This window comes from Amycolatopsis sp., from assembly GCF_036008905.1.
In the GTDB taxonomy this organism is placed as follows: domain Bacteria; phylum Actinomycetota; class Actinomycetes; order Mycobacteriales; family Pseudonocardiaceae; genus Amycolatopsis.
On the sequence record NZ_DASYMU010000047.1, the window covers coordinates 1 to 57481 of the forward strand.

53 protein-coding genes and 1 pseudogene (1 of these 54 cut by a window edge) are annotated in these 57481 nt (G+C 67.2%); 36 read left to right on the top strand and 18 right to left on the bottom strand.

What is annotated here, in order from left to right; genetic code table 11:
- The first annotated feature begins 187 nt into the window (after positions 1–187).
- Entirely contained in the window at positions 188–1417 is a 1230-nt protein-coding gene (locus tag VGP60_RS09485) for an IS110 family transposase (RefSeq protein WP_327547538.1), read from the top strand.
- Between the two features lie 140 nt (positions 1418–1557).
- The gene (locus VGP60_RS09490) at positions 1558–1836 is read left to right on the top strand and encodes an Lrp/AsnC ligand binding domain-containing protein (protein WP_327547539.1); all 279 of its coding nucleotides are present in this window, start codon (positions 1558–1560) and stop codon (positions 1834–1836) included.
- 49 nt (positions 1837–1885) lie between these two features.
- Here the strand turns inward: VGP60_RS09490 and VGP60_RS09495 are convergent, their stop codons facing one another.
- From VGP60_RS09495 to VGP60_RS09510, 4 genes are all read right to left on the bottom strand, one after another.
- Positions 1886–3574, bottom strand: a complete 1689-nt coding sequence (locus tag VGP60_RS09495) for a cytochrome bc complex cytochrome b subunit (protein WP_327547540.1) — start codon at positions 3572–3574, stop codon at positions 1886–1888.
- Complete coding sequence (locus VGP60_RS09500; protein ID WP_327547541.1) at positions 3571–4725, bottom strand: ubiquinol-cytochrome c reductase iron-sulfur subunit; 1155 nt, start codon at positions 4723–4725, stop codon at positions 3571–3573. The genes VGP60_RS09495 and VGP60_RS09500 overlap by 4 nt, the downstream gene beginning before the upstream one ends.
- Positions 4722–5540, bottom strand: coding sequence for a c-type cytochrome (locus tag VGP60_RS09505; RefSeq protein WP_327547542.1), 819 nt, complete (start codon positions 5538–5540; stop codon positions 4722–4724). Before VGP60_RS09505 ends, VGP60_RS09500 begins: the two co-directional genes overlap by 4 nt.
- 76 nt (positions 5541–5616) lie before the next feature.
- On the bottom strand, positions 5617–6246 hold the full coding sequence (locus VGP60_RS09510; RefSeq protein ID WP_327547543.1) for a heme-copper oxidase subunit III: 630 nt from the start codon (positions 6244–6246) through the stop codon (positions 5617–5619).
- Between the two features lie 106 nt (positions 6247–6352).
- On the opposite strand from VGP60_RS09510, the gene VGP60_RS09515 reads away from it, so the two are divergent.
- From VGP60_RS09515 to VGP60_RS09530, 4 genes are read left to right on the top strand one after another with little or no spacing between them, the layout of a single operon-like run.
- On the top strand, positions 6353–6781 hold the full coding sequence (locus VGP60_RS09515) for a hypothetical protein (RefSeq protein WP_327547544.1): 429 nt from the start codon (positions 6353–6355) through the stop codon (positions 6779–6781).
- 60 nt (positions 6782–6841) lie between these two features.
- Complete coding sequence (locus VGP60_RS09520; protein WP_327547598.1) at positions 6842–7252, top strand: hypothetical protein; 411 nt, start codon at positions 6842–6844, stop codon at positions 7250–7252.
- 8 nt (positions 7253–7260) lie between these two features.
- Positions 7261–8292: an anthranilate phosphoribosyltransferase gene (gene trpD / locus VGP60_RS09525; protein ID WP_327547545.1), complete on the top strand. Its 1032-nt coding sequence runs from the start codon at positions 7261–7263 to the stop codon at positions 8290–8292.
- Between the two features lie 23 nt (positions 8293–8315).
- Positions 8316–8609 (top strand): putative quinol monooxygenase, encoded by a 294-nt coding sequence (locus tag VGP60_RS09530; protein WP_327547546.1) that lies wholly within the window; start codon positions 8316–8318, stop codon positions 8607–8609.
- 89 nt (positions 8610–8698) lie between these two features.
- On the opposite strand, the gene VGP60_RS09535 is transcribed toward VGP60_RS09530, so the two are convergent.
- Positions 8699–9118: a cytochrome c oxidase subunit 4 gene (locus VGP60_RS09535; protein WP_327547547.1), complete on the bottom strand. Its 420-nt coding sequence runs from the start codon at positions 9116–9118 to the stop codon at positions 8699–8701.
- A 21-nt stretch (positions 9119–9139) separates the two neighbouring features.
- Positions 9140–10027: a cytochrome c oxidase subunit II gene (gene coxB / locus VGP60_RS09540; protein ID WP_327547548.1), complete on the bottom strand. Its 888-nt coding sequence runs from the start codon at positions 10025–10027 to the stop codon at positions 9140–9142.
- A gap of 299 nt (positions 10028–10326) precedes the next feature.
- On the opposite strand from coxB, the gene asnB reads away from it, so the two are divergent.
- Positions 10327–12261: an asparagine synthase (glutamine-hydrolyzing) gene (gene asnB / locus VGP60_RS09545; protein WP_327547549.1), complete on the top strand. Its 1935-nt coding sequence runs from the start codon at positions 10327–10329 to the stop codon at positions 12259–12261.
- A 77-nt stretch (positions 12262–12338) separates the two neighbouring features.
- Here asnB and VGP60_RS09550 read toward each other — a convergent pair whose 3' ends face one another.
- Positions 12339–13328, bottom strand: a complete 990-nt coding sequence (locus VGP60_RS09550) for a carbohydrate kinase family protein (RefSeq protein WP_327547550.1) — start codon at positions 13326–13328, stop codon at positions 12339–12341.
- Between the two features lie 231 nt (positions 13329–13559).
- On the opposite strand from VGP60_RS09550, the gene VGP60_RS09555 reads away from it, so the two are divergent.
- The gene (locus VGP60_RS09555; RefSeq protein WP_327547551.1) at positions 13560–13730 is read left to right on the top strand and encodes a hypothetical protein; all 171 of its coding nucleotides are present in this window, start codon (positions 13560–13562) and stop codon (positions 13728–13730) included.
- A gap of 78 nt (positions 13731–13808) precedes the next feature.
- Here the strand turns inward: VGP60_RS09555 and VGP60_RS09560 are convergent, their stop codons facing one another.
- Positions 13809–14186: an iron-sulfur cluster assembly accessory protein gene (locus VGP60_RS09560; protein WP_327547552.1), complete on the bottom strand. Its 378-nt coding sequence runs from the start codon at positions 14184–14186 to the stop codon at positions 13809–13811.
- Positions 14187–14355: 169 nt separating this feature from the next.
- On the opposite strand from VGP60_RS09560, the gene VGP60_RS09565 reads away from it, so the two are divergent.
- Complete coding sequence (locus VGP60_RS09565) at positions 14356–15000, top strand: DUF3043 domain-containing protein (RefSeq protein WP_327547553.1); 645 nt, start codon at positions 14356–14358, stop codon at positions 14998–15000.
- 46 nt (positions 15001–15046) lie between these two features.
- Entirely contained in the window at positions 15047–16036 is a 990-nt protein-coding gene (locus tag VGP60_RS09570; RefSeq protein WP_327547554.1) for an aldo/keto reductase family protein, read from the top strand.
- On the opposite strand, the gene VGP60_RS09575 is transcribed toward VGP60_RS09570, so the two are convergent.
- Positions 16020–16706, bottom strand: a complete 687-nt coding sequence (locus VGP60_RS09575) for an IspD/TarI family cytidylyltransferase (RefSeq protein WP_327547599.1) — start codon at positions 16704–16706, stop codon at positions 16020–16022. The two genes, VGP60_RS09570 and VGP60_RS09575, sit on opposite strands and share 17 nt — an antisense overlap.
- 120 nt (positions 16707–16826) lie before the next feature.
- On the opposite strand from VGP60_RS09575, the gene cobT reads away from it, so the two are divergent.
- Positions 16827–17918, top strand: coding sequence for a nicotinate-nucleotide--dimethylbenzimidazole phosphoribosyltransferase (gene cobT, locus VGP60_RS09580; protein ID WP_414640314.1), 1092 nt, complete (start codon positions 16827–16829; stop codon positions 17916–17918).
- Between the two features lie 26 nt (positions 17919–17944).
- On the opposite strand, the gene VGP60_RS09585 is transcribed toward cobT, so the two are convergent.
- The 3 genes from VGP60_RS09585 to VGP60_RS09595 all read right to left on the bottom strand — a co-directional run bounded on the left by VGP60_RS09585 (position 17945) and on the right by VGP60_RS09595 (position 21682).
- Positions 17945–19642 carry a hypothetical protein gene (locus VGP60_RS09585; RefSeq protein ID WP_327547555.1) on the bottom strand — a complete coding sequence of 566 codons (1698 nt, stop codon included), beginning with the start codon at positions 19640–19642 and terminating at the stop codon, positions 17945–17947.
- Between the two features lie 311 nt (positions 19643–19953).
- On the bottom strand, positions 19954–21168 hold the full coding sequence (locus VGP60_RS09590) for a trypsin-like serine protease (RefSeq protein WP_327547556.1): 1215 nt from the start codon (positions 21166–21168) through the stop codon (positions 19954–19956).
- Position 21169: 1 nt separating this feature from the next.
- Complete coding sequence (locus VGP60_RS09595; protein ID WP_327547557.1) at positions 21170–21682, bottom strand: hypothetical protein; 513 nt, start codon at positions 21680–21682, stop codon at positions 21170–21172.
- Between the two features lie 351 nt (positions 21683–22033).
- Here VGP60_RS09595 and VGP60_RS09600 point away from each other — a divergent pair, with 351 nt between their 5' ends.
- From VGP60_RS09600 to VGP60_RS09615, 4 genes are all read left to right on the top strand, one after another.
- Complete coding sequence (locus VGP60_RS09600; RefSeq protein WP_327547558.1) at positions 22034–26110, top strand: polymorphic toxin-type HINT domain-containing protein; 4077 nt, start codon at positions 22034–22036, stop codon at positions 26108–26110.
- Positions 26110–27039, top strand: a complete 930-nt coding sequence (locus VGP60_RS09605; protein ID WP_327547559.1) for a hypothetical protein — start codon at positions 26110–26112, stop codon at positions 27037–27039. The genes VGP60_RS09600 and VGP60_RS09605 overlap by 1 nt, the downstream gene beginning before the upstream one ends.
- A gap of 97 nt (positions 27040–27136) precedes the next feature.
- Positions 27137–27553 (top strand): Imm7 family immunity protein, encoded by a 417-nt coding sequence (locus VGP60_RS09610; RefSeq protein WP_327547560.1) that lies wholly within the window; start codon positions 27137–27139, stop codon positions 27551–27553.
- Positions 27546–27965, top strand: coding sequence for an Imm7 family immunity protein (locus tag VGP60_RS09615; RefSeq protein ID WP_327547561.1), 420 nt, complete (start codon positions 27546–27548; stop codon positions 27963–27965). Before VGP60_RS09610 ends, VGP60_RS09615 begins: the two co-directional genes overlap by 8 nt.
- Before the next feature lie 31 nt (positions 27966–27996).
- On the opposite strand, the pseudogene VGP60_RS09620 reads toward VGP60_RS09615, so the two are convergent.
- From VGP60_RS09620 to VGP60_RS09630, 3 genes and pseudogenes are all read right to left on the bottom strand, one after another.
- Positions 27997–28218: pseudogene (locus VGP60_RS09620) on the bottom strand (branched chain amino acid aminotransferase); the annotation flags it as partial.
- A gap of 195 nt (positions 28219–28413) precedes the next feature.
- On the bottom strand, positions 28414–28842 hold the full coding sequence (locus tag VGP60_RS09625; RefSeq protein ID WP_327547562.1) for a hypothetical protein: 429 nt from the start codon (positions 28840–28842) through the stop codon (positions 28414–28416).
- Between the two features lie 116 nt (positions 28843–28958).
- The gene (locus VGP60_RS09630; RefSeq protein ID WP_327547563.1) at positions 28959–30062 is read right to left on the bottom strand and encodes a branched-chain amino acid aminotransferase; all 1104 of its coding nucleotides are present in this window, start codon (positions 30060–30062) and stop codon (positions 28959–28961) included.
- Between the two features lie 107 nt (positions 30063–30169).
- Between VGP60_RS09630 and VGP60_RS09635 the strand changes: the two genes are divergently transcribed.
- On the top strand, positions 30170–30478 hold the full coding sequence (locus VGP60_RS09635) for a hypothetical protein (protein WP_327547564.1): 309 nt from the start codon (positions 30170–30172) through the stop codon (positions 30476–30478).
- Here the strand turns inward: VGP60_RS09635 and VGP60_RS09640 are convergent.
- Together VGP60_RS09640 and VGP60_RS09645 are read right to left on the bottom strand one after the other, a co-directional pair.
- The gene (locus VGP60_RS09640; protein ID WP_327547565.1) at positions 30475–31113 is read right to left on the bottom strand and encodes a DUF402 domain-containing protein; all 639 of its coding nucleotides are present in this window, start codon (positions 31111–31113) and stop codon (positions 30475–30477) included. The genes VGP60_RS09635 and VGP60_RS09640 overlap by 4 nt on opposite strands.
- Entirely contained in the window at positions 31106–31951 is an 846-nt protein-coding gene (locus VGP60_RS09645; protein WP_327547566.1) for a hypothetical protein, read from the bottom strand. The genes VGP60_RS09640 and VGP60_RS09645 overlap by 8 nt, the downstream gene beginning before the upstream one ends.
- Before the next feature lie 95 nt (positions 31952–32046).
- Between VGP60_RS09645 and VGP60_RS09650 the strand changes: the two genes are divergently transcribed.
- Positions 32047–33552 carry a leucyl aminopeptidase gene (locus tag VGP60_RS09650; RefSeq protein WP_327547567.1) on the top strand — a complete coding sequence of 502 codons (1506 nt, stop codon included), beginning with the start codon at positions 32047–32049 and terminating at the stop codon, positions 33550–33552.
- 56 nt (positions 33553–33608) lie between these two features.
- On the top strand, positions 33609–34679 hold the full coding sequence (locus VGP60_RS09655) for an SMI1/KNR4 family protein (RefSeq protein WP_327547568.1): 1071 nt from the start codon (positions 33609–33611) through the stop codon (positions 34677–34679).
- 14 nt (positions 34680–34693) lie between these two features.
- Here VGP60_RS09655 and VGP60_RS09660 read toward each other — a convergent pair whose 3' ends face one another.
- Positions 34694–35038: an oxidoreductase gene (locus VGP60_RS09660; protein WP_327547569.1), complete on the bottom strand. Its 345-nt coding sequence runs from the start codon at positions 35036–35038 to the stop codon at positions 34694–34696.
- A gap of 181 nt (positions 35039–35219) precedes the next feature.
- Here VGP60_RS09660 and lpdA point away from each other — a divergent pair, with 181 nt between their 5' ends.
- The 18 genes from lpdA to VGP60_RS09750 form a co-directional block, all read left to right on the top strand.
- Positions 35220–36593: a dihydrolipoyl dehydrogenase gene (gene lpdA / locus VGP60_RS09665; RefSeq protein ID WP_327547570.1), complete on the top strand. Its 1374-nt coding sequence runs from the start codon at positions 35220–35222 to the stop codon at positions 36591–36593.
- 55 nt (positions 36594–36648) lie between these two features.
- Positions 36649–38430 (top strand): 2-oxoglutarate dehydrogenase, E2 component, dihydrolipoamide succinyltransferase, encoded by a 1782-nt coding sequence (gene sucB, locus VGP60_RS09670; RefSeq protein WP_327547571.1) that lies wholly within the window; start codon positions 36649–36651, stop codon positions 38428–38430.
- Positions 38431–38622: 192 nt separating this feature from the next.
- Entirely contained in the window at positions 38623–39507 is an 885-nt protein-coding gene (locus VGP60_RS09675; RefSeq protein ID WP_327547572.1) for a TIGR01777 family oxidoreductase, read from the top strand.
- Complete coding sequence (locus VGP60_RS09680) at positions 39504–40157, top strand: phosphatase PAP2 family protein (RefSeq protein ID WP_327547573.1); 654 nt, start codon at positions 39504–39506, stop codon at positions 40155–40157. Before VGP60_RS09675 ends, VGP60_RS09680 begins: the two co-directional genes overlap by 4 nt.
- A gap of 10 nt (positions 40158–40167) precedes the next feature.
- Positions 40168–40911: a lipoyl(octanoyl) transferase LipB gene (gene lipB / locus VGP60_RS09685; RefSeq protein ID WP_327547574.1), complete on the top strand. Its 744-nt coding sequence runs from the start codon at positions 40168–40170 to the stop codon at positions 40909–40911.
- A 379-nt stretch (positions 40912–41290) separates the two neighbouring features.
- Entirely contained in the window at positions 41291–43177 is a 1887-nt protein-coding gene (locus VGP60_RS09690) for a phage tail sheath C-terminal domain-containing protein (protein WP_327547575.1), read from the top strand.
- Positions 43178–43180: 3 nt separating this feature from the next.
- Positions 43181–43705 (top strand): phage tail protein, encoded by a 525-nt coding sequence (locus VGP60_RS09695; RefSeq protein ID WP_327547576.1) that lies wholly within the window; start codon positions 43181–43183, stop codon positions 43703–43705.
- Between the two features lie 3 nt (positions 43706–43708).
- Positions 43709–44413, top strand: a complete 705-nt coding sequence (locus tag VGP60_RS09700; protein ID WP_327547577.1) for a hypothetical protein — start codon at positions 43709–43711, stop codon at positions 44411–44413.
- Complete coding sequence (locus VGP60_RS09705; protein WP_327547578.1) at positions 44406–45074, top strand: hypothetical protein; 669 nt, start codon at positions 44406–44408, stop codon at positions 45072–45074. The genes VGP60_RS09700 and VGP60_RS09705 overlap by 8 nt, the downstream gene beginning before the upstream one ends.
- On the top strand, positions 45071–46300 hold the full coding sequence (locus tag VGP60_RS09710; protein ID WP_327547579.1) for a DUF4255 domain-containing protein: 1230 nt from the start codon (positions 45071–45073) through the stop codon (positions 46298–46300). Before VGP60_RS09705 ends, VGP60_RS09710 begins: the two co-directional genes overlap by 4 nt.
- Before the next feature lie 8 nt (positions 46301–46308).
- A complete protein-coding gene (locus VGP60_RS09715) occupies positions 46309–48237 on the top strand; it encodes an ATP-binding protein (protein ID WP_327547580.1) in 1929 nt (642 codons plus the stop codon).
- Positions 48228–48488, top strand: a complete 261-nt coding sequence (locus VGP60_RS09720) for a hypothetical protein (RefSeq protein WP_327547581.1) — start codon at positions 48228–48230, stop codon at positions 48486–48488. The genes VGP60_RS09715 and VGP60_RS09720 overlap by 10 nt, the downstream gene beginning before the upstream one ends.
- Entirely contained in the window at positions 48485–54316 is a 5832-nt protein-coding gene (locus tag VGP60_RS09725; RefSeq protein ID WP_327547582.1) for an eCIS core domain-containing protein, read from the top strand. Before VGP60_RS09720 ends, VGP60_RS09725 begins: the two co-directional genes overlap by 4 nt.
- 52 nt (positions 54317–54368) lie before the next feature.
- Positions 54369–54905, top strand: a complete 537-nt coding sequence (locus VGP60_RS09730; RefSeq protein ID WP_327547583.1) for a HEAT repeat domain-containing protein — start codon at positions 54369–54371, stop codon at positions 54903–54905.
- Entirely contained in the window at positions 54902–55537 is a 636-nt protein-coding gene (locus tag VGP60_RS09735; RefSeq protein WP_327547584.1) for a hypothetical protein, read from the top strand. Before VGP60_RS09730 ends, VGP60_RS09735 begins: the two co-directional genes overlap by 4 nt.
- A 10-nt stretch (positions 55538–55547) precedes the next feature.
- A complete protein-coding gene (locus VGP60_RS09740) occupies positions 55548–55907 on the top strand; it encodes a LysM domain-containing protein (RefSeq protein WP_327547585.1) in 360 nt (119 codons plus the stop codon).
- The gene (locus VGP60_RS09745; protein ID WP_327547586.1) at positions 55900–57030 is read left to right on the top strand and encodes a hypothetical protein; all 1131 of its coding nucleotides are present in this window, start codon (positions 55900–55902) and stop codon (positions 57028–57030) included. The genes VGP60_RS09740 and VGP60_RS09745 overlap by 8 nt, the downstream gene beginning before the upstream one ends.
- Before the next feature lie 10 nt (positions 57031–57040).
- Positions 57041–57481: the 5' portion of a phage baseplate assembly protein V gene (locus tag VGP60_RS09750; protein ID WP_327547587.1), read on the top strand. The gene runs 72 nt beyond the window's last position; 441 of the gene's 513 nt are visible here — the first part of the coding sequence; it begins with the start codon at positions 57041–57043; its stop codon lies off the right edge, out of view.

Consider the following 57481-nt stretch of genomic DNA (forward strand, 5'->3'; position numbering starts at 1 on the left):
GGGGGATGATGGTGGGTGTCGTCTGGTCGACGTCGTGCCATCTTGACGCGGGTGAGCTCGTACGACAGCTGGACGTGGGGACTTCGGGCGTCGTGACCTGCTTCTACGAGGGCGTGCTACAGAATCCATTCGGTGAGGTCCCTCCAGACGGCGTGAACAGATCGTTCGGAGGTGTGTGGTGCAGCGAATGACGGCGTGTCCGGCGGGGCTGGACGTGCACAAGGATGTGGTGGTCGCCTCGGTGCCCGATGGTGCGGGAGGCCATGTAATACACCGGTTCTCCACGACCACGCCGGGTTTGGTGGTGCTGCGGGACTGGCTGGTCGCCCATGAGGTGAGCAGGGTGGGCATGGAAGCCACCGGGGTGTATTGGAAACCGGTGTATTACATGCTTGAGGACGACATGGAGGTCTGGCTCTACAACGCCCGCCATATGCACAACGTGCCGGGCAGGAAAACCGACGTCGCGGACGCGGCGTGGATTTGTGAGCTGACCGAATTCGGGCTGGCGCGGCCGTCGTTCGTGCCGCCGGTGCCGATCCGGGAGCTGCGGAACCTGACCCGCTACCGCAAGGCCCAGATCCAGGAACGCACCCGGGAAGTGCAGCGGCTGGACAAGATCCTGCAAGACGCCGGGGTCAAGCTGTCCAGCGTCGCCACCGATGTGCTGGGCAAGTCGGGGCGGGCGATGCTTCTGGCCCTGATCGAGGGCACGACCGATCCTGAGGTCCTCGCCGAGTTGGCGTTGGGGAAACTGCGGGGGAAGATCCCCGCGTTGCGTGAGGCGCTGGCCGCTCGCTTCACCCGGCGGCATGGCGTGGTGGTCGGTGCGGTGTTGTCCAAGATCGATTTCCTGGACGAGCTGATCTCCGCCCTCGGGGTGGAGATCACCGAGGGCGTCACCCCTTTCGCCCGGCAGATCGACCTGCTGGACACGATGCCCGGGATCGACCGCCGCACCGCTGAGGGTGTTCTCGGGGAGATCGGGGCCGACATGCGCCGTTTCGGCAGTGCCGCGCAGTTGTGTTCCTGGGCTGGGGTCTGTCCGGGTAACCACGAATCAGCGGGTAGGCGCACGTCCGGGCGCACCCGCAAAGGCCCGAAGTGGCTCGCGGACTTCCTGCATGACGCGGCTCAGGCCGCGGTCCGTACCAAGAACACCTATCTCAGCGCGCAGTATCACCGGCTCAAACCCCGTCTCGGGCACCGCCGGGCGTTGGTCGCGGTGGAGCATTCCATGCTCACCGCGATCTACCACATGCTCGACCGTGACCAGTCTTACGACGAACTGGGTGCCGACTATTTCGACCGGCGCAACGATCCCGCACATCACGCCCGCCGCCTCATCCACGACCTCACCAAACTCGGCTACACCGTCGAGGTCACCCCACCACCCGCACACAGCGACGCCGCCTGAACCCACACGTCACCTCATTTTCACTACAGATGGCGATCTCTCGCACGCAAGGCACCGTAGTCCCCGTGCGGCTGGGTGGGTGGTTCGCCGGGCGGGGCTACGATCGTTTGGACTGGCAGAACCGAGCTTGGAGGAGCCCCTTGATCACGGCGATCGTGCTCATCAGCGCCGCAGCGGACAGCATCCCGGAAACCGCGCAAGCGATCGCGGACATCGAGGGGGTCGACGAGGTGTACTCGTGCGCCGGTGAGGTCGACCTCATCGCGTCGGTCCGCGTCGCGGCCCACGAAGACCTGGCCGACTTGATTCCCGCGAAGATCGGGAAGGTGCCGGGGGTGTTGAACACCGACACGCATATCGCGTTCCGGTCCTACTCACGTAAGGACACCGAAGCCGCGTTTTCGATCGGCGACGAATAAACGAAACGGCCCCCGGAGAAAGTCTCCGGGGGCCGTTCTTTGTCTTACGTCACTGCTCGGACCTGCCCGAACCGGTGGTGATCTCGCGCGGAGCGACGTCGTCCTCCGGCGCACCGCCGATGCTGTCCGGCTGGCCGTTGCCGTGCCCGTTTCCACGGCCACGCTCCAGCGCCACCGTCTCCTCGGCCGGGTCCGGAGAAGTCCACGAACCCGGGACCGGGTGACCGGCCGTGCCGAGCTTGTTCATCTTCTTCGGCACCGACGCGCCCTGGTAGGCGAGCGGGATCGCGTGACCGTGGTCGTCGACCTGGCCCAGTGGCTGGTGGATCTCGATGAACTCACCATGCGGCAGCCGCTTGATGATGCCCGTCTCGACCCCGTGCTCCAGCACCTCGTGGTCACCGCGCTGCAAGCCGATGCAGAGACGGTAAGTCACGTAGTACGCGATCGGCGGCACGAGCAGGACGCCGATACGGCCGGCCCACGTCGTCGCGTTCAGGGAGATGTCGAACTGGTCGGCGATGATGTCGTTGAAGCCCGACAGCATGATCACCAGGAAGAAGCCGAGCGCCATCATGCCCAGCGAGGTCCTGACCGGGTTGTCCCGGGGGCGCTGCAGCAGGTTGTGGTGCGCGGTGTCCTTGGACAGCTTCCGCTCGATCCACGGATAAGCCAGCAGCAACCCGATCAGCACCGGCATCCCGACCGCACCGGGGAAGAACACCGCGGGAATCGTGTAGTTCCCGAGATACAGCTCCCAAGCGGGCCAGATTCGCAGCAGGCCGTCGGCCCAGGCCATGTACCAGTCAGGCTGGGAACCCGCGGAAACCTGCGACGGGTTGTACGGGCCGATGTTCCAGATCGGGTTGATCTGGAACAACCCGGACATCAGCGCGATCACGCCGGTGACCAGCGCGAAGAACGCACCGCCCTTGAGCGCGAACACCGGCATGATCCGGACGCCGACGACGTTGGTCTCCTTGCGGCCCACGCCGGGGAACTGCGTGTGCTTCTGGTACCAGACCAGCGCCAGGTGCACGCCGATCAGCGCGAGCATGATGCCGGGTAACAACAGGATGTGGATCGTGTAGAGCCGCGGGATGATGTCCGTCCCCGGGAACTCACCGCCGAACAGCGCCCAGTGGATCCAGGTACCCATGACCGGCACGGAGAGCACGATGCCCGACAGCGTCGCGCGGATACCGGTACCCGAGAGCAGGTCGTCCGGGAGCGAGTAGCCGAAGAAGCCTTCGAACATGCCCAGGATCAGCAGCAGCGAGCCGATGACCCAGTTGGCCTCACGCGGACGGCGGAACGCCCCGGTGAAGAAGATCCGGATCATGTGCACCAGCATCGCGGCCACGAAGATCAGCGCGGCCCAGTGGTGCAGCTGGCGGATGAAGAGCCCGCCGCGGACCTCGAACGAGATGTGCAGTGTGCTCTCGAACGCGCGGGTCATCTCGAGACCCTGCATGTTCACGAAGCTGCCGTTGTAGACGACCTCTTCCATCGACGGATCGAAGAAGAGGGTGAGGTAGACGCCCGAGAGCAGCAGGATGATGAAGCTGTAGAGCGCGATCTCGCCCAGCAGGAACGACCAGTGCGTCGGGAACACCTTGTTGATCTGGTGCCGCATGCCCTTGGCGAGGTGGTAACGGTCGTCGGCCCAGGTGGCACCGGCGCCGGCCGCCTTTTCGGCGGCGTTCGTCCCCTTGGTGGGGGTGGTCAGAGAACTCATGACTTACGCTCCCAGAAGGCCGGGCCAACAGCCTCGTTGAAGTCGCTGCGGGCTATCAGATAGCCGTTGGCGTCCACAGTAATGGGTAGTTGGGCCAATGGCCGGGTCGCGGGACCGAAAATCGGCTTCGCGTAGTGCAGCGCGTCGAACTGCGACTGGTGGCACGGGCACAGGATCCGGTTGGTCCGCTGCTCGAACAGCGAGGTCGGGCAACCGACGTGACTGCAGATCTTCGTGTACGCGTAGTAGTCGCCGAAGTTGTAGTCCTCCTGGCCCTGACGCTTGACCACCTTGGCCGCGTCGGCGGGCCGGAGACGGATGAGCATCACCGGGTTGTCGGAGCGCTTCATCGCGAGCGACAGCGCGTGCTCGTCGCGGCGCTCGGATTCACGGAACGGGAACACCGTCTCCATCGCGCCGGCGTCGAGGTCTTCGGCCTTGACCAGCGAGATGTCGTGCTCCGAGCCGTCACCCTTGGCGGGCGGGCCGAGGTTGCGCCGCATGTACACGACCTCACCCTCGTGCTGCGGCTGCCAGCCGGTGTGCCAGAGCGAGTCCTTGTTGTTCGTGTCCTTCCACGGGTCCTTGATGAACCCCGCCAGCGGCAATGCCACTGTCGCGAGGCCCAACGCGCCCGCGCCCAGACCGGCGGTGCGCTTGATCAGCGAACGCCGCGCGATGGTGCTGCGCGAACCCGAGTCGGCCAGCTGGGCGACGATCGTGGCCTTGTCGACCTCTTTCGAGCCGCCGTCGCCACGCTCCTGCACCGCGGTCTCGGCCGGGATGAACTTCTTCGTGTACAGCAGCACAGCGATGCCGAGCCCGAGGATCGCGAGACCCAGCGTCACCCCGAGGAGCGGCGTGTACAGGCTGTACTTGACGTCACCGGCGGTGCCAGGGGCGCGGTATTCGAACCACTTCGGCCACGCCATCAGGACGACGAAGGCCAGCCCGGCGATCCCGGAAATGGTGAACCACAGCGCGACAGCCCGCTCGGCGCGCTTCTCCGCGCGCGTGCCGGGGACCGGCCACGGCGTCGGGAGGTTGGTCAGCTCGACGCCGTCCAAGTTGGTGCCCAGCTTGACCAGCTGGTCACGGTCCATCTCCGCCAGTTCCGCGTCTGTCGGCGGTTTCGGCTCGTCGCCGCTCATGCCTTCGATCCAATCCACAGCGTGACGCCGATGAGGGCGCCCATACCGACGATAAAGGCGATCAGGCCTTCCGAGGCGGGGCCGAGCCCGCCGAGGCCGTTGCCACCCGGGTTGTTGTTGCCGTCCGAGACGGACTTCACGTACGCGACGATGTCCTTCTTCTCCTCAGGGTTCAGCTGCCTGTCGGAGAACTTCGGCATGTTCTGGGGGCCGGTGAGCATCGCGGTGTAGATCTGCTCTTCGTTGGCGGGGTCCAGGTTCGGCGCGAACTTGCCGCCGGAGAGGGCACCGCCACGACCGGTGAAGTTGTGGCAGGACGCGCAGTTGAGCCGGAACAGCTCACCACCACGGGCCGAGTCACCACCACGAAGTGCCGCACCCTGCTCCGCGGGACGCTCCGGGCCGCCACCGTGTGCCTGCACGAAGGCGCCGACGGCGTCGATCTCTTCCGGCGTCAGCTTCGGCGGCTTCCGGATGGCCTGGGCCTCCTGGCGCACGGCGGGCATGCGGCCCGACGAGGTCTGGAAGTACACGGCCGCGTCACCGATGCCGATCAGGCTCGGGCCGCGGTCTTTCACACCTTCGAGATTCGCGCCGTGGCACTCGATGCAGGTGGTGTTGTAGATCTGCTCACCCTTGCGCAGCAGAGCCGGGTCTTCCTGGGCCTGCGCTGTCTGCGGCTCGGGAGCGAACACGGCGTATAGCGCGCCCGCGCTCACCAAGGCGACGCCGATCGCGAGCAGGCCGGCGAACCGCCTCCGCAGCTTGGTCCGCGCGCGGAGGCGGCGGTCCGGGGATTTCTTGCTGGTGGTCATCTGTGCGGCAACCCTTGCTGTCAGTTCGGGCCGATGTGGAGGGTGGGGCGAACTTGTGGTGGCCGCCCCGGGTGGATCACGGAAGGAGGTAGATGACCGCGAACAGGCCGATCCACACGACGTCGACGAAGTGCCAGTAGTACGAGACCACGATCGCGGAGGTCGCCTGCGCCGGGGTGAACTTGCTCAGCCTGGTCCGGATGAGCAGGAACACGAACGCGATGAGCCCGCCGATCACGTGGAGCCCGTGGAATCCGGTGGTCAGGTAGAAGACCGTGCCGAAGGCGCCGGAGGGGATGGTGATCCCTTCCGCGACCAGGTTCCGGTACTCGTTGGCCTGGCCGCCGACGAAGATGGCGCCCATGACCAGCGTGAGGATGTACCAGCGACGCAGCCCGAAGACGTCACCACGCTCGGCGGCGAACACACCGAGCTGACAGGTGAACGACGACGCCACCAGGATCACGGTGAAGAAGATCGCGTAGGGCACGTTCAGGTGGATAGGCTCGCCCGTCGATTCCAGGATCGGCGGCCAATGCCCGCTCGAGTTCTGAGCCTTGACGGTGAAGAACATGGCGAACAGTCCGGCGAAGAACATGAGCTCGCTGGAAAGCCACACGATCGTGCCGACGCTGACCATGTTCGGCCTGTTCAGCGAGTGCACCCGCGCGCTGATGGTGGGAGATGCCGTTGTCACGAATCGCATTATGTCCTCTGCCCGCGCACCCCCGCCGATTGGGTCCACGGCGGGTCGCGTCCCGACTTGATCACACTGGACCGGCAAGAGACCGAACAGAGAGTGAGGACTACTCGTGAGTTTGGCCGATCGTGTCCGTGACCTGCTCAGACGGCCCAAAGCGCCGGAACTCTCCGTGGACGACCCGGCGCTGGTCGTGGTCGCGGAGGCGTTCGACCCGGCCGAGGCGGACTCGGCAGTGCTAGCTAGATCACCCTCTTGGGTCTCGGACCGGCAAGCCGTGCTGCGCCACCATCTCCTGCTTCCCGCGGGCAGAACGGCCGAAGCGGCACGGGTTCTCGCGCAAGACGGGTACGTACTGCGCGAAGTACGCGAAGAGGCCACCGACATTCTTGTGCACGTGTCACGGGTCCAGCTGCTCGACGCGTTGCACTGCGCGCAGGAGCGGTCCCGGATGGCGGGTCTCGCGCAACGGCTCGGCGGCGAAGCTCTCGGCTGGGACGCGCTTCAAGCCCCTGCCCCCGTATTCGATCCGCCCGCCTGATCGGCGCGTGTGACCGATAGCATCGTGTCATCTGCACGTGACGGGCCGGAGGCACACAAGATGGGCGAGGAATCGATGAGGATCCTGGTGTTCAGCCACAAGCCGGAGGTGCGTGAGTCGATCGTCAACGCGATCGGCCGGCGGCCCGCCGCCGACCTGTCCAGGGTCGAGTACGTCGAGGTCTCCGGGATCTCCGGCGTGCTGTCCGAAATGGACGCCGGGAACGTCGATCTCGCGATCCTCGACGGCGAGGCGCAGCCGACCGGCGGCATCGGTCTCTGCCGCCAGCTCAAGAACGAGATCACCGACTGCCCGCCGATCGTGGTTTCGGTGCGGCGCAAGGACGACCGCTGGCTCGCGACCTGGTCGCAGGCGGACGCCGTACTGGTGCACCCCCTCGACCCGCTGACCGCCGCGGAGACCGTCGCCGACGTGCTCCGCGCACGCCGGGTACCCGTCGTCAACGGCTGAGCCCGGCGATGGAACGCACCTGGTCGTCCCTGTTCAACCAGCTCATCGCCCGCGTCGACCTGTCGGGGGACGACACGCTCTGGGCGATGGACCAGATCATGTCCGGTTCGGCGACCAACGTGCAGATCGCCGGGTTCGCCATGGGCATGCGCGCGAAGGGCGAGACGCCCGCCGAGATCTCCGGCATGGCCGAGGCGATGCTCACCCACGCCAAGCGGGTGAAGGTCGCGGGACACGCGGTCGACGTCGTCGGCACGGGCGGGGACAAGTCCAACTCGGTCAACATCTCCACGATGGCCGCGCTGGTCGTCGCCTCCGCCGGCGCGCCGGTGGTGAAGCACGGAAACCGCGGGGCGTCGTCGAAGTCCGGCGCCGCGGACGTGCTCGAGGCACTGGGGGTCGCGATCGACCTCCAGCCCGCCGACGTGGAACGCTCCGTCGCCGAGCTCGGCATCGGTTTCTGCTTCGCGCCGGTCTTCCACCCCGCCCTGCGTCACGCCGGGGTGGCCCGTCGTGAACTGGGCGTGCCCACCACGTTCAACCTGCTCGGCGCGTTGACGAACCCGGCCCAGCCCGGTTCGGCGCTGATCGGCTGCGCCTACGTGGACAAGACCCGGCTGATGGCGGACGTGTTCGCCACCCGCGGCGCGAACGTCCTGGTCGTGCGCGGCGACGACGGCCTCGACGAGATCACCACCACGACGACGACGTCGGTTTGGGTGGTTTCCGGCGGCGAAGTGCGCACCGAGACCTTCGATCCGTCCGCACTGGGCATCCCGCGGGCCACGAGCGCGGACCTGCGCGGCGGCGACGCGGCGTACAACGCCGAAGTGGTGCGCCAGCTCGTCAGCGGCAAGACCGGCCCGGTGCGCGACGCCGTGCTGCTCAACGCCGCCGCCGGATTGGCCGCGCACAAGGGCTTCTCCGGCTCGCTGAGCGACGATCTGGCCGCCGGGCTGGTCCGGGCCGCGGAAGCCGTCGACTCCGGTGAGGCGGCCAATCTGCTGACCCGGTGGGCGAGCTTCACCGCCGCCAAGTAATCGCTACGAACGGAGCTGTTCCCATGGCATTGACCATTGTCGCGACCTTCAAGGCGAAGCCGGAGGCCGCGGAACGACTCGTCCAGGAGCTGCAGGCGCTGGCCGTGCTGTCCCGCGAGGAAGAGGGCTGCATCTCGTACCGGCCCTACGTCGCCCCCGAGGACCCGACCGCGATCGTCATGGTCGAGACGTGGGCCGATAAGGACGCGATCGCCGCGCACAACAAGGCCGACCACTTCCAGGCCTTCGCGAAACAGATCCCGGACCTGCTCGCGGCCCCGCTGACCATCGAAGTCCTGAAGCCCGCCAAAGACTGACACTCGCCTTACCCAAAATGCCGTGAAGGCCACGTTGAGGGACTCTGAGTCCCTCAACGTGGCCTTCACGGCATTAAAGCCAGAGACAGCTAGTCGTGGTTCGGGCCGGTGTGGTACTCGAACACCAGGCCGCCGATGGTGATGAGCAACGACACCACCGCGATCACGAGCAGCCAGATGTGGAAAAACGCCAGCGCCAGCCCGGCCAGCGCGGCGGAGGCCGCGAGGCCGATGGGCCAGTAGCTGCCCGGGCTGAAGAAGCCGAGCTCACCGGCGCCGTCGCTGACCTCGGCGTCTTCGCGGTCCTCGGGGCGGGCCTCGATCCGGCGTGAGACGAATCGCAGGTAGCTCCCGGCCAGCAGGGCGAGCCCGCCGGTCAGGATCAACGCGACCAGGCCGACCGGCTCGGTCCCGTACCCGCTCATGTAGTGCGTCATCACCCCGTAGATCGCCGCTACGAGGAAGGCGAAGACCGTGACGATGTCGAAAATCCGCGCTTCGACCTTCATGGACGTTTCCTCACTCCGTGGCTACTGACCGGACGCGCTGCGCGCGGTGCGGTCGGGGTTGAACGGCTCCGTGGTGACGGCGTGCGGAGTGCAGAGCTCGCCGCAGTTCATCGCGCTGAGGGCCTCGGAAGCGGAGTTCGACCGGCCCGTCTTCGGGTTGATCTGCCCGCGGAGCTTGAGGTACGCGTCGTACTTGTCCGGAGACAGCGCCCGCACCTCGAAGTTCATCACCGAATGGTAGGTGCCGCAGAGCTCGGCGCACCGGCCGACGAAGGAACCTTCGCGGTCGATCGAGTTCTGGAACGAGAAGTCCTGGTTGTTCTTCTCCGGGTACGGCATGACGTCCCGCTTGAAGTGGAACTCCGGGACCCAGAACGAGTGGATGACGTCCGTGGAGCGCAGGTTGTACTGGATCGTCTTGTTCGTCGGCAGCACCAGCAGCGGGATCTCGGTCGAACTGCCGACCGTGCTCACCACTTCACCTTCGGCGCTCTTCGCCTGCGGGTAGTCGAACTCCCAGTTCCACTGGAACGCGATCACGTCCACCGTGATGTCGGGGTTCTTCTTCTTGTCGAGGACGTTGCTCTCGGTCGTGGCCGTGAAGAAGAACAGCACGCAGACCATGACGAGCGGCGTCACGACGGTGAACAGCTCGAGCGGCACGTTGTACTGGAACTGCCTCGGCAGCTCCTCCTGCTCGCCGGGAGCGGTCTTCTTGCGGCGGTGGAAGATCACCGACCAGAAGATGAGGGCCCAGACGATGACACCGACGACGAGCGCCGCGATGACCGTCCACGTCCACAGGTTCCGCATTTCGTTGGCCTGCGGAGTGACTCCCACCGGCCAGCCGAACCGCAGGATCTCGTCACCGGAGCAGCCCGTCGCCGTGATGGCGACCAATGCGACCAATACCGCGACCTTGCCGAACCTCGCCGGTTTGACTGCGCTTGTCGTTTTGCTTTCAGACAGCACTGCATTAGCCGGCTTAACTGCCCGGGTGCGCTCGGGAATTCCCACTGCGCCTCGCCCTTTCACCCAGAGCCTCCTCGACCGATCTTCGTGACACGCGGAGCCTAGCCGAGTTATCCGTTCCCGCTGACCAAGGGGTAACCGGAACGGGCGCGTCACCCGCCGGGGCTCGCCGATCCGGGTTCCCGGCATACTTGGGTACTTCTCCGACCGGCACAACCAGAGGTGTGTGAGTACGCGTGTGCGGCCTGCTTGGACTGATCTGCGCCACTGAAGACGACGCGGCCGACGCGCGTGACGCGGTGGGCGCGGCCCTGCGCTGCCAGCGTCACCGCGGGCCGGACGAGACGGACACCTGGGCGCACGGTGAGGTCGTCTACGGCTTCAACCGGCTCGCGCTGATCGACGTCGACCACTCCCACCAGCCGCTGACCTGGGGCCCGCCGGAGTCGCCCGAGCGGTACACGATGAACTTCAACGGCGAGATCTACAACTATCTCGAGCTGCGGGAACAGCTGGCCGCCGAGCACGGCGCCAAGTTCCACACCGAGGGTGACGGCGAGGCGATCGTCGCGGCGTACCACTACCTCGGCGCCGACGCGGTCAAGAAGCTGCGCGGGATGTTCGCCTTCATGATCTGGGACACCGAGCGCAAGGTCGTCTTCGGCGCGCGGGACCCGTTCGGCATCAAGCCGCTGTACTACTCCGCCGGGCCGAACGGGATCGCCTTCTCCAGCGAGAAGAAGAGCCTGCTCGAACTCGCCGGAACCCTTGGCGTGAAAGAAGAACTCGACCGGATCGCGTTGCAGCACTATCTGGTGATGCAATACGTCCCCGAGCCGGAGTCGCTGCACAAGGGCATCCGGCGGCTCGAATCCGGCACCTCGTTCACCGTCTCCCCCGGCGGCGAACTGGTGACCGAGCGGTACTTCAAGCCGCAGTTCGCCGCGAAGCCGGTCAACGGCCAGGTCGAGGCCGACGAACTGTACGAGCGCATCGCGAACGTGATGAAGGACTCGGTCGCGAAGCACATGATCTCCGACCCGGACGTCACGGTCGGCGCGTTCCTGTCGGGCGGGATCGACTCCACCGCCACCGCGGCGCTCGCGAAACAGCACAACCCGAACCTGATCGCGTTCACCACGGGCTTCGAGCGCCAGGGCTACTCCGAGGTCGACGTCGCCGCCGAGTCCGCCGCGGCGATCGGCGTCAAGCACATCGTCCGCACGGTTTCGGCCGACGAGATGATGGAAGCACTGCCGCTGATCGTCTGGTACCTCGACGACCCGGTCGCCGACCCGGCGCTCGTGCCGCTCTGGTTCATCGCCCGCGAGGCGCGCAAGCACGTCAAGGCCGTGCTGTCGGGCGAAGGCGCCGACGAACTCTTCGGCGGCTACACGGTCTACAACGAGCCGATTTCGCTGGCACCGTTCGAAAAGCTCCCCGGCGGCGTCCGGAACCTGCTCGGCCGCGTGTCGAAGCGGATCCCCGACGGCACCCGCGGCAAGGATCTGCTCCGCCGCGGCGCGCTGTCGCTGGAGGACCGCTACTACGGCAACGCCCGGATCTTCCGCGACGACCAGCTGCGGGAGGTGCTGCGCACGTTCGAAGAAGGCGTCGGGCACCACGACGTCACGGCCGAGTGGTACAAGATCTCGAAGGACTGGGACCCGGTCGCGCGGATGCAGCACGTCGACCTCTACACCTGGCTGCGCGGCGACATCCTGGTCAAGGCCGACAAGGTGACCATGGCGAACTCGCTGGAACTGCGCGTGCCGTTCCTCGACGCCGAGGTGTTCAAGGTCGCCGCCGGCATCCCGCTGGACCAGAAGCTCACCAAGGACACCACCAAGTACGCCCTGCGGCGCGCGCTCGAAGGCATCATCCCGGCGCATGTGCTGCACCGGCGCAAGCTCGGTTTCCCGGTCCCGATCCGGCTCTGGCTGCGCGAGGAGATGTACGACTGGGCCCGTGGCATCGTCGCCGACTCGAAGACCGACGACCTCATCGACAAGCCCGTGGTGCTGCGCCTGCTCGAAGAGCACAAGGCGGGCACGCTGGACCACAGCCGCCGCATCTGGGCGCTGCTGGTCTTCATGATCTGGCACGGCATCTTCGTCGAGCACCGCATCAAGCCCGACGTCCCCGAGCCGTCGTACCCCGTCAAGCTCTGACGGACGCGGCGAAAGTGGCATGAACGGACCTTTCATCTCGAAATTCGAGATGAAAGGTCCGTTCATGCCACGCCGGGTCAGCCGGGGATGACGGGAGCGATCTCCTCGGCCGCCTCGGGGCCGAACGCCTCACTGAGGCGCGCGAGCCCGGCGGCGCGGTCGAACGTCCACTCCTGGGTGCCGACGGTCTCCAGCACCAGCACGGCGATGAGCGAGCCCAGCTGGGCCGCGCGCTCGAGGCCGAGACCGCCGTGGACGGCGGTCAGGAAGCCCGCGCGGAAGCCGTCGCCGACACCCGTCGGGTCGGTCTTGCTGAGCTCCGGGACGGCGCTGATCTGCAGGGAGAGGCCGCCGCGGCCGACGATCTCCACGCCCTTCTCGCCGAGCGTGGTGATGCGCATGCCGACCCGGCTGAGGACGTCGGCCTCGGTCCAGCCGGTCTTCTGGAGCAGCAGCTCCCACTCGTAGTCGTTGCTGAAGAGGTACTTCGCGCCCTCGACGAACGCGCGGGCCTGCGCGCCGTCCATGCGCGCGAGCTGCTGCGACGGGTCGACGGCGAACTCGTAGCCGTTCTGACGGCAGGACTCGGCGTGCCGGAGCATGCCTTCGGGGTCGTCGGGGCCGATCATCATCAGTTCCAGGCCACCGGCGCGCTCCGCGATCGGGGCGAGCTCGATGTCGCGGGACTCGGCCATCGCACCGGCGTAGAACGTGCCGATCTGGCAGAAGTCCTCGTCGGTGGTGCAGACGAACCGCGCGGTGTGCGCGATCTCGGAGACGTGCACGCCGGAGGTGTCGACCCCGTGGCGGTCCAGCCAGGCCCGATAGTCCGCGAAGTCGGCGCCCACCGCACCCACCAGGATCGGTTTCACGCCCAGCACGCCCAGCCCGAAGGCGATGTTGGCGCCGATGCCGCCGCGGCGGACCACCAGGTCGTCGGCGAGGAAACTCAGCGAAATCCGGTGCAGCTGCTCCGCGACGAGCTGCTCGGCGAATCTGCCGGGGAAGTGCATGAGGTGGTCGGTTGCGATGCTGCCGGATACCGCTATCCGCGCGTTGGCTGCCACCGGTTCTCCTTGTCGTGCTGACGGCATTTAACGCCCCATCCGGAGAATCCGGGTGGGGCGTACACGACAGCCGACACTACCGGGTGACGCTCGACAAGGGCTGGTAAGCGACTGAGGCCACTCTCGGACCGCCCATGGAGAGCAACCCGGAAGAGTGTTTCGCTGGCCACGCGCAACACTACCGATTGGTATGGGTTTTGCCGCGGGCCGAGTGTCCATACCGTGGGAGGCGTGAGTATCGCTACCGAACCCGAGACCATGGGCGAGCTGATCGCCGACTGCGGTGAGATCCCGCGGTCCCTGCAAGCCGAGATCCACCCGAGCAGCCCCGCCGCGGCGCCGCCGTGGGCCGTGGACGACGTCTGCCACGCGCAGGTGGCGGAACTCGACTTCTTCATCTGAGCCGCCGAACCGAGCTGCCTTCCAGATGACGATGGGCCCGTGACCTTCCCGGTCACGGGCCCATCGTCGTTCAGGCGATCAGTGGAACGAGTCGCCGCAGGCGCACGAACCGGTCGCGTTCGGGTTGTCGATCGTGAAGCCCTGCTTCTCGATCGAGTCGACGAAGTCGATCACGGCGTCGGTCACGTAGGGCGCGCTCATCCTGTCGACGGCCACCTGGATGCCGCCGAAGTCCTTGAACAGGTCGCCGTCGAGCGTGCGCTCGTCGAAGAACAGCTGGTACTTGAGGCCGGCGCAGCCACCAGGCTGGACGGCGATACGCAGGTGCATGTCATCGCGGCCCTCCTGTTCGAGAAGTGCCTTCGCCTTGGCAGCCGCGGCGTCCGTCAACGTCACGCCGTGGGTGGCTTCGGCGGCCTCAGGCTGCGCGTTGCCGGTCTGCTCAGCGGTCGTCATGGGTCTCCCTCGGGGTCGAGCTGGTTGTGGGTACGGGTGCTCCTTTACGCGTCAACACCCGAAGTTCCCGATCTGTTCCACACGGCTTCCTGCGCTGCCGTGCCCTTCAATGGTCGCACATCTCTCGACCGGCTGAACATGACACCGAGCACTGGAATAGGCTGATGAGGTGAGGTTCCTGCGCCGCAACAGCACTACAGACACCGAAGACCCCACTATCGAGGGTGCGGAGGTGATCGATGCCGCCGACAAGGCGTTCACCCCCGGTAAGGGACGTGCCACCCCGAAACGGCGTGAAGCCGAGGCGAAGCGACGCGGCCCGGTGGCCCCGCCGCCGCGATCGACCCGTGAGGCGATCAAGCGCAACAAGGAAATCCGCAAGGCGAACCCCACCACCAAGGAAGACCGCCGGTCGGCCGCCAAGGAGCGTCGTGACCGCATGATGGCGGGTGACGACAAGTACCTGCTGCCGCGTGACCGTGGCCCGGTGAAGGCGTATGTGCGTGACGTGGTCGACTCGCGGCGCAATCTGCTCGGGCTGTTCATGCCGCTGGCGATCCTGGTGTTCGTGGCGCTGCTCGTGCCGTACCCGAAGGTCCAGCAATACGCGACGCTGCTGTGCACCGCGATGCTGCTCCTCATGCTGGTCGAGGGCATCATGAGCGGCCGCCGGATCACCAAGATGACGCGGGAGAAGTTCCCGAAGGAGACCATCGCGGGCCGGTCGATCGGGTTCTACTCGTTCATCCGCGCGAGCCAGATCCGCAAGCTGCGGGTGCCGAAGCCGCGCGTCGGCCCAGGCGATGCCATCTAAGCCACAGTCGTTAGCAAGGCGAACCTTCTGGGTCTAGGCTTGACCCATGGAGTTTCGTCGCCTCGGCCGCAGCGGCCTGAACATCAGTGAAATCTCGTACGGGAACTGGCTCACGCACGGCTCCCAGGTGGAAGAGGACCAGGCCCAGTCCTGCATCAAAGCAGCGCTGGAAGCCGGGATCACCACCTTCGACACCGCCGACGTCTACGCCAACACGAAGGCCGAGTCGGTGCTCGGCCGCGGTCTCGCCGGTCAGCGCCGGGAAAGCCTCGAGATCTTCACCAAGGTCTTCTGGCCGACCGGTCCCGGCGGCCCCAACGACCGGGGTCTCGGCCGCAAGCACATCGTCGAGTCGGCCAACGCGTCGCTGAAGCGGCTGCAGACCGACTACATCGACCTCTACCAGGCGCACCGGTTCGACACCACGGTCCCGCTGGAAGAGACGATGCTCGCCTTCGCCGACCTGGTCCGCCAGGGCAAGGTGCTCTACATCGGGGTCTCCGAGTGGAGCGCCGAGCACATCACCCGCGGTGCCGCGCTGGCCCGTGAGCTGAAGGTGCCGTTCGTCTCGAACCAGCCGCAGTACAACATGCTGTGGCGCGTCATCGAGTCGCAGGTCGTGCCCGCTTCCGAGCGGGAAGGCCTCAGCCAGATCGTCTGGTCGCCGATCGCACAGGGCGTGCTGACCGGCAGGTACAAGCCGGGCCAGCCGTTGCCCGCCGGCTCGCGCGCCACCGACGAAAAGGGCGGCGCGAACATGGTCAAGCGCTTCCTGAACGACGACGTGCTCGAGCGTGTCCAGAAGCTCGAGCCGCTCGCGGCGGAAGCGGGCCTTTCGCTGGCTCAGCTGGCCGTGGCCTGGGTGCTGCAGAACCCGAACGTCGCCTCGGCGATCATCGGCGCCTCCCGCCCCGAGCAGGTCCACGAGAACGTCAAGGCGGCCGGTGTGAAGCTCGACGCCGACCTGATGGCCGCGATCGACACCGCCCTCGAAGGCGTAGTCGAGAACGACCCGACGCTCACGCGCGCCCCGTAAGAAGCCGCTCCGCCACGACCAAGTCGTGCGGATAGGTGATCTTGAAGTTCTCCTCGCTGCCGGGGACCCATCGGACCGGCAGCGAGGAGAACTTTTCCATGCACGAAGCCGTGTCCGTGCCCAGAAAGCCCTCCAGCTCCGCCTGTTCGTAGGCGGCCAGCAGCGGACGGGCACGAAATCCCTGCGGGGTCTGCACCCGCACGATGCCTCCGGGTGCCTTCCCCTCGAGCCGGGCGCCGTCCTCGGTGACCGCGACGACGTCCTCGGCCACGAGACCCGGCACCGCTCCCCCGTATGCCCTCGCCGCGCTCAGCACGGCCGTGATCAACTCCGTGCCGATCAGCGGCCGGGCCGCGTCATGCAGCAGGACGGTGTCGATCACCCCGCCGGAGATCCGTCCGGCGAGGTGGCGCAACGCCTGGAGCTCGGACGCCTGGCGTGTGGCGCCGCCGTGCACGATCTCGACCGGGACCGCCCCGCGGTAGGCGTCGAGCACCTCGGCGGCGAGTCCGGCGTCCTGCGGGCGGGTCACCAGCACGAGCGTGCCGATGCCCGGAGCATGACCGAACGCCTCGATCGACCAGGCCAGCAAACGCCGTCCCGACAACGGCAGGTACACCTTGTTGACGCCCGCGCCGACGCGGGTCCCGGCGCCACTGGCCAGCACCACCGCGGCCGCGCCTTCTCGTTCTGTCACAACGGCAACCTACTGCGCGGCGGCGGATCCGGCCGCCGGGTAAGTTGATCGCGCCACCGGTCGACGGCGGCGTGCGACGACGAAAGGCCTGGCGTGGACTCGGACAGCATCCCGAACAGCACCGTCGAGTTCGCCGACATCGAGCAGCCGGACGAGCAAGCTCGCTCCGCGGCGATCGAACTGCACGGGAAACTGATCAAACCGGCGGGCTCGCTCGGCAGGCTGGAGGAGCTCGGCGTCTGGATCGCCGCGTGCCAGGGCCAGTCTCCGCCGCGCCCGTTCACGCGGCCGCGTGTCGTCGTGTTCGCCGGTGACCACGGCATCGCCGCGAAGGGCGTGTCGGCGTACCCGCAGGAGGTCACCGCCCAGCTGGTCGGCAGCCTGCTCACCGGCGGCGCCGCGATCAACGTGCTCGCCGCGTCGGCGGGGGCGAGTGTCCGTGTGGTCGACATGGCCGTCGACACCGATGCCCCGGCGACGCCGTCGATCGGCGAGTTCAAGGTCCGCCGCAGCTCCGGCTCGATCGACACCGAAGACGCGCTGACCGACGAAGAGGTCCGCGCGGCCATCCTCGCCGGCGTCAAGATCGCCGACGCCGAGGTGGACGGCGGCGCCGACCTGCTCATCGCGGGCGACATCGGCATCGGCAACAGCACCCCCGCCTCCGTACTGGTCGCCGCGCTGACCGGTAGTGAGCCCGTCGCCGTCGTCGGGCGGGGCTCGGGCATCGACGACAACGCCTGGATGCGCAAGGCCACCGCGGTCCGTGACGCCCTGCGCCGCGCGCGGACGGTGCTCGCCGACCCGGTCGCGCTGCTGCGCACCGCCGGCGGCGCCGACATCGCCGCCATGGCCGGTTTCCTGGCCCAGGCCGCCGTCCGGCACACCCCCGTCGTCCTCGACGGCCTCGTCGCGGGCGCCGCGGCACTGGTCGCCGAAGAACTCGCCCCCGGCGCGCGTCAGTGGTGGGTCGCCGGGCAGCGCGGCGGCGAACCCGCGCATGCGCTCCTGCTCGATCACCTCGACCTGGAGCCGATCCTCGATCTCGACGTCCGCCTCGGCGAAGGCACCGGCGCCGTCGCCGCGCTCCCGCTGCTGTTCATGGCGGCACGGGTACTGGCGGAAATGGCCACCCACGAACAAGCCGGCATCTCCGGCCCGATCACCCCAGCCCCCGAGGACTGAGCCCCCGCCCTGTCCGTAAAGGAGTGCTACCGGGACAGCACTTGGCCCGGTGCCAGCTTGTCGCCACAAGACGAGAGCGGCGCGTCGTTGTAGTGATTGAAGACCTTGTCGCGCCCTGTCTGCTTGAGGACGCGCAGCCGGTCGAGAACCGCCGGGCTGGACACCAGGTCCTTGCGAACGTAGCTGCCGCCCTGGGCAGGATTGGTGTTGTCGAGGAAGTAGTAGTCCTTCTCGGCCCTGTTGTCCTTGTCCTGGATCTTCCACGCCAGCCCGGCGTGGATCAGCGCCGGGCGCAGGTCGTCGTAGACATAGTCGGCCAGTGCGTCTTCGCTACCGTCACGCCGCAAATCGGCGATCCGCGCGTCGGTCAGTCCGGCGAGGTCGACGATCCTCACCCGGGAGGTGAGTGCGCTGCCGCCGAGATCCGGCCCGAGGTAGACCTCGTTGTCGCTCAAAGCGAGCAGGTCCGCCATCTCGTTGACCAGACGTCCCGCCGAGTCGGCCACCAGGCAGAGCGGCACAGTGGGCTCCTTCTGGAACTTGGTCGACTGATCCCGCAGCAAGGTCGCCGACATCGACAGTGCCGCGATGATGGCGAGGCCGCACACCACCCTGGTACGGACCGCCGACGAAGCGAGGACGCGATACGCGCAGAGAACCACGGTCAGCGAACCCAGCGCCCAGATCGGCGTCGCGAACCGGAGCTGGTCCATCCAGTCGGCGTTCAGGATGCCGAAGGCGGCGATCGAAAGCGCCAGCGGCACGAGAAGGCCCATCAGCCTGCGGCGGAACGGTGTCCGCTTCCCCAATGTGGCGCCGATGATCAGCAGGGCGATCATCGCACCGACAGCGCCGACATAGCCGACCAGCTCGCCGATCTTGTTGAAGGACCTGATGGTCGCCGCGTCCAGGCCCACCGTCTGACTCTTGGCCGCCGCGGTGTTGGACACGAACCGGCCGAACTCGGCATGCCGCCAGAGCAGGAACGCACCGAACGGAATCGCGAACGAGGCGAGGGAGACCGCCACGGACACGACTGTCGCCCGGAGGGTCGACTTGGTCATCAGCAACAGGACGACGATGGGAAAACTGAAGGCGAAGATCATGCCGTCCGGCCTCGTCAGCGCCGCGGCCACCGCCAGCAGGCCGGCGATGATCGCGGGGGCGAAGCGGTGCAGCCGCTGCTCGCCGATCGCCCTGACCGTCACGGCCGCGATGGCGGTGACGACGAAGGCATAGAGCGAATTCTCCAGACCGGAAAAACTCCACACGACGTATGAAGGAATGGACGCGAGCAATATCCCCGCGCCGAGCGTCACGATCCACGGCCGCCGGACCAGGACGGCCGCGATCCGGTGGAACGCCACCAGCGTGGCGGCGCAGCAGAGGACAGCCAGTAGTTTCGGGTACACGACGTAGTCGGGGACGCCCAGGATCGAACCGTGGTCGAAGAGGCCGAGCCAGCGGCCCAGCATGAGCAGAAGCATCCAAGATGTGTTCGAATACCCCTCCACCGGTGCCGCGCCGGGCTGGATCACCGCGCCGAACCCCTCGGTGATGTTGCGGGCGTAGGCGAACGTGATGGCCGCGTCGTCGATCACCCAGCGGCCGTAGAGGGACGCGTGCGCACAGATCAGGAGTGTGCCGGCCAGGACCGCGCCTACCGCGGGAAGCTTGCGGGCCAGTCCCGACCGCGACGGGGACGTCGTTGCCGGTGTGTTCACCGGTCTGTCCTCACTGAGCTCAGGATGCGCCTCGGTACCTACTGCGTTGTTCAACGACACTGCCCCCGTTGTGTCCAGCTGGTGAATGCGGCACAACCGGTCCGAACCCGAAGCAGGTGCAGACAGCTCGTCGGCCTCGGCATATTTCGAGGACTCCGCAGGTGCGCAGCGTACAGGCGACCACTTACCCAGAGCCGGGGTATCCGATTTCACCGCATGCCAGGGTGAGCGGCTCAGGAAAAAGTATCGGTGCCCACCCGCAGAGCGTGAGAGCACCGATACTTTCCGCTTTCCCGGCAGTGATCGTTTCACTATGCAGCGATAGGCACGAGATCCCACACCTGGTCTTCGTAGACGGGGTTGCAGTCGAACTGCACGACCAGCGCGCCATTGACATTGCCCGCACCACCACGAACCAGCAGGCACCGTTCAGTAATGCGGTTACGGACCTGGAAGCCGTTGGAAGCGGGAACGAGATCCCACACCTGATCAGCGAACCGCGAATCGCAATCGAATTGCATGACCTGCGCATCGTTGACATTGCCCGCACCACCGCGGGCAAGCAGGCACCGTTCGTTGGCGCGGCTGCGGACCTGGAAGCCGTTGGAGACGGGAACGAGATCCCACACCTGATCCAGATACGGCGGATCGCAATCGGTCTGCCTGATCGGCGCTTCGTTGACGTTCTCCCTCGCCCACGCGAGCAAGCACCGCCCGGTCACATGGTTTTTGAACTGGACCGGACGGGGCTGGATCTGCTGCACGATCCAGTCGGCGATGTTGTCCACCCGCGACTCGGTACTGCCTTGCCGGGTCTCGGTCACAGCAAGACAACCGTGCTGCCACGACGCGGAGTGGACGCCTACGAGTTCGAGGCGACCGTTGGCCTCACGCATGGCCGGGCCGCCGGCGTCCCCTAAGCAAGTGTCGATGCCGGTGTCGCTGGTGAGCGCCAAAGTGGTGTCGGTGGCCGCGGCCGCCAATAACGGCGCGACACGTAGCTGGTCAGGCACCCATTCGGTGGCTGTCCGGCCGAATCCCGCGACCTTCACCGCGCTGCCGCTGGCAGCCGCGGTGGTCGCCAACGGAATCGGAGCGACATCGGTGATCGGGCTGCCCAGCTTGGCCAGCACCAGGTTCCGATCGGGACGGGGCACGAGGCCGGCGATACGAACCACCTGCCCGGTCGTGGTCGTGAGGTTGGTCCGGCCGACGGTGGCGGTGGCGGGTTTGGCGGGAACACCGGCCTGCTGCGCGTTTTCCGGGAAGCAACTGCTGGCGGTGACGACCCACTGCGGATCGATCAACGCGCCGGTGCAGGCGCGGCCGTCCATCATGATCTTGGCTACGAAACCGTAGGTGCCGTCAGCGGCCGGCGTGCCGCCCGAAATCGCCTGCGCTGACGCGGAGGCCAGCAGGCTGGTGGCGACGCAAGTGACCGCGACGGCCGCGATTCCCGCCCGACGTATGTATCGCATTGACGATTCCCCTCGAAACCGATGACAAATGGACGACTGAAAACGCATGTCAGGCCACCGAGCGGAGTTCGACGAGGGCGGCTGGTCCTTCGTCGGGGTGCACGGTCTCGCCGACCGGGGTCAGCTGGCCAGGCTTGATGCTGTAGTCCCGCTTGACTTCCTGGCCGTTGACCCGGCTGGTGAGGGTGGCCTGGATCTTGTGGCTGCCGGCCTTGACGAAGTACGTCGCGTCGACGCTCATCGACAGGTAACCGCCGGTGCCGGTGACCTTGAAACACGCGATGCTGTTAGGCGCGGTGATGCTGTCGCTCTCGATGGTGAGCAAGTCACCGCCCACCACGCAATCGACCCAGAAGATCTTGCCATTGCCCTTGTTCAGGGTCATGCCGATGGCCGCGGCACCCTCCTGGTTCGGGTGCTGGTAGTCCTCCACAATCGAACCCGGAGCATCTGCGGGCGCCACCGCGGTGGCGGTGTTACCACCCTGGACGCTGACCGTTGTCACCACGACCACGGCAGCGGTGAGCAGCCCGGCGGCAATAAAAGTTACGGAAGATCGCATGACGAAAACTCCTAGCGCGATAATGACGCCGATAATTCATAAAAGAATGACATCGACGAAGAAGTGACCGGAATCGACTTCGAAATCCCGCACTCGATGTATCGCACTATCCCCGGACCCCCTCGCCGCGCCCTGTCGGAACCTACAACCTGCCGCACCGCAGGTCAATCCGCCAGCAAGACGCAAATCACCCCGCCCCGGAAGGACACCCGCCCGGCGACCACGAAAGGCTGTTGTGGGATTTCGCGCCACTATGGTTAGACTGCGCTCTACACATACTGCGACTGGGGCCATACTTTCTTGCGCTCGCGATCCACATTCCGCGAGATCTCTTGACACCGGGGGGAATTCATGGGGGAAAACGCCCGTGCGAGGTTTTCGCGCGCAGCGATCGGCCGCGTTACAGTAATTCTGGTCACCATTTCCGCATTACTCGCGGGCATTGTTCCCGCGACGACGGCCGCCACTGCGCCTAATGCCGCACCCGCCACCACGATCAGCGACCGCGCCGCCGTCGTGGAGCTGCTCAAGACCGGCGGCCGCGCCACCAAGACCGCCGCCGAAGCCGCGCTCCTCGGCACCGACGAGCAGGTCCGTGAATTCCTCGCCACCGGCCAGCAGATCACCATCGCCCACGACAACCGGCTCAAAGTCGGCCAGATCATGGCCGTCGCCGGACGACGAGTCCGCGAAGCTGCGCAAACCGCACTGTCCGGCACCCCCGAGACCGTGCGGGTGTTCCTGGAGAGCGGCTGGAAGGAGCCCCAGCGCCTGGATCTGCGGGTCAAGGTCGGCGAAGTCATGGCCGCCAACGGGACCACCACCCAGCGAGCCGGCCAGAAAGCCCTCGAAGGCACGGCCGACGACGTCCTGAAATTCCTCGCTGCCGGGCAACTGTCACCCCAGATCACCGACCGCCGCAAAAAAGTCGGCGAAATCATGGCCGTCGGCGGACCCGAAGTGAACAAGGCCGCCCAGATCGCCCTGTCGACGTTCAACGACGACGACGTCAAGGAATTCCTCGACACCGGCCAGCACACGGCCCGGGCCAGGGACAACGAACAAGCCAGCATCACCGAACTCGTCAACCTGGCCAAGCAGGCCGGTGCGGAAGCGGCCAGCGAAACCGAAGCAGCGAAAGAGGCGTCCGCGCGGGCCGTTGCCGCCGCCGAACTGGCCAAGCAAGCCGCGGTGAAGGCGGCCGAAGAAGCCGCCGCCGCCAAGGACGACGCTGCGGCGGCCGCGGCGGCAGCCGGTCGTGCGGCCGACTTCGCGACCCGCGCCGCACGAGCCGCCCAGGAAGCCATTTCCGCCGCGAACTCCGCCAACAGGGCCGCCCGGGTCGCCTCCGACGCCGCGATGCGTGCGGCGTCGGCCGCGTCATCGGCCGCGCAGGCGGCGTCCGACGCCCGTGGTGCCGCCGCCGCGGCCGCGGGTGACGCGAACCAAGCTTCCAATGCCAGGGCCGCCGCGCAGAAGGCCAGGGATGTCGCCGCCGGTGCCCGCCTCGCCGCTGAAGCTTCCCGCGCCGCCGGGGACGCGGCCAACCAAGCGGCGGGCGCCGCCCGCGCGGCATCGAGCGCGGGCGCCAACGCCGATCGCGCCGCCTCCGCCGCCGAAGACGCCGCCAACCAGGCCGGTGTGTCCGGCGCTGAAGCCGCCCGCGCCAGGAAAGCCGCCGCGGACGCGCACAAGTTCGCCGGGCAGGCCAATCGGGCCGCCTCCAACGCCGAGTCACTCGCCGGTCAGTCCGCCAGTGCCGCCGGAGACGCCTATCGCGCGGCGATCAGCGCGGCCGAACACGCCGAGAACGCCGCCGCGGCAGCGGACGAAGCGGCAGCGCACGCCGGTGAGGCCGAGACCGCGGCCAGGGAATCAGAGAAGCACGCTCAAGCGGCACAGGCGGCGGCCGCTGTCGCCACGCAGGCGGCCGAGCTTGCCGGTCAGATCGAGCAGAACGCCCGTGCGGCGGACAGCAACCGCCTCGATCTGCTACAGGACGAAGGCATCGCGAACGCGGAGCAGGTCAAGAACGATCTCGAGACCAAGGCGGCCTGGGAGGCCGGTGAAGCCACCCGGATCGACCAGGAAACCCAGCTGCTACTGGACAAGGCCACCGCACCGGACGCCGATTCCGCGACCGTGTTGAGCAACGGGCGGCAGGCCGCGCTGCGGCTGCGTAACGCCGGAGGTCCGTGGAGTCGTTCGGCCGCCGAGATGGCGTTGGCCGGTGGCGAGATGGAGATGCGCGACTACCTGGAGATCGGCCGGGACGAGGCGGCGGAAGAGGACGACCGTGCGCGGGCCATCTACATCGCCGAGTCCACTTCGGTCGAGAAGCAGAAGACCGCCGCACAGCAGGCCTTCCTCAGCGACGGCAACGACCTGCGCGAGTTCCTGAAGACGCAGTACTACGACGGCAAGACGATCGACGACCGCAAGAAGGTCGGCCAGATCATGGCCGCGGGTGGTCCGGCTACCCAGCGCGCGGGTCAGAAGGCACTCGAAGGCTCGCCGGAGGACGTGCAGCAGTTTCTCGCTGTCGGCCAGTTCACCGCGCAGGTACAGGACGACCGGATCAAGATCGGCCAGATCATCACCACCGGTGGCCCGGAGACCCAGACGGCCGCTCAGATCGCACTGGCCGGCCCCGCGACCTACGCCAGGGATTTCGTGCAAACGGGCCAGTTCAAGGCTGCCCAGCGTGACTCCTTGACCGCGTCGCACGTCGCCGCTGTCCGGCGTTTGGTGTCCGAGGCGGCCCGCATCGCCGCGACCGCCCGATCGGACGCGGCGGAAGCCGCGCGAGTCGCCGCGGTAGCCCGCAAGGCCGCCGATGAAGCCGCACAGTGGGCGGAGAAGGCCAGGCAGTCGGCCAACGAAGCCGCTGAATACGCCAAGCAGGCGAAACAGTCCGCGAACGACGCGCAGGCGTCCGCCGACCGGGCCGCGGAGTCGGCCCGGTCGGCAAGATCTGCTGCCGATGCCGCCGCGAGGGACGCCGAAGCGGCGACTCTGTCGGCGACCCGCGCGGGAAGCTCCGCTTCGCAGGCACAGGCTTCGGCTGCGGACGCCGCGAGTTCCGCACAGGCGGCACGGGCTTCCGAAGCGGCGGCCGGCCGGGACGCGGCGCTGGCGCAGGAAGCCGCCGACGACGCGTACGAAATCGCCAAGACCAAGCACCAGGACGAACAGCGGGCAATCGCCGGTGGGCCACTGACGGAACAGGAACAAGCCGACCTCAAGAACACTTGCAACGGCGACCAAGCCTGCATCGACAAGTACAACAAGGCCGTCGCCGACGCGAACATGAGCCTGGTCGACTTCCTGAAGCAGGAAGGCGCCGAGGTCATCCTCGAGATGATCGGCTACAACGACGCCGTCAAATGCTTCACCGAGGGTGACGTCGAAGCCTGCATCTGGACCGCGATCAACGCACTGACCTTCGCCAACCCCTTCGCCCTGATCGCCAAGGGCGGCAAACTGGTCGCCGCGATCGCCAAGATCGCCGGCAAGGTCGGTGCCTTCTTCAAGCGAGTCGAACAGGCGAAGAACGAGGTCAAAGCCGGTCGCGAGGCCGTCTACGAAGCCATGAGGGCCTGCAAGCTACCGGTGATCGGCCGGAGTTTCGCGCCAACCGTGCTCGTCCTGATGGCGGACGGCACGCACAAGGCCATCAAGGACGTCGTGGTCGGCGAACAGGTCGCCGCCGCCGATCCGCAAACCGGACGGGCCGGCAATCGCACGGTTACCGGGCTGATCATCGGTACGGACCTCAAGCAGATGGTGTCACTCACCGTCGGCGACGGCACCGAATCCGGCTCCCTCGAAGCCACCGGCAACCACCCGTTCTGGGTGGTCGAGCAGCAGCAATGGGTAGACGCCAAGGACATTTCGCCGGGCGACCACCTGCTGACACCGGACAGCAAGCCGGCCAAGGTCGTCGATGTCCGGTCGTACACCCAGGTCATCCAGGTCTACAACCTCGCGGTCGACGACCTGCACACCTTCTACGTCCTGGCCGGGAACACCCCGGTACTCGTCCACAACGCGGGCAAAGGGCGTGACGACTACCTCCAGCGTCCCGGGTACAACAACTACGTGCTGAAGGACCCGAACGGCAAAATCTACTACGTGGGAATGTTCGGCCCGAACTCCACGAAAGCCGACGTGGAGCGCCGCCATGCCGCCAACGGGAACCGCTACGTGCCTTCCCCGGACATCAACGTCAAAGGTGACACCATCGAGGTCGCCCCAGACAAGCGGACCTACCTCGACTCCCGCCTGATGGAACAGAACCAGTCCGTGGTTCATGAGACCTACATCGGCCGTGACGGCAACAACTACCGCGGCAATCGCCAGAACCCGATGGCTGCCAGTAAGATCACCCAATACGAAGGCGTCAAGGCACGGTTGGAGGGATGCTGATGAGTTCTCGACTGTTCTCCGACGACGAACTCCAGGAGTCCACGAAGTTGCTCGCCCTCGTCGTCGATGCCTTCACCGATGAACACGGGAGCGAACCGACCCTCGGCGAGTTCCTCGAGATCCTGGGGCCATCGATACCGACGAACAATGCGTATATGGGCGCGTCACCGATCCCGCTGAAGTTCAAAGCAAAGACGAAGGGGAACCGCAGCTACAAGTCGGAACCTTCGGAGCGCGTAGCCGACTTGAACGACAACACGTTCAACGAGGCGTCCGAACTACTCGCTTTCCTGGCAGAACGCGCCGGATCAGCCGATGGGCAAGAGGTTTCACCCACCGATCTGGCGGGGTACGTCTTCCAGGTCCTGCAGGCAGCGCGGTTCCCCTTTTTCGACGTCAGCAGCGACAGCGTCGTGGACCTGACTGCGCCGGTGCCGAAACGGATCCCCAAGGCGAAAGTCGGCGACGTAGTCGCGATTCCAGCAGCGGAGGCAGGCTACCACCTGGCCCTCGTACTGGCCGACGATCAGACCGGCTTAGCTCTCGGACTTCTACGAGGTACGTTTTCGGTTCCTCGGGTCGGAAACGTCGATCGGCATCAGCCGTTGCATATTCCGGTTTATACGGGTCAGGCGTTGATCAAGAACGGAACGTGGCTGATAGTGGATCATCAAGAAACGCTGCTCGGCCTTTTTCCGGATCCGCCGGAACTCTATTGGGAGGCGGTCACGGCGTTCGGTGATCGTTTTGGCGAATACGGTGCGGCGGGCATCATCGACGGGCCGAAGCGGCTCATCAACAAGGCCGAAGCAGAAGCAGTCGGACTGCTGAACGGCACCTATCGACAATCCTTTCTTGAAGAGCATTTGCAGACGATACTCAACGCGGGCCAATTCGATAACGGACCTGTGCCGGGGTTCTGGCGCTGACCGGTATTTTGAGTAAGTTCTGAGGGGCTCCGTCTCGTACGGCTCAGTGGCAGCAACTATAATCGTCGATACGGTTCCGCTGGGCCAGGAGACAGTGATGTACGAATTTCACGGATGGTTCGGCCTCAGCGAGGACACCTACGAGAGTGAAACTGACGTCCTGGCCGCGTTGATCGACCGGTTGCGCTCGCTGGTTTCCGGGTTCACCTTGCCGCCGACCACCGTTTTCGAGGTGGGAGTCGTCAACGGCATGTACCACCTGTCGGTGCACGGGACGGCCGAGCGTGAGCAACGGTCATTTGAAGCGGCCGCGTTGAGAGAGACGCTGTCGTTTCTCTGTCGTCACCTCCCCGGATCGTGGGGGCTCTTGCACGAGCGCTGCGACGAGTGGACTGACCCACCGGGCCCGTCCACCTATCGGGTCAAGATCGTGGCTCGCGGTGGCGTATCCGTTCGGCATGACCCGTTTCTCTCGCCGCTTCAGCCCGCACCGAACGGAGCCGGTCATGTATGAGTTCCAAGGATGGTTCCGTCTAGCGGAAACGCTAGACCAGGTGGATGGGGGAGGTTTGGCGGCGAAACTCGGGGAACTCGGCCCGGCGATCGCGCAGTTCGGCCGGATCAGCAGCTCGGCCAAACTCTATTTCGCGGACACGCTGCCCTGCGTCCGGATAACGGGGCATCCAAACCGGGTCCGTCGTGACCCCGGTGGTGAAACCGACGTCGACGAATTTCTCGCCGAGCTGATTCTTTTGTTACCCGGCTCTTGGGGAATGCTGTACGAGCGCAGCAACGATGGCGGCGACGAAATCTCCACAACAGCAGGGGCGAACTCGTTCCGGGTCAGAGTGCTCTCCCAGGGAACACTGACCATGCACGCGGATCCATTCCTCTCGCCGTGCGTCCCCGTCATCGAAGACGCCTAACCGGACTCTTAAAGTCCGTGAAGAAACGGGTTCAGCGGAGGGGGTGCATCCAGCCGTGCGGGTCGGACGTGGTGCCTTCCTGGATACTCGTCAGGGCTTCGCGCAGTTTCATCGTCAGGGTGCCGGGCTGGCCGCCCGCGACGGTGAACTCGCCACCGGCGTGCTTGACGCGGCCAACCGGGGTGATCATCGCGGCGGTGCCGCAGGCGAAGACCTCGGTGAGCTCACCGGAGGCGGCCGACTTCTCCCACTCGGCACCTTCCGCAACCTCGCATCACCCGCGGTGCCCGGCAACCCGGGTCGGCATCGACCGGACGTGGAAACACTCCGACGCCATCGCGCAAGGCTGGCTGTCGACTGCATGTTGTGAACATGCAGTCGCCGTGGACTAACCCCCACCTCGGCATCTGTCGACTTAACGTGATCTCTTAGGAACCAAGAGATCACGTTAAGTCGACAGATGGGGGTTGTGACCACTCAGGAGCGTGCGCTCCTTGGCGTAGAAACGCTGGGTCAACGTCTCCATCTTGTCGAAGTACGTGTTCCCGGCTTGTTGGATTACGGAGATCAGTTCGTGTTCATCCGCGGCCGCGGCGAGCCTGTCACCGCCATTCACCGAAGCGACCACCACTTGACCACGTCCGATCGGCGTGAACGAAAATTCAAGCTGCTCACTCGGAAACACCATCGACGCTTTGCGCCCGTTGCGATAGTCATCGATAAGAATCGCAACATGAGCCCACAGAGTGTCGATATCGTCGAGCATATGCCGATCAAGAACGGCGATCCCATTGATTACCAGTTCGATCGAGCCCAACCGATCTTGAGCATGCGACTTGGCCGGCAATTCGTCGTTCCGCGTGATCTCGATGTACACGTAAATTCCATCACCCGGAGCGGCAAGAAATGATTCCGCCAAAATCACTTGCCTTCAACCCCTTCAGCCAACAGGAAAGAACAATGAGGGCCTCCTTCACGGACCGAAAAGCGGGTTCAGCGGAGGCGGTGCATCCAGCCGTGCGGGTCCGCAGCGGCACCTTCCTGGATGCTGGTCAAGGCTCCACGCAGTTTCATCGTCAGAGTGCCGGGCTGGCCGCCCGCGACGGTGAACTCGCCACCGGCGTGCTTGACGCGGCCGACCGGGGTGATCACCGCGGCGGTGCCGCAGGCGAAGACCTCGGTGAGCTCACCGGAGGCGGCCGACTTCTCCCACTCCTCGGTCGAGATACGACGCTCCTCGACGGAGTGCCCGAAGTCGGAAGCCAGCTGCAGCAACGACTTCCGGGTGACGCCGGGCAGCAGCGAGCCGCTCAGCTCGGGGGTGACCACGCGCGCGTCTGCGCCGGAACCGAAGACGAAGAACAGGTTCATCCCACCCATCTCCTCGACCCAGCGGCGCTCCACCGCGTCGAGCCAGACGACCTGGTCGCAGCCCTTCTCGACGGCCTGTGCCTGCGCGACGAACGAGGCCGCGTAGTTGCCGGCGCACTTGGCGAACCCGGTGCCGCCCGGGGCCGCGCGCACGTACTCCGTCGACAGCCACACGCTGACCGGCTTCACCCCGCTCGCGAAGTACGGGCCCGCTGGCGAGGCGATGACCGAGTACAGGTACTCGTTGGCCGGCCGGTTGACGCCGAGGCCGGCTTCGGTGGAGATCATGAACGGGCGCAGGTAGAGCGATTCGCCCTGCTTGGTCGGCACCCAGCGCTCGTCGGCGTCGACGAGCCGGCGCAGCGACTCGAGGAAGATCTCCTCGGGCAGCTGCGGCATCGCGAGGCGCTCGGCGGAGTGCTGGAAGCGCACGGCGTTCGCGTCCGGGCGGAAGGAGGCGATGGAACCGTCCGGCTGGCGGTACGCCTTCAGGCCTTCGAAGATCGCCTGGCCGTAGTGCAGGACCGAGGTGGCGGGGTCGAGGGAGAACGGCGCGTACGGGCCGACGGCGGCTTCGTGCCAGCCCTGGTCGGCGCTCCATTTCACGGTGACCATGTGGTCGGTGAAATACGTTCCGAATCCCGGCTTCGCCAGTACGTCCGCGACGCGTTCCGGGCTGACGGGGCTCGGATTCGGGGTATAGGTGAACTGCGTCGTGGTCGTCATGAGTAGACGATAACGCTTGCTCGGAAGTGCGTTGGTCGGAAGTCCGTGTTTGTCACCCGGCGACGGTCCTCACCCCCTGTCCGGTCTGTCGCCTCTAGGATGGTGGTGTGACCTACTACCAAGCGGACTCCACTCCCTCGAAGGCCGTCGCCACCGGCAAGGGGACGGACGTGAAGACGTTCGCCACCGCGGTGCTGCTGACCTTCGGCACCGGCCTGCTGATGATGGTCGGCAACGGACTCCTCGACAGCTTCTTCGGCGCCATCCTCGGCCTCGTCGCGGCGATCTTCGGGATCGTGTTCTGGAAGAACAAGCTCGGCAAGGTGTTCCCCGCCGAGGTCCCGGCCAAGGGGCTGGTCCTGCTCGCCGTCGTCAACGTCGTGCTGGTGATCGGCCTGATCCTGATGGTCGGCTAGGACCCGCTCACCAGGCCGTCCGGCAGGCGGGGCCGGGGCCAGCCGGGATCGGGGCTGAAGTCCGTCCAGGTCCCGTCGAACGGAAACGCGCCCGCCTCCGCCAACGCGCCGAGCCGTTCACCCTCCGCGCGCAGGCGTGTGAGTTCGTCGGCGGTGAGGCGTCCCGCCAGGACGGCTTCTTCCGCTTCGTCCTCGTCCTTCCAGCTCCATTCACCCGCCGCGGTGACCATCAGGTCGAGCACGCCGTCGATCCGATCGGGGCCCGCCGGAGTGCGTCCCCGCGGGATCTCCAGGTTCACGTACCAGCCGAGGAAACCGCCGTCCTGGCCGAAGAACCACCAGACCGAGGACCACTCGTCTTCGGCGATCAGGCGCAGCGTCGACGTGTGTTCCCAGGTGGTGAGGAACCGCTCGCGCGCGATCCGGAACCGCTGCCCGAGCGGGGCGTCCCGCATCGACCGGCCGTCCACGAGCCGGCTGCCGACGATCTCGGTCCCCGCCGGGAGCCAGCCCAGCAGGACGCGGCCGTCATCGGAAATCACCCGCATCGGGTGCTGCTGGCCGATCGTGCCGTCCGGCCGCGGGAACCGCAGGACGACCGTCTCCCCCGGCGCCCAGACCCCCAGCTCAGTCACGCCTTTCACGATATCCGGCCACGACCTCGCCGAACGCCAGCGCGGCGGCGACGGCCAGCGCGATGACCGGGCCGGCGAAGGCCGCGGTCACCGCGCCGACGAGCCCGCAGGCCAGCGTCAGCGGCACGGTGCGCGCCACCTCGGCCTTCGCCTCGCTGAACGAACTGAGCGCGGCGGGCACGGTGGCGAGCACGGCGACGACGGTGAGCAGCGGGGTGAAGTCGGCGGCGTCGGCGGCCGAAAGCAGCTCACGGAACGACGTCACCGACAGCCCGAGCCGGTTCGGTCCCAGCTGGTAGAGCGCGACGGCGGCGACGCCCAGCGCGACCGCCGTCGAACCGCCGATCCACCAGGCCGCCCGCGGTGACGGACGACGTGCCAGCAGCGGGAACATCACCAGCGTGGCGAGCAGCAGCCCGCCAGGTGGCGGCGGTTCCAGCGGCGCGACGACGCTCACGGGCCGGATGGCCAGGCACAACGCGATCAGCAGCAGGGCCATGAGCACCAGCGCCACGACGATCCACCGGCGCGCGTAGTCCGGCAGCGAAATCCCGGCGAGGCTCACCGCCGTCACCACGACGACCAGTGCCGCCGCGGCGAGCCCGGGGCGCTCCGGAACCACGTAGGCGCCGAACGCCGTCGCGAAGACCACGACCCGGGCCAGCTCCGCGAGTGCCCTGGTCCAGCGGGTCGCCGGGCCGGTGGCGACCGGGGCCCGCAGCGCGGCGAAGGCCAGCAGGCCCGCGAGCGCGATCGCCACCAGCACCCACGGCCCGGCCGCCCCCGCGCCCACCGCCAACGCGATCAGGAAACCCGCGCCGAGACGCACCCCCACCACCTACCTCACCAGCCGGAAACCCTTGTCATTAGCATGGCTCACGATCAGGCCGGGCCGTGTGCCCGGTCCCACCGTGAACGCGCGAGGAGCCAGAAGTGACCGTGCCGAAGCTTGCCCTTTCCGAGAATTCGGAAGCCGCGCTGAGCAAGACCCGCGCCGATGTGGTCGTGATCGGGACGCTGCAGGGCGAAGACGGCCTCACCCTGGCTGCCGGTTCCGAAGCCGTCAACGCCGCGTTCGACGGCAAACTCGCCGACGTGCTGAGCACGCTCGGTGCCAGCGGCAAGGCCGAAGAGACGGTGAAGGTGCCGACGCTCGGCAAGCTGTCCTCCGGTGTCGTCCTCGCGGTCGGCCTCGGCAAGCCGGGCACCGACGGCGTGATCAGCGCCGAGCAGGTCCGCCGCGCCTCGGGTGCCGCGGCGCGTGCCCTGTCCGGCACCGCGCACGCGTTCTCGACGCTGTCCGCGATCGACCTGCACGCCGCCGTCGAAGGCACCGCGCTGGGCGCTTATGTCTTCACCGAGTACCGCTCCGAGCCCGGCACCGCGCCGCTGTCCAAAGTGGACTTCGCGACCCCGGCGGAAGGTGCCGCGAAGGATCACCGCGCCACGCTCAAGGCCGCGACGCTGATCGCCGAGTCCGTGATCATCGCGCGTGACCTCATCAACACCCCGCCGAACGACCTGTACCCGGCGTCCTTCGCCGAGCGCGCGCGCAAGCTCGCCGAGGCCAACGGGCTCGAGTTCGAGGTCCTCGACGAGAAGGCGTTGAAGCGCAAGGGCTTCGGCGGCATCCTCGGCGTCGGCGCCGGTTCCTCGCGGCAGCCGCGGCTCGTCCGTGTCGCCTACAAGGGCCCGAAGGCGGTCAAGAAGATCGCGCTCGTCGGCAAGGGCATCACCTTCGATTCGGGCGGCATCTCGATCAAGCCCGCCGCCAACATGGACCACATGACCTCGGACATGTCCGGCGCCGCCGCGGTGCTCGCGTCCGTGGTGCTCGCGGCCAAGCTCAAGTACCCGCTCGAGGTCGTCGCGCACATCCCGCTGGCGGAGAACATGCCTTCGGGCACCTCCTACCGGCCGGGCGACGTGCTCAGCATGTACGGCGGCAAGACCGTCGAGGTGCTCAACACCGACGCCGAGGGCAGGCTCGTGCTGGCCGACGCGATCGTCCGCGCGGGCGAGGAGAACCCCGATTACCTGATCGAGACCGCCACACTCACCGGCGCGCAGCTCGTCGCGCTGGGCAACCGGACCGCCGGCGTCATGGGCTCCGACGAGTTCCGCGACCGCGTCGCCGCCGCCGCGCAGAGCACCGGTGAAGGTGGCTGGGCGATGCCGCTGCCCGAGGAGCTGCGGGCCGACCTCGACTCGCGTCTCGCCGATCTCGCGAACGTCACCAACCACCGCTGGGGCGGCATGCTCGCCGCCGGGATCTTCCTGCGCGAGTTCGTGCCCGCGGGTCTCCAGTGGGCGCACGTCGACATCGCGGGCCCGTCGTTCAACACCGGCGGCCCGTGGGGCTACACCGGCAAGGGCGGCACCGGGGTGCCGGTGCGCACCATCGCCGCCGTGCTCGCCGACATCGCCGCCAACGGCTGACCCGTCGCTAGTCTGAAGGGACCTCTCCGGTGAGAGGTCCCTTCAGTTTTTCCGGGGTGAAGCGAGAGGACAGCGTGGGCTGGGAGCGGGACGAGTACCTGGAGTCGGCGGTCCGTGACGTCCTGACGGCGGACGAAACCCGCGTCGACACGACGATCGGCTTCGCGGCGCTGCTGCTGGCGTCCGCCGGGGCGATCGCGGAGTCGGACAGGGTGGTGACCCGCTGGCACACGCTCACCGAACGGCCGGTGACGCTGCTGGCCGCCGACTCCGTGAAGGCGCGTGCCTGGGCGATGCTGTTCGAGGCCCGGGGCGAACGGCCGTCGTGGGCCGACGCGCTGACGCCGTTGGATCTCGACGCCGAAGAACGCGCGCATCTCACCTATCTGAGCCGCGCCGACGCGATCGTCCCCCTTGGACTGTCCGAGCTGTTCGGCGACTCACCCGCCGCCAAGATCGTCTCCGGCCTGGCCGAAAAACTCGATTCCGAGTCCCGCACGGACAAGGTCCGCACGGCGGCCGCCGACGCCGAAACCGAAGCGCGCGAAGGAAAACCGGGTCGGCTGGACGTCTGGGCGGACCTGGCCGTCGCCAGGACACCACCGGACGTCGTCTCGCTCGTCGCGTGCCGCCACGTCGCGCCGCTGCTGGTCGCCGGAGCCGATCCGCTCGGATTGCGCGAGTGGGCCGGACGCTGTGCCGGAGACCTGATCGCGGCCTTGGATCGGCGTTTTCCCCCGCGACCGCCAGGAACCTGGCCCGAACTCGTGACGGAGATCATGCGGCTGCGTGGCGGAGAAGTCCCCGCGCCCGCCGGACCCGGGGCGCTCACGGAAGCCGAACGCAGGCTGGGCACGCGCCTGCCGGACGATTACCGGGCGTTCCTGTCCACATGCGACGGACTACCCGCGGACGAGGTCTTCCCCCGGCTCCTCGGCGCCGCCGAGCTGGTGCCGGCCGAAGCCGGTGTCGTGCTCATCAGCGAGCGCTCCGAGCACGGTGTCCTCGCGCTCAGCCCCGTCGGCGGCGGCTGGCTGGCACTGGAACTGGACCCCGTCCTCGGCACGACCCCGCACCGCAGCTTCCGCGCACTGCTCGAACACCACCTCGACCTACTGGCCAAATGACCGCGAAGTGACCTTTAAACGCCGCCGCGTTTCTGCCGCTCGGTGTACTCCCGCATCCGCTTCGGGTAGCCGACCCTGGCCACCTCGTAGACCGGGATCGACCGCTTGCGCCCGAAGTTCTGCGCCGCGTCGAGGCTGTCGATCCGGCGACGGGTCCATTCGCCATCGTGTGCGATCAACACCACGGTTGTCTCCGTCACTGTCGTCTTGGGCTCGACATAGGCTTCGACACCATGCCTCGCTGCCGCCCACTCCTCCAGGTGCTTGGTGTCACCGGAGCTGGCTTTCCGCAGCGTACCGGCCTTTTGGCCGCCCTTGCCGCGCTTGCGCAGCGAGTCGAAGAGACCCACCTCGACCACCTCACCTCTCGTCGACGTCTACCTCCATTATCCGGACGTTTCGCCATGCTCCCCGGCCGACACCCGGCTAGGTTCCAACCGCGTACGGTCTTAGTGACAAGATGGCGTACGACGCGCGCGTGGAGATCGCGCCGCGCGCAGCCAGAGCTTCATCACCGATGCCTGCTGAGGAGCAATTGAAGTGACCGACACCTCCGCCGACCTTGTGATCCTTGGTGGCGGATCGGGCGGCTATGCCGCAGCGTTCCGCGCGGCCGAGCTGGGCCTTTCCGTCACCCTGATCGAAAAGGACAAGCTGGGCGGGACCTGCCTCCACCGAGGCTGCATCCCCACCAAAGCACTGCTCCACGCGGCAGAGGTCGCCGACAACGCCCGTGAAGGCGAGCAGTTCGGCGTCAAGTCGACGCTCGAAGGCATCGACATGGCCGGCGTCAACAAGTACAAGGATTCCATCGTCTCGCGCCTGTACAAGGGCCTCCAGGGGCTCGCGAAGGCGCACAAGGTGAACCTCGTCGAGGGCACCGGCACCTTCGCCGGCGGCACCACCGTCGAGGTCGACGGCACCCGCCACACCGGCAAGAACGTGCTGCTGGCCACCGGTTCGTACTCCCGGACGCTGCCCGGCCTCGAGCTCGGCGGGCGGATCATCGCCAGCGAGCAGGCCCTGTCGCTCGACTACGTCCCGGAGAAGGTCGTCGTCCTCGGCGGCGGTGTCATCGGGGTCGAGTTCGCCAGTGTATGGGCGTCCTTCGGCGTCGACGTGACCATCGTCGAAGCGCTGCCGCGGCTGGTCCCGAACGAGGACGAGTTCGCCTCCAAGCAGCTCGAGCGGGCCTTCCGCAAGCGCAAGATCGCCTTCAAGACCGGCGTGCGCTTCACCGGTGCCAAGCAGAACGACAGCGGCGTCAGCGTTTCGCTGGAATCCGGTGAGACGCTGGAAGCCGACCTGCTGCTCGTCGCCGTCGGCCGCGGCCCGAACTCCGCCGGCCACGGTTACGAAGAGGCCGGGGTGAAGATCGATCGCGGCTTCGTGCTGACGAACGACCGCCTCCAGACCAACCTGCCGAACGTCTACGCCGTCGGCGACATCGTGCCCGGCCTGCAGCTCGCGCACCGCGGGTTCGCGCAGGGCATTTTCGTCGCCGAGGAGATCGCCGGCCTCGCGCCGCGCGTCATCGACGAGAACGGCATCCCGCGGGTCACCTACTCGCACCCCGAGGTCGCCTCGGTCGGGCTCACCGAAGCCGCGGCCAAGGAGAAATACGGTTCGGACGTCACCACGTACACCTACGACCTCGGCGGAAACGGCAAGAGCCAGATCCTCAAGACCTCCGGCGGCGTAAAGTTGATCAAGGCGCCGGACGGTCCGGTCGTCGGTGTCCACATGGTCGGCGACCGCGTCGGCGAGCTGATCGGCGAAGCGCAGCTGATCTACAGCTGGGAGGCGTTCCCCGAGGACGTCGCCCCGCTGATCCACGCGCACCCCACCCAGACCGAGGCCCTCGGCGAAGCATTCCTTGCCCTCGCGGGCAAGCCGCTACACGTGCACAGCTGACGTCACCTTCGAGAAACCAGACCACGCCAGACATATCAAAGGGAGTCAGCGAACAATGGCCTACTCCGTCACGTTGCCGGAGCTCGGTGAGAGCGTCACCGAGGGCACCGTCACCAGGTGGTTGAAGCAGGAAGGCGACCGCGTCGAGGTCGACGAACCCTTGCTGGAGATCTCCACGGACAAGGTCGACACCGAGGTTCCTTCCCCGGTTGCCGGCACGGTAGTCAAGATCAGTGCGCAGGAGGACGAGACCGTCGAGGTCGGCGGCGAGCTCGCCGTCATCGACGACGGCTCGGCCGGTGGCGCCCCGGCACCCGCTGCCGAGGAGAAGCAGGCGGAGCCCGAGCCCGAACCGGCGAAGGAAGAGGCCGCGGCCGAGCCGGAGCCCGCTTCCGAGCCCACTCCGCAGGCGAGCTCTTCGGGTTCGGCCGAGGGCACTTCGGTGACCCTGCCCGAGCTCGGTGAGAGCGTCACCGAGGGCACCGTCACCCGCTGGCTCAAGCAGGTCGGCGATTCGGTCGAGGTCGACGAGCCGCTGCTCGAGATCTCCACGGACAAGGTCGACACCGAGGTCCCGTCCCCGGTCGCCGGCACCGTCCTGGAGATCCGCGCGCAGGAGGACGAGACCGTCGAGGTCGGCGGCGTGCTCGCCGTCATCGGCGACGCGAACGCCGCGCCGAAGGCCGCAGCGAAGCCGGAACCCAAGCCCGAGCCCAAGCCGGAACCGAAGCCCGAGCCGAAGCCCGAGCCGAAGCCCGAGCCGGTCCAGGAGTCCAAGCCTGAGCCCAAGCCCGAGCTGAAGGCTGCCCCCGCGCCGGCCCCGAAGGCCGCGGAGTCCGAGGACTCCAACGGCAGTGGCCCGTACGTGACGCCGCTGGTCCGCAAGCTGGCTTCCGAGCACTCCATCGACCTCGCCTCCCTCACGGGCAGTGGCGTCGGTGGCCGGATCCGCAAGCAGGACGTGCTCGCGGCCGCGGAAGCGAAGCAGAAGGAGAAGGCGGCAGCCGCTCCGGCACCTGCTCCCGCTGCTCCGGCCCCGCAGTCCAGCGCACCCGCGGCGGCTTCCGCTCCGGCTCCCAAGCGGGCCACCGGCCCGTCGCCGGAGCTGGCGGCACTGCGCGGCACCGTGCAGAAGGCCAGCCGGATCCGCCAGATCACGGCCACCAAGACCCGCGAGTCGCTACAGGTGTCCGCGCAGCTCACGCAGGTCCACGAGGTCGACGTCACCAAGGTCGCCCGGCTGCGCCAGCGGGCGAAGGCGGCCTTCAAGGAGCGCGAGGGCGTCAACCTGACGTTCCTGCCGTTCTTCGCGAAGGCGACGGTCGAGGCGCTCAAGCAGCACCCGAATGTCAACGCGTCGTACAACGAGGACACCAAGGAGATCACCTACCACGGCGCCGTGCACCTGGGCATCGCGGTGGACACCGATAAGGGGCTCCTCTCGGTCGTCATCCACGACGCCGGTGAGCTCAGCCTGGCCGGTCTCGCGCACAAGATCGCCGACCTGGCGGGCCGCGCGCGGGCCAACAAGATCAAGCCGGACGAGCTGACCGGTGGCACCTTCACCGTCACGAACATCGGCAGCAACGGTGCCCTGTTCGACACGCCGATCATCGTGCAGCCGCAGTCCGGCATGCTCGGTACCGGCGCGGTCGTGAAGCGTCCGGTGGTCATCGCCGACGCCGACGGCAACGACACGATCGCCGTGCGGTCGATGGCGTTCCTCCCGCTGACCTACGACCACCGCCTGGTGGACGGGGCCGACGCGGGCCGGTTCGTCACGACGATCAAGCAGCGCCTCGAAGAAGGCAACTTCGAGGACGAGCTCGGTCTGTAACCTGCTTTAACCGAGACAGGGCGCCCACCTCCCCGGTGGGCGCCCTGTCTCGTCCCGCCATCTGTCGACAGGTGGCGATGTCTTGGTTTCTGAGGGATCGCCACCTGTCGACAGCTGACGGGTGGGCAGCGTGTTCTGTCACACCTTCGGTGCTCACCAAGCACACACAGGGCAGGTGCATAAGGTGGGGACATGCGAGTCTTGATCGCGGGCGCGAGTGGTCTGATCGGCGGCGCACTGGCGGCGCGGCTTTCCGAAGCCGGGCATGACGTGCGCAAACTCGTCCGGCGGGAGAGTCGCGCGGCCGACGAGTTCCGCTGGGACCCGCCCGCGGGCAAGATCGCCGGGGGAGCCTTCGACGGCGTCGACGCGGTGGTCAACCTGTGCGGCGCCCCGCTGTTCCCGCAGCGCTGGAGCGCGGCCCGCAAGCAGGTCCTGTTCGACAGCAGGCTCGAGCCGACCGAAGTCCTCGCGGAAGCCGTCGCCGAACACGGAATTCCCTTGCTCGTCAACGGATCCGCCGTCGGCTACTACGGTGACACCGGCTCGATGACGGTCGACGAGAACTCGGTGCACGGCCAGGGTTTCCTCGCTGAGCTCTGCATCGCCTGGGAAGCCGCGACGGCACCCGCCAAGGTGGCCGGGGCCAGGGTGGTGTCGATCCGGACCGCGCCGGTCCTGTCCGGCAAGGGCGGCCTCATCGGCACCCTGAAACCACTGTTCGCCTCGGCACTGGGCGGAAAACTCGGCGACGGCCACCAGTTCATGGCGTGGATCTCGTTCGAGGACGCGATTTCCGGTATCCAGTTCCTGCTCGAGGACGACACACTGTCCGGTCCGGTCAACCTCACGAGCCCGAAGCCGGTGACCAACGCCGAGTTCACGAAAGCGTTCGGCGCCGTGCTGCACCGCCCCGCTCCCTGGTGGGTACCCGGCTTCGCGTTGAAGGCCGTCCTCGGGCAACTCGGCGAGGAGATGGCCCTCTACGGTCAGCGCGCCCTCCCGCGCGCTCTGGAACACGCCGGTTTCACCTTCCGCCACAATGACGTCGGAAGCGCATTGGCCGCGGGGTTATGACGACCGTTCCGCGCGTGCGCTGGGTCGTGCTCGGCGTAGTGCTGTGCGTCGGCCTCCTCGCGCTCGGCCTGCTTGTGGCCCGGCAACCGCTGTCGCTCGACTCCGCGATCGCGAACGCCCTGCAAGACCAGTGGCAACACCCCGTGGGAACGGTCGCCTCGATCGTCAGCGACCTGCTCGGCCCGGTGCTCCCCTGGGTGTTCGGCGCGATCCTGTTCGTCGCCGCGGTGATCGCGTGGCGCCGCGGCGATCGCGGCCGCGCCGCCGTGCTGGTCAAGATCACCGCGGTGGTACTCCTGTGCCGCCTGACGAGCGTCGTCCTCAAGCCGGTGTTCGGCCGGGCCCGGCCGCGTGATTACCCCGACTTCAGTTTTCCCAGCGGGCATGTGGTTTCCACCGCGTCGACCGGTTTCGGCGCGGTACTGCTGTGCCTGTGGCTGGCGCCACGGCTGCTTCGCCGCGTCGCCGTCATCGCCGTGCTCGCCACGACGCTCTGCGCGGCGAGCAGGGTGGTTTTCGGCGTGCACTGGCTCTCCGACACCGTCGGAGCGGTGTTCGGCGTGCTCGGGATCGGGATCCTCGCGGCGGTGGCGCTGCGGCTGCTGCCGAAGCCGCCGGACCCGGTGTCCGCCGATCAGGAGGCGGCGTAACCTCGCTGGGGTGAGTTCTTCCACCGTGAGCTGCCGCGCCACCACCGAACCCGTCGACGTCCGCCCGATCGGCACGATCGACTACACCGAAGCGTGGGAGCTCCAACGTGAGCTCGTCACGGCCCGCGCGGACGGCGACGGCCCGGACACCATGTTCCTGCTGGAACACCCCTCGGTGTACACGGCGGGCAAGCGCACCGAAGCCGAGGACAGGCCGACAGACGGCACCCCGGTCATCGACGTCGACCGCGGCGGCAAGATCACCTGGCACGGTCCCGGCCAGCTCGTCGGCTACCCGATCATCAAGCTCGCCGACCCGATCGACGTCGTGCACTACGTACGCCGGCTGGAAGAGGCGTTGATCACCGTGTGCACGGGCTTCGGCGTGCACACCGGCCGCGTCGAAGGCCGCAGCGGCGTGTGGATCCCCGCCGACGACCGCGGCCCCGAACGCAAGATCGCGGCCATCGGCATCCGCGTCCAGCGCGGCGTGACGATGCACGGCTTCGAACTGAACTGCAACGCCGACCTGGCCGCGTTCGACAAGATCGTGCCGTGCGGCATCCGCGACGCGGGCGTGACCTCGCTGTCCTACGAGCTCGGCCGTGAAGTCACCGTCGCCGATGCGCTTCCGGCCGCCCGCGACGCCGTCCTGGCCGCGCTCGAAGGCGAGCTCCCGGTCACCGACGAGCACTGGCTGCCCCGGCCCGAGGCGCCGACAGCGCCGGGTGTCACGTTCGCCCTTCAGTCCTGATCGGGTAAAAAAGGGCCGTTCCGGGTTTCGATTCCGGGCGGCCCTTTTCGCTGCCCTTTCTGCCCCATCGGGCGAACCAAAGGGAATTCGCGTTGCGCCTTTGGGGCGCTCCTCTCCGTCTTCATGGCGGAAGCACGCCGTTTTCCTTGACGCGCCACGCTCGCCAACGCAAACATCGAGGTGATCCTCAAGGGCACCAGGGGCCCACGGGATCACGAGGAGCGGGGCGGAGGGCTCTACTCCGACGTCGGGGGTGCAAAGCATGCCCTTTTCTCGTCGGAACGCAAATCTGGCACTCGATTCTCTTTATCGGGCGCTGTGTTATCGAACGCCGCGCTTCCAGACGCCGTACTGCCGTGTCGACGAAGATGGAGCCGGTATGCCTGCAACACCCACTTATCCTGGTGTGTACATCGAGGAATTACCCAGTCGCGTCCGGACGATCACCACCGTTTCCACCTCGGTGACGGCCTTTGTCGGATACACCGCGCAAGGCCCGGTGGACCAGCCGGTCACGATCACCAGTTTCGCGGACTACGAACGCCGTTTCGGCGGGCTCGCGGCGAAAAGCCCGGTGAGCTACGCGGTCCAGCAGTTCTTCCTGAACGGCGGCTCGATAGCGATCGTCGTCCGGGTGGCGGCGGGCGCGGGTCGCGCTTCGGTCGTCCTCAAGAACTCGTCGGCGAATTCCGACGCCGTGCCTGGTCCGGCGCTGCGAGTCGTCGCGAAGGAGCCCGGTGCCTGGGGCAACGGCCTGCGGGTCGCGGTCGACTACGCGACACAGACCCCGGACAAGACGTTCAACCTGCAGGTGTTCGGCGCGTCCGGCTCACCGCGCGAGAGTTTCGGCGATCTGTCGCTGGACAAGGCGGATTCCCGGTACGCCCCGTCCGTGATCAACTCCGGCTCGGCGCTGATCACCGTGGAACACCCGGACGACACGGTGACGAACCGGCCCGAACCGGTGGGCACGGTCTCCGGCGCCTTCGGAGACTCGATCCCCGACCCCAACGGCGATCTCGAGGTCAAGTTCCAGGGCGAGTCCCAGACGTGGAACGTCACGATCGCCGACGCGCCAGTGCCGACATCGCTGGCGGGATTGGCACTGCTGCTGGAAAACACGCTGCGCGGCATCCTCGATCCGCCGGGGTCGCGCACCTTCGGCTCGGCGAAGGTCACCGTGATGGGCAACCGCCTGCAGGTGGTTTCCGGCGCCACCAAGCCCGAGACCATCCTCGAATTCAGTGGTAGCACCGCCACCAACCTCGGCCTGAACGCGTCGTCGAACGTCACCGCGTATTCGGTCGGCTCGACCGAGGACCACGGCTCCCAGGGTGCGGGCACGGCCGGCGTCGACGGCACGCTACCCGCGTTCACCGACATCATCGGCAGCGAGAGCGGCAAGACCGGGATCCACGCGCTGCGGGACGTCCAGGACGTGAATCTGTTGTCGCTGCCCGAAATCTGCGAACTGGGCATCGACGACATGGTCGCGGTGATCGCCGCGGCACAGCGGCTGTGCCAGGACAAGCGGATGTTCCTCCTCGTCGACAGCCCGGCCGCGTGGGAGACGCTCGACCAGGCGAGGGCGAACCTCGGCAACCTGGATTCGGTGCGCAGCAACTATTCCGCGCTGTACTTCCCGCATCTCGAACTCGTCGACCCGCTGAGCGGACGGCTGCGGACGTTCCCGCCGAGCGGCGCCGTCGCGGGGATCATGGCGCGCACCGACAGCGAACGCGGTGTCTGGAAAGCGCCGGCGGGTACCGAAGCCAGGCTTTCCGGGACCCGCGCGCTGACCGTGCCGATGACCGATCCGGAGAACGGTCTCGTCAACCCGCTGGGCGTCAACTGCCTGCGGTCGTTCCCGGTGATCGGCCCGGTGGTCTGGGGTGCCCGCACGATGGAGGGCGCCGACGCGCTGGCCTCGCAGTGGAAGTACGTCCCGGTGCGGCGCTTGGCGCTCATGCTCGAAGAAAGCCTTTACCGCGGTACGAAATGGGTCGTGTTCGAGCCCAACGACGAACCGCTCTGGGCGCAGATCCGGCTCAACGTCGGCGCTTTCCTGCATTCGCTTTTCGAACGCGGCGCCTTCCAAGGCGTCTCGTCGCGCGAGGCCTATTTCGTCAAATGTGACAAGGACACCACCACCCAGAACGACATCAACAACGGGGTCGTCAACGTTCTCGTCGGATTCGCTCCGCTGAAACCCGCGGAATTCGTGGTCATCAAGATCGAACAGCTCGCCGGACAGATCGAGGTATGAGGAATGGCTGAGTTCACTGTCAATCCGCAGCGGTTCGATCCGTACAAGAACTTCAAGTTCCTGGTTCTGTGGGACGGCCGCACCGTCGCGGGAGTATCCAAGATCAGTCCGCTCAAGCGGACCACCGAGGTCGTCAAGCACCGCCACGGTGGTGACGCGAGTTCGCCGCGGAAGTCCGCGGGACGCACGGAATTCGAGGCGATCACGCTCGAGCGCGGAGTGACCCACGACGCCGAATTCGACCGGTGGGCCAACAAGGTCTGGATGGTCGGCCAGGGCAAGGGTTCCGAGTCCTCGCTGCGCGACTTCCGCAAGGACATCGTGATCCAGCTCCTCAACGAAGCCGGTCAGGTCGCGGTGGCCTACAAGATCTACCGGGCGTGGGTGGCCGAGTACCAGATCGTCGGCGAGCTCGACGCGAACGCGAACGCCGTCGCGATCCAGAGTCTCAAGCTGGAGAACGAGGGCTGGGAGCGGGACTACGAGGTCGCCGAGCCGGAAGAGCCGTCCATCCAGTTCCCGGCTTAAGCCATGCCGGGGCCGACGGATCTGCTGGCCACCTGGGAATCGGGGCTCGCGTCGGGACCGGCGCACCGCGCGGTGCTGCTGCACGCGCTGACCGGCGGCGGACGGCTCGACGTGCCGGTGGGCCGGCGGGACCGGGACCTGTTCGCCCTGCGCCGCGAGCTGTTCGGTGAGCGGCTCAACGGGCGGGTGATGTGCCGGCACTGCGAAACCGAGCAGGAGTTCGACTTCGAGGTGGCCAATGTGCTGGGCGTCGAAAGTCCCGGCGCCGAGGAGTTCGGGGTCGAGGTGGGGGAATGGCGGGTCCGGTTGCGGTTGCCGAACTCGGGCGATCTGCTGGCGGCCGCCGCGGCCGGGCCACGGGAGGCGAGACAGGTGCTGCTGACCAGATGCACGCTGGCCGCCCGGCGGCAGGACGAGCCGGACGGTGACCTGCCGGACGAGGTGCAGTCCGCGATGGCTTCCGCGATCGCGGAAGCCGATCCGGGCGCGGACGTCCGGCTGTCCATGCCGTGTGTCGAATGTGGACAGTCCACTTCGGCCACCATCGACATCGTTTCGTACCTGTGGTCCGAAGTGGATGCTTGGGCGAGGGGGATCATGCTGGACGTTCATCTGCTCGCGTCGGCCTATGGCTGGACCGAGGCGGCGGTACTGGAGTTGAGCCCGACCCGGCGGCGGTACTACCTGGAGCTGGTGGGCCATGCCTGACTTCCTCGACCGCCTGCTGGCCCGCAGTGTGCCGGGCTTCCCGGCACCACAAGGAGAAACCGTGGTGACGCCACGGTTGCCCCAGCTCTTCGAGCACGGCGGCGCGGCGCTCGACGTCGAAGAGTTCGTGGCTGCCGCTTCCGCACCAGCCGTGACGACGGCCGCGCAGCCACCGATCCCCGTCGCACCAGGCCGGAATCCCCAGCGGGAGACACGGCGACCTGACCCACCCTCGGCAGTTCCCGCGGCCCTGACCCCGCGAATCCCGGCCACCGCGGCGATTCCGGTCGTTGCGCCACCTCTGCGCACCGCTTCAGAGCGAATCACCACGATCGAGGCACACAGCGAACACGTCCGCGAAGAACACTTCACGACGGTCGACCACACCGTGTACCAAGGAGAACCAACCGCGACCCTGCTTCCCAGCACCACCGTGGTGGTTCCCGCCGCGGCGGGAGGGACGCCCGATGTCCGGCGCCCCGGCGTCGCGGCGGCCCGGCGCGGCGAGCAGCCGCAGCCGTTGGTCCGGGTCTCGATCGGCCGGGTGGAAGTAACCGGTGCCACCAAACCTGACAAGCCACCGGCGCGACCGAAACCGGCCCGGGCCGACCCGGCCATGAGTCTCGAGCGCTACCTCTCTCGTGAGGAAGGCCGCCGATGAGCAACTTCCTCGCCATCGCCACGGCCACCGAGGCGTTGAAGATCTTCGTCGCCAAAGCTGCCACCGATCTCGGGCTCGGTGTCAAGGTGGACACCAAGAAGCCGCCGGCCGATCCGCCACAGGACCCGCTGATCACCGTGTTCCTGTACCAGGTGACGCCGAACGCGGCCCTGCGCAACAACGACGCCGTGACGCGGTCCGGGGACGGCACCGTCCTCAAGCGACCCCGGCTCGCGCTCGATCTGCACTACTTGATCAGTTTCTTCGGCGACGAAGGCGAACTGGTGCCACAGCGGCTGCTCGGCGCCGTCGCGCGAACCCTGCACGAGCAGGCCACGCTCCCCCGGCGTGACATCGAGGAAGCGGCGGTCAAGCCCTATCTGCTCGGTTCCGATCTCGCCGCGTCACCGCAGCTGGTTCGCTTCACCCCGACCCAGCTGGATCTCGACGACCTGTCCAAGCTGTGGTCGACGATGTTCCAGACGCCGTACGCGTTGTCCATGGTCTACCAAGCCACAGCCGTGCTCCTGGACGGCGAAGCGAGCCCGGCCGCCGGGAAGCCGGTGCTGCGGCGGCAGATCGCGGTCGAGGCGTTCACGCGGCCCACGATCGACAAGGTGCTGTCACTGCCCGCCGGATCCGCACCCGGTACCCAGCCCGACGACGAACCCGTGACCAAGGACCGCGAACTCGCGCTGCTCGGCAGCGGACTGGGACGGCCAGGGCTGAGTGCGGTGGTCGGCGGCTCGGTGTCGGCCGTGCTGCGGTCCCGCGACGATCTCGTGGTGCTCGCGCAGCCACCGGGCCTGCCGCCCGGGGTGCATCCCGTGCAGCTGCGCTACGACGTCCGCTTCGGCGAACCGGCGGAGACGCGGCCTTGGCTGGAATCCAACGCGGTGCCCTACGTGCGACGCCCGCGGGTCCTGGAGGCCACCGTCGAAGCCGGCGACCAGGCCCGGATCCGGCTCGACATCCCGGCGACCCCGGAGCAGCGGATCACCGTGCTGCTCGACGAACGCGCCCCGGCGGGCAAACCGCGCGGCTACCAGTTCGTCGCACCCTTTCCCCTCCGCGAGGACCCCGGCCCGGTCGACGAGTTCACCGTGCCGATCACGGGCGCCGCGACCGGCACGTATCTCGTGCGGGTGCAGATCGACGGCGCGGAGAGCCCGCTGGACATCGCCGACGGAACGTTCGGCGGCCCGACGCTGGACATCACGGGCTGACACCGGAAATGGGGGAATCGTTGGGACAGCAAGGTTTTCCGGACGGCGGTGACGTGCATCAGCGCGTACTCGCCGCCGCGACGCGTGCCGTGCTGTCCAAACTGGATTCCCACGCCGGTGGCGCCCCGGAGCCCGATCCCGCGATCGCCGACACGGACGGGATCTCCGCGCTGGACGCGTTGTGTTCCTGTTTCGACCTCAGCCCGTTCGAGCGGTCCATCCTGGTGCTGACCGCGGCCTTCGAGCTGGACCCGAGCACCGCGGCCCGGTGCGCCGCCGCGAGCGGGGATCCGAAGCGGGCGTATCCCACGTTCTCCTTGGCGCTGGCGGCTTTCGACCACCCGCACTGGAGCGCGCTGACCCCGATCGCGCCGCTGCGCCGGTGGCGGCTGGTGGAGGTGGACACCGAGCCGGGGCTCACCACCGGACGGTTGCGGATCGACGAGCGGGTCCTGCACTTCCTGGTCGGTGTGCCCTATGTGGACAGTCGGCTGCACGGCCTGCTCACCAGGATCGACGCACCCGCCCGGCTCCCGGCGTCCCATCAGCAGGCGGCACGCTCGATCGGCCGGGCGTGGACCGGTCTCGACGACGATCCGCACGTCCAGGTGATCGGCGCGGACCAGCAGACACGCTGGGAAGTCGCGTCGGCGGCGGCGCGTGACGCGGGCGTGTCGCTACACGCCGTACTGGCCGAGGATCTGCCGACAGCTCCGGCCGAACGCGAGGCGTTGGCCAGGTTGTGGGAGCGCGAAGCCCTGTTGCTGCCCGCCGCGCTGCTCGTCGAGATCACCGATCCGAAGGCGACGCAGCTCGCCGCCCAATCCTTCGTCGGCGGGCTCGCCGCGCCCGTCGTCGTCTCGGCACTCGACCCGGTGGCCGCGCCGGGCCGCCACTGGCCGCGCGTGTCGCTGTCCCGCCCCACCCAGGACGAACAGCGCACACTGTGGGCGTCTTCGCTCAACGGCAGCGCTTCCGGGATGACCGAGCTGCAACTACGAGACCTCGTCGCGCAGTTTTCCCTGCCCGCACATGTGATCCGCTCGGCCGGGGCGTCCGTGCGCGATGAATCCGGTGATGGCGCACACCTCGCCTGGCAAGCAGGGCTGGCGCAGGCACGCATGGCACTCGACGAACTCGGCCGCCGGATCGAACCTCAGGCCGTCTCGGCGGATCTCGTGCTCCCGGCCGCGCAACGAGCGACCCTGAACGAAATCGTCGCGCACGTACGGCAGCGGTCGAAGGTGTACCAGCAGTGGGGCTTCGAATCCGTGTTGCGGCGCGGGCTCGGAGTCACCGCGCTGTTCGCCGGCGGCAGCGGCACCGGGAAGACGCTCGCCGCCGAGGTGCTCGCCGGCGAACTCGGGCTCGACCTCTTCGTCATCGACCTTTCCCAGGTGATCAGCAAGTACATCGGCGAGACCGAGAAGAACCTGCGGAAGGTGTTCGACGCCGCCGAGGGCGGCGGCGCGCTGCTCCTGTTCGACGAGGCCGACGCGTTGTTCGGGAAACGCAGTGAGATCAAGGACAGCCACGACCGGTACGCCAATATCGAGGTCAGCTACCTGCTGATGCGCATGGAGTCCTACCGCGGGCTGGCCATCCTCACCACGAACATGAAGAAGGCGCTGGACACGGCCTTCCTGCGTCGTATCCGGTTCGTCGTCGACTTCCCGTTCCCGGGTCCGGCGGAACGGGCCGAGATCTGGCGGCGCGTGATCCCCGCCGAAACCCCGACGGACGGGATCGACCCGCTCCGCCTGGCGCAGTTGACGGTGGCGGGCGGGAGTATTCGCAACGTCGCGCTGTCGGCGGCGTTCCTGGCCGCCGAAGAGTCGGTGCCGCTGGGGATGAGGCACGTGCTCGCCGCGGCGCGGACCGAATACCTGAAGCTGGAGCGTTCGCTCACCTCCTCGGAGGTGGCCGGATGGACGTGACCGAGGACATCCGGGTGGAGATCGGCGAGCTCGTGCTCGTCGGCTTCAGTCAGGTGAAGACCGATCTCCTGGTGCGGGCCTTCGAAACCGAGCTGACCAGGCTGCTACGGGAAAGCGGGATCGCCTCCCGCGGGCTGGAGCTCGACTTCGTCAGCGGCCTGCCGCCGTTGCCACGGACAACTTCGGCGCGGCGCCTGGGCGAGGCGCTCGCGTGGTCCGTCCACAAGGGACTTTCCCGGGGCACGCCATGACCCGTGCGCTGGCCAAGCCTGCCGCCGAACCCGGCAAGGGCAAATCCAAGGACAAGCATTCGAAGCCCGCACGGCCGCCCCGGGAGCTGCGCGAAGTACTCGCGTCGCCGGGACATCCGATCGACCCCGGGTTGCGCGGCGAGCTGGAAGCCAAGCTGGGACACGACTTCAGCCGGGTCCGCGTGCACAACGACCCCGACGCGGCGGCGGTGACCGAACTGCTCGGCGCCGACGCGGTGACGGTCGGGCAGGACATCTTCTTCGCCAAAGCCATGTTCCGGCCGGAGACCACGGACGGCCGCCGCTTGCTCGTGCACGAACTGCTGCACACGGTTCAGGTCCCGGACGCGCTCGGGGCGTTGCGCGAGGGGCGTGACACCGGCGCGGTCAGCACGCCGGGTGAACCGCTCGAACGCGAAGCCGAAGACGTCGCGCGGTCCGGGGAACCCGAGCGGCAAGCCGATCGCGTTCGGCAGGGCGCGGCGTGGATGCGGTACGCGACCGTCGACGCGGACCGGATGCGGACCGAACAGCTGGATCCGGCGACCTTGGTGGACCGGCTGGTCGCGGGCGTGCTGCGGAGCCTGCGCGGCGACCCGTCGGACGTGTCGGGGCGGGTTCGCGCGCAGCTCGCCAGGTTCACGCCCGAGCTGCGGCACACCGTGCTCATCAAGCTGGAAACCCGGCTTCCGTCGTCCGACTACGCACGGGTGCTGGAGTGGGCCGACGAGGCGGACACCGAAGCGGGCGGGCCGGTCGAGACGCCGAACGTTCCGGAGCCGGTGCCGGACAACGAACCTGAGCCCGATCCCGAGCCGTCACCGGAACCTGAGCCGCAGGAGCCCGAGCCGTCACCAGAGGAAAAGCCCGAGCCGTCGGCGGACGAAAAAGAGCCGGAGAAGCCCAAAGAAGAGAAGACCGACGAGGAAAAGAAGAAGGAAGACGAAGAGAAGAAAGAGGAAGAAGACAAGGACAAGAAGGACGAAAAGGAAGCGGGCAAAGAGGAGAAGAAACCCGAGGAGGCTCCCGCTGGAGAGGCCGCACCTGCCGAAGTCCCGGGTGCTCAGGCACCTGGAGCTCCTGGTGCCGGACCGGCCGCCGGACAAGGTCCGCCCGCGGGTGCGGCCCCCATGCCTGAGGGCGGTCTGGGCGCGGCCGAGCCCGTGGCCGCGGCGCCGGAAAAGGTCGAAGCGGCCGCGGAGGCACCCGACAGCCCGCTGGTCCAGCACGGCCTGCTGGAGCGTCCGGGACAGGACGACCGCGTCGAGGAGCAGGAAAAACCGATCGGGCTGGAGCCCGCGGCCGACAACGAAGTCGAGGTTCCCGAGCCCGAAGAGCCGAAGTCCGAAGAGGACGAACAGCCGGAGCCTCCGGCGCTCAAGCCCGAGGACCACCTGCCGAGCACCGACCTCGACGTCTCGAACGTGCCCACCGCCGACCAGATCACCCTGCCCGCCACGGGATCCCCGCCCCCGCAGCAGCAGGCGCCCAGCTTCGCGAGTCCCCCGCCGACCAAGGCCGACCAAGCAGAGCAGGCCGAACCCGAGGCTCCCACCCCGGAAGCGCCCGCACCGATACAGACCGCCGCGGATCCGGCCGCCGAGGAAGAGCCGCCGGCTGAACAGCCGTTGGAAGCCGAAGTCGGCCCCGACCCGACGACCACGGACGCCGCCACCGCGCCGGTACCGGCTGAACAGCCGCCACAGCCCGAAGAACGGGCCGCCGAGCCCGAGCCGATCGCACCCGAGCCCGCCGCCGAACGGGCCCCGGCCATGGGGGCGCCCGGCCCGGCAGGTGGTGCCGACGCGGGCATGGCGGACGCCGGACCTGCTGCGATGGCCGAGCAACCCGGCGAGGTCGACACCGCCCCGGCGCCCGAAGCATCGCTGGAGAAAGACGGCGGCGGCTGCGAAGGCGCCCCCGCGCCTGCGGCGGCCGAGCCCGACGCGGGTGGCGGCTGTGGCGGCGGCGGAGGCGCGCCCCCGGCCGAAGCGGCCCCGGAACCCGCCCCGCCGGACGTCTCGGCGCAGCCGCCGGAAGCGGCGCTGGCCACGGTGTCGACGCTCCCACCGGACAAGATGGAATCCGCACTGTCCGGAGTGGACAGTGCGGTCTCCCACGACGTCGGCGAAAGGCAGACCGCGCTGCAAGGCGCTCCCCCGACGATGCAACGGCCGTCCGGCGCGCCGCAGACGATGTCCGGGCCGCCGGAGGTCGCACCTCAGGCCGACGCGGAGAAGATCACGCTCAAGCAGGCCGAAGCCCAGCAGGCGGAGCAGAAGAAACAAGAAGAGGCCAAGCAGGTCCAGGGGGAGAACAACGCCGGGCAGGCACCGAGACCGCATGTCGCCGGGGACACCGAAGGCCATATGTCGGCGGACGAGATCGAGAACGTCCAGCAAGCGGTCGAAAACGTCCCCACCACCGACCCGGCGCTGAACACCACCGTCGGCGCGGCGCCGAAAGTCGAGCTCACCGGCGTAAACGACCCGAAGCGCACCGACGAGCAGACCGGTGAGCTGAAGGACGCGTCGGCGAAGATCCACGCGACCGGACAGCAGGAAGCGGGCAAGAACCTCGGGGAGCACCGGATCTTCCCGAACGCGCCGCCGCAGACGTTGACCGGGCAGATCCCGTCGGCCGGTGGCGAAGGCGGTGGTGGTCCCGCTGCCGGACCGGCCGGGCCTGGCGGCGCGGATGCCGGTGTCGCCGTCGTCGCGCAGCAGGAACGCGGCCCGCAGATCCAGGCCGGGGTGGCCGAAGGCCGGACCCAGATGGGCACCGAGCGGGACACCCAGCAACAGGGTGAAACGAAGGCGAACGCCGACCACGAAGCCGAAGTGACCGCGACCGTCCAGGAGAACGCCGACGCCCAGGCCGCCGAGCGAGGCAAGGTCGCCGAGGACGCGACCGCGAAGCGCGAGGAGTGGCGCGCCGAGCAGGACAAGAAGATCGAGGAGAGCAACGCCGAGGCGGACAAGGAGCACGACACCGCCAAGACCGGCATCCACAAGGAGAAGACGGATACCGACAAGGAGGCCGAAGACCAGAAGAAGGAAGACAACGACAAGATCACCCACGAGCGGGAGCAGGCCGAAGAGAAGGCCCGCAAAGAGAAAGAGGACAAGAAGAAGGAGTCCGAAGGCGGCGGTTTCTTCAGCTGGCTGGCGTCGAAGGTCGCGAGCTTCTTCGAAGGGCTGCTCAACGCGATCACCGCGATCTTCGACGCGGCCGTGTCGCTGGTCAACGGCATCATCAAGACCTTCGCCAGTATCGTCACCGGCCTCATCGACCTGGCCCGCAAAGCGATCGTCGGCCTGATCAACGTGCTGGCCAACGTCCTGCTGAAGCTCTGCGACGTCCTCGCCGTGTTCTTCCCGGAACTCGCGGCGAAGATACGAAAGCAGATCGAAGACCTCCGCGACGCCGCGATCGCCGCGGTCAACAAACTCGCGGACGCCCTCAAGGCCGGCGTCGAGTTCCTCCTCAACAAACTCGCCGAAGCGCTGACCGGTTTGCTGCGGCTGCTGGAAAAGGGCCTCAAAGCCGCCGTCGACGTCGTGCGCAAAGCCGTCAACGCCGCCATCGAATTCGCCAAGGCCGCCATCCAGATGCTCGGCGAGTTCGCCGCGATCATCGCCGACATCGCCTCGATGGGCGTCGGCCCGTGGCTCGGCAAACTGGGCAGCTCGGCGAAGGAAGGCATCCAGAACCACCTGTGGGGCGCGATCAAGAGCGCGGTCAAGACGTGGTTCAACGAGAAGGTCGAGGCCGTCCTCGGCCTGGGCAAAGCCGTGATCAACACGCTGATCAAGGGCTGCTTCTCGATGGCGAAGATCGGCAAAATGGCCTGGGACGCGATCATCGCGTCACTGCCGATGATCATCATCACCGTCGTCATCGAACGGCTGGTGTCCCTGATCATCCCGGCCGCCGGTGCCGTGCTGGCCGTGATCCAGGGCCTGATGGCCGCCTGGGGAACGATCAGCAAGATCCTGGCGGCCATCGGCGCTTTCATGGCGTTCCTCAAGGCGGTCAAGGCCGGTCAAGCCGCGTGCCTGTTCGCGAAAGCCGTCGCGGCGGGTGTGGTGGCGCTGCTGGAGTTCATCACCAACTTCCTGATGGCGAAGCTCGCGTCCGCGGCCAAGGGCGTCGGCAGGTCACTCAAGGGCATCGCCTCGAAGATCATGAAAGGCCTGGGGCGCGCCGGAAAGGGCGCGCGGAAGGCCGCTGGCAGAGCGGTCAACTCTGCTCGGACGGGGATGAAGAAGGTCGGCCAAGCCCTGCGTCCCAAGGGTCGCGGCCCCCGACCCGCTCGCCCCACTCGGGCTGGTCGTCCCGCCAGGCCGGGCCGCCCCGAACGCGCCGGTCGTCCTGGGCGTCCTGCCCGAACTCCGGCACGTGCTGCGCGGAAGAACCCGCTCACGCGGGTGAAGTCCGCCGTCCGCAACGGGGTCCGGAAGGCCGCGACGGCGTTGAAGAAGGTCGGCAAGAAGATCGCCAACAGCAAGATCGGCAAGGCGATCAAGAACACCGCCAAGAAGCTACGCGACAAGTACACGAAGATGCGGGACAAGTTCAAGGCGAAGGCCAAGGCGCGCAAGGACCAGAAAGCCAAGCGCGACACCGAGAAGAACTCACCCCAGGCGAAGCAGCGCCGACTCGAGCTGATCGTCGCGCGCATCAAGCCGAAGCTTGAGCGGCTCCTGAAGATGGGAGTGCGTGGCCGCGTACTGAATGGTGTTCTTCTCGGTTTTCGAACATTCTATCGACTCACCGCGCTAAAGGTCGAGGGAGCCCAAGAATTCCTGATTCGCGCCATCCTGAACCCGGATCAGCCGGTAGTACTGGGAAAGTCGTTCAACATAGCAAATATCGACATAGAAGTCGATCGAATGCTTCGTGCCGTCCGAAAGATCGGCCAAGAAATCGAAGAATCCGGCGCCGCGCGCAATTCGGAAACCGCAACCCAACGAGCGCGGACCAAAGAAACCACCCTACCCATGGCCAGTGGCGGCGACCGCCAGGCGGTACTCGCCGAAAGCAAAGCAGGTGGAGCCGAGGTTCACGCCGCGCTGAGGCGTCGAAAGGTGCAGCCGGAAACAAAAAGCGATGCCGTTCAACTACTTTCCGACACAGTCGACCCCCTAACCGTGATTCGCCGCTTCCGCAGCCGCAATCGACGCCAGAAGCCGAATCCACGAAACCGACTTGTCGACGTTACCGACCCCACAAGCGGAAAGCCAAAGGGTGTCAGCTATCCAGAATTCAAGAACATACTGAAAAATACCGGCAAGGAACAAGAGATCGCACAGGACGCACTGGGCCTGTTGGCCGCACGCGCGCCCCGTGGCACGCACCCTCAACTGGCGGCCGAGGTAAATATCTGGGCGATGCATGGCGAAGGCCATCGGAACATTGGCGCACTCGCAACACAAGCGATGGCTCTCGACGCCGCCGCACGCGGTGAAATGTCATTGCAGAAGGCGGTCGATATCGCTCCGATGTCACCTGGCGGCGCACCGACTCAGTCCAAGCACGCAGTCCGATACCTGAATGAAGTTCGCGAAAAGCCCGTACGAACAGATCGAAAATGGGTCCTCCAGGCAGACCAACTCGCCCAGAGGGAAATGAACATGATCAAAGTATGGGTTGAGTCCCTCAAGGATCTCAAAATCAAAGATGCCGCCACTCAGAAGGAAAAAGAGACAGCGCTGATCCTGGAGGTCAGAAAGCGAATACACAAGATGTACGGCTTGAAGGGCAGCGATATGATGGGTGCAGAAGACTTCCTCAAGAGAGTGGACAACGAACATGTCATCCTCTAAGCACCGATCCCGGAAAATTATCCTGCCTTCGCCCGCTTCCGCGGAGTCCACGGTGGATAATTACGCCAAGTCCAACCGATGGGAAAAGATCGGCGAGATTCCCGAGGACCCTCCGGCCGGAACTCCGCGCTCAGTCGTCTGGGAAGTATCCTCCGGCACACATGCCCACTACAGCGTGGACGACGCGACCGGAATCGCGTACGTCTATGTCACATCTGACACACCGGAACATGCCGATGATCTGGGCGAGCGACTGACGAAAGCCCTGAATGCTCTGGAGTACTCGTCCCTGGTCGAGAAGTTCGATCGATCCGTTGACGAAGACGAACGCGCGGGCAATCTGCTGATTCTCGCACTCGCCGCACCACAGGGCTTCGATCAACCGAGCTTCGACCGGATATCCAAGGCTTTGGCCGCGCCGGAAGCAAGCTTGCGTGAAGCGGCGATCTACGCCAGCGGGTACAACCCATCAAGTCGCTACCTGCCGCTACTAACTCGGATCGCCCAACAAGATCCGGTCGAAGATCTTCGAGCAGACGCCGAGGACATGCTCGCGGCATACGACGAAGCCGGGGTCGACAAATCATGAGCCGCTACACGGACCTACCCAAACCCGTCCGGGCCGGGATCGTCATCGATCCGGACCGGGGTGAGTCGCAGCGGGTCATCGTGCTGCAGTTCAACCCCGAGACCCTTGAGCGCAGCCTCGCCCCGCAGTCCTCCGGCGCCGAGCAAGGCGACCGCACCGAGGCTCTCCGTCTCAAGGGTCCCGCCATCGAGACCTGGAAGTTCACCGCCGAGCTCGACGCCTCCGACCAGCCCGACCTCCCGTCGGAGTTCGGCATCCATCCCCAGCTCGCCACCCTGGAGATGCTCGTCAACCCGACCAGTGGCCAGCTCAAGACCAACCAGGCCCTCGCCCGCCTCGGCACGCTCGAGATCACGCCGGTCGAGACGCCGTTGACGTTGTTCGTCTGGGGGGCCAAGCGGGTCATGCCGGTGCGGCTCACCGAGCTCACCATCACCGAGGAGGCCTTCGACGCCGACCTCAACCCGTACCGCGCGACGGTCGGGATCGGGCTCAGGGTCCTGTCCGTCAACGACCTGCCCGACGGGCACCGCGGGTCGGATCTTTATCTCGCCTATCTGTCACAAAAGGAACAGTTCGCCGGTTCGGCCGCCAAGGGGCGGCTGGAAACGCTCGGCCTTCGGAACCTCTGAGGAGCACACGATGACCAGTCCCATGGACGCGATGGCGGCAGCGGTACCGTCACCCACGGCGTATCCGCGCACCAGCCGGTACTACGGCGTGGACAGCGCGGTGCACGTCACCGCGGACGGTCGTCGGATCCCGTTCCTGCGCCGCAGGTTGCTGCCGCGCGCCGAGTCGTTCGTGACGATCGCGGAGCATGTCGTCAACGACGGTGACCGCGCCGATCTGCTGGCCGACAGGTACTTCGGCGACGCCGAGACGTGGTGGCGGATCGCCGACGCCAATCCGGTGCTCGATCCCCGCGAGCTCACCGCCGATCCGGGGCGCCGCTTGAGGATCACGCTGCCGCAGGGCGTGCCGGGGCCGGTCCATGGCTGACCTCTCCCCCATCCGCCTCACCCTGCTGATGGGCCCCCGCATCCCGGTGCCGGTCCCGCAGCCGGTGACCGACGCGCTGCTGTCCGCGCAGGTGACGGTGACGGCCGGGCAGCGCAGCGGGTTCCAGTTGTCGTTCGACCTGTCCAAGATGGGCCTCGTCAGCAACACCCTGCTGCCCGCGGGATTCTTCGACCCCGAGGTCCGGGTCGTGCTCATGGTGACCCTGCGCGGCACGCCGACCGTGCTCATGGACGGGATCTGCATCCGCCAGGAAGTCGGTGTCAGCAACCAGCCCGGCCAGTCGACGCTGACCGTCACCGGCGAGGACCTGAGTGTCCTGATGGATCTGGAACAGAAGGAAGACAAGCAGTATCCGTCGCTCTCGCCGTCCGCGAAGGCCGCGCTGATCATCGCCCAGTACGCGACCTACGGCATCACCCCCGTCGTCGTACCCGAAATCTTCCCGCAGACGCCGATGCCGACGCAGCGCATCGAGTCGCAGAAGGGCACGGACCTCGAATACCTCACCAAACTCGCCCAGGACAACGGTTACGTCTTCTACATCGATCCCGGTCCTGTGCCAGGGGTGAGCCGCGGCTACTGGGGACCGGAGGTCCGGCTCGGCGTACCGCAGCCCGCGCTGACCGTCAACTCCGACGCGGCGTCCAATGTGGACCAGATGACGTTCAGTTTCGATGGCACGGCCCGCGAAGCGCCTCAGGTCATGGTGCAGATCCCGGCGACGAAGATCTCCGCGCCACTGCCCGTGCCCGAGGTGAGCATCCTGCGGCCGCCGATGGCGTTGAAACCCGCGCCGGCGCTGAAAAAGAAGGTCATCGCCGACAGCGCCAAGAAGGACGCGCCGCAGGCCTTGGCCGAAGCACTGGCCAAAGCCGCCGAATCCGCTGACGCCGTTTCCGGGTCCGGGCAGGTCGACGTCGTCCGCTACGGGCACGTGCTGCGGGCAAGGGAACTCGTCGGTGTGCGCGGCGCGGGCATCACCTACGACGGCCTCTATTACGTCAAGAGCGTCACGCACAACCTCCAGCGCGGCAGCTACACCCAGAACTTCACCCTCGCCAGGGAGGGCCTGATCTCGCTGACCCCGGTGGTCGTCCCGTGAGAGGAACCAGATGAGTCCCGAAGCCAACCGGTACCACGGCAAATACCGAGGAACGGTCGTCACGAACGTCGACCCGATGGGGATCGGCCGTATCCAGGCGCAGGTGCCCGACGTCTTGGGCAGCACGCCGTCGACCTGGGCGATGCCGTGCCTGCCGGTCGCCGGGCCGCAGATGGGCCACTACGTCGTCCCACCGGTGGGCGCCGGTGTCTGGGTGGAGTTCGAGCAGGGCGACAAGGACTATCCGATTTGGACCGGCTGCTGGTACGGCTCCCGCGCCGAGGTGCCACCGCTGGCGTTCACCGGTCCGCCCGCGTCGCCGAACATGGTGCTGCAGACCCAGGGCCAGCATTCCATCGTGCTGTCGGACCAGCCGGGGCTCGGGATCACGATCAAGATCGCCACCGGCGCCATGATCATGATCAACGACAGCGGAATCGTCATCAGCAAC

Coding starts and splice junctions, on each gene's coding strand:
- VGP60_RS09485 (WP_327547538.1), top strand. CDS start 188: ATGACGGCGTGTCCGGCGGGGCTGGACGTGCACAAGGATGTGGTGGTC.
- VGP60_RS09495 (WP_327547540.1), bottom strand. CDS start 3,574: ATGAGTTCTCTGACCACCCCCACCAAGGGGACGAACGCCGCCGAAAAG.
- VGP60_RS09500 (WP_327547541.1), bottom strand. CDS start 4,725: ATGAGCGGCGACGAGCCGAAACCGCCGACAGACGCGGAACTGGCGGAG.
- VGP60_RS09505 (WP_327547542.1), bottom strand. CDS start 5,540: ATGACCACCAGCAAGAAATCCCCGGACCGCCGCCTCCGCGCGCGGACC.
- VGP60_RS09510 (WP_327547543.1), bottom strand. CDS start 6,246: ATGCGATTCGTGACAACGGCATCTCCCACCATCAGCGCGCGGGTGCAC.
- VGP60_RS09520 (WP_327547598.1), top strand. CDS start 6,842: ATGGGCGAGGAATCGATGAGGATCCTGGTGTTCAGCCACAAGCCGGAG.
- trpD (WP_327547545.1), top strand. CDS start 7,261: ATGGAACGCACCTGGTCGTCCCTGTTCAACCAGCTCATCGCCCGCGTC.
- VGP60_RS09530 (WP_327547546.1), top strand. CDS start 8,316: ATGGCATTGACCATTGTCGCGACCTTCAAGGCGAAGCCGGAGGCCGCG.
- VGP60_RS09535 (WP_327547547.1), bottom strand. CDS start 9,118: ATGAAGGTCGAAGCGCGGATTTTCGACATCGTCACGGTCTTCGCCTTC.
- VGP60_RS09560 (WP_327547552.1), bottom strand. CDS start 14,186: ATGACGACCGCTGAGCAGACCGGCAACGCGCAGCCTGAGGCCGCCGAA.
- VGP60_RS09570 (WP_327547554.1), top strand. CDS start 15,047: ATGGAGTTTCGTCGCCTCGGCCGCAGCGGCCTGAACATCAGTGAAATC.
- VGP60_RS09590 (WP_327547556.1), bottom strand. CDS start 21,168: ATGCGTTTTCAGTCGTCCATTTGTCATCGGTTTCGAGGGGAATCGTCA.
- VGP60_RS09595 (WP_327547557.1), bottom strand. CDS start 21,682: ATGCGATCTTCCGTAACTTTTATTGCCGCCGGGCTGCTCACCGCTGCC.
- VGP60_RS09600 (WP_327547558.1), top strand. CDS start 22,034: ATGGGGGAAAACGCCCGTGCGAGGTTTTCGCGCGCAGCGATCGGCCGC.
- VGP60_RS09605 (WP_327547559.1), top strand. CDS start 26,110: ATGAGTTCTCGACTGTTCTCCGACGACGAACTCCAGGAGTCCACGAAG.
- VGP60_RS09610 (WP_327547560.1), top strand. CDS start 27,137: ATGTACGAATTTCACGGATGGTTCGGCCTCAGCGAGGACACCTACGAG.
- VGP60_RS09615 (WP_327547561.1), top strand. CDS start 27,546: ATGTATGAGTTCCAAGGATGGTTCCGTCTAGCGGAAACGCTAGACCAG.
- VGP60_RS09630 (WP_327547563.1), bottom strand. CDS start 30,062: ATGACGACCACGACGCAGTTCACCTATACCCCGAATCCGAGCCCCGTC.
- sucB (WP_327547571.1), top strand. CDS start 36,649: ATGGCCTACTCCGTCACGTTGCCGGAGCTCGGTGAGAGCGTCACCGAG.
- VGP60_RS09675 (WP_327547572.1), top strand. CDS start 38,623: ATGCGAGTCTTGATCGCGGGCGCGAGTGGTCTGATCGGCGGCGCACTG.
- VGP60_RS09680 (WP_327547573.1), top strand. CDS start 39,504: ATGACGACCGTTCCGCGCGTGCGCTGGGTCGTGCTCGGCGTAGTGCTG.
- VGP60_RS09690 (WP_327547575.1), top strand. CDS start 41,291: ATGCCTGCAACACCCACTTATCCTGGTGTGTACATCGAGGAATTACCC.
- VGP60_RS09695 (WP_327547576.1), top strand. CDS start 43,181: ATGGCTGAGTTCACTGTCAATCCGCAGCGGTTCGATCCGTACAAGAAC.
- VGP60_RS09700 (WP_327547577.1), top strand. CDS start 43,709: ATGCCGGGGCCGACGGATCTGCTGGCCACCTGGGAATCGGGGCTCGCG.
- VGP60_RS09705 (WP_327547578.1), top strand. CDS start 44,406: ATGCCTGACTTCCTCGACCGCCTGCTGGCCCGCAGTGTGCCGGGCTTC.
- VGP60_RS09710 (WP_327547579.1), top strand. CDS start 45,071: ATGAGCAACTTCCTCGCCATCGCCACGGCCACCGAGGCGTTGAAGATC.
- VGP60_RS09715 (WP_327547580.1), top strand. CDS start 46,309: ATGGGGGAATCGTTGGGACAGCAAGGTTTTCCGGACGGCGGTGACGTG.
- VGP60_RS09720 (WP_327547581.1), top strand. CDS start 48,228: ATGGACGTGACCGAGGACATCCGGGTGGAGATCGGCGAGCTCGTGCTC.
- VGP60_RS09725 (WP_327547582.1), top strand. CDS start 48,485: ATGACCCGTGCGCTGGCCAAGCCTGCCGCCGAACCCGGCAAGGGCAAA.
- VGP60_RS09735 (WP_327547584.1), top strand. CDS start 54,902: ATGAGCCGCTACACGGACCTACCCAAACCCGTCCGGGCCGGGATCGTC.
- VGP60_RS09740 (WP_327547585.1), top strand. CDS start 55,548: ATGACCAGTCCCATGGACGCGATGGCGGCAGCGGTACCGTCACCCACG.
- VGP60_RS09745 (WP_327547586.1), top strand. CDS start 55,900: ATGGCTGACCTCTCCCCCATCCGCCTCACCCTGCTGATGGGCCCCCGC.